The sequence below is a fragment of the Mycobacterium sp. NS-7484 genome (assembly GCF_001953975.1).
Lineage (GTDB): Bacteria > Actinomycetota > Actinomycetes > Mycobacteriales > Mycobacteriaceae > Mycobacterium.
Genome location: NZ_MBEJ01000121.1, coordinates 57,672 through 108,571, shown reverse-complemented (window position 1 = coordinate 108,571; position 50,900 = coordinate 57,672). Strand labels below are relative to the sequence as shown.

General features: G+C 66.4%; 42 protein-coding genes, 3 tRNA genes and 1 pseudogene (1 of these 46 only partly in view). 17 read left to right on the top strand and 29 right to left on the bottom strand.

Annotated features, from left to right (window positions below; genetic code table 11):
* Positions 1-107: 107 nt before the first annotated feature.
* From A5733_RS21960 to A5733_RS21940, 5 genes and pseudogenes are all read right to left on the bottom strand, one after another.
* Positions 108-341: pseudogene (locus A5733_RS21960) on the bottom strand (transglycosylase family protein); the annotation flags it as partial.
* Between the two features lie 1,137 nt (positions 342-1,478).
* A complete protein-coding gene (gene mobA / locus A5733_RS21955) occupies positions 1,479-2,048 on the bottom strand; it encodes a molybdenum cofactor guanylyltransferase (protein ID WP_076241657.1) in 570 nt (189 codons plus the stop codon).
* Positions 2,049-2,076: 28 nt separating this feature from the next.
* Positions 2,077-3,156, bottom strand: coding sequence for a 2-oxoacid:ferredoxin oxidoreductase subunit beta (locus A5733_RS21950; protein WP_067767416.1), 1,080 nt, complete (start codon positions 3,154-3,156; stop codon positions 2,077-2,079).
* On the bottom strand, positions 3,153-5,105 hold the full coding sequence (locus A5733_RS21945) for a 2-oxoacid:acceptor oxidoreductase subunit alpha (RefSeq protein ID WP_067767414.1): 1,953 nt from the start codon (positions 5,103-5,105) through the stop codon (positions 3,153-3,155). Before A5733_RS21945 ends, A5733_RS21950 begins: the two co-directional genes overlap by 4 nt.
* A gap of 342 nt (positions 5,106-5,447) precedes the next feature.
* Positions 5,448-6,293, bottom strand: a complete 846-nt coding sequence (locus A5733_RS21940) for a PfkB family carbohydrate kinase (protein WP_233152758.1) — start codon at positions 6,291-6,293, stop codon at positions 5,448-5,450.
* Between the two features lie 178 nt (positions 6,294-6,471).
* Between A5733_RS21940 and A5733_RS21935 the strand changes: the two genes are divergently transcribed.
* Positions 6,472-6,675: a hypothetical protein gene (locus A5733_RS21935; RefSeq protein WP_142254143.1), complete on the top strand. Its 204-nt coding sequence runs from the start codon at positions 6,472-6,474 to the stop codon at positions 6,673-6,675.
* 40 nt (positions 6,676-6,715) lie between these two features.
* Here the strand turns inward: A5733_RS21935 and A5733_RS21930 are convergent, their stop codons facing one another.
* Positions 6,716-7,669 (bottom strand): LysR family transcriptional regulator, encoded by a 954-nt coding sequence (locus A5733_RS21930; RefSeq protein ID WP_076241649.1) that lies wholly within the window; start codon positions 7,667-7,669, stop codon positions 6,716-6,718.
* A 116-nt stretch (positions 7,670-7,785) separates the two neighbouring features.
* Here A5733_RS21930 and A5733_RS21925 point away from each other — a divergent pair, with 116 nt between their 5' ends.
* On the top strand, positions 7,786-10,092 hold the full coding sequence (locus A5733_RS21925) for an FdhF/YdeP family oxidoreductase (RefSeq protein WP_076241648.1): 2,307 nt from the start codon (positions 7,786-7,788) through the stop codon (positions 10,090-10,092).
* Positions 10,092-10,916: a formate dehydrogenase accessory sulfurtransferase FdhD gene (gene fdhD / locus A5733_RS21920; protein ID WP_067767405.1), complete on the top strand. Its 825-nt coding sequence runs from the start codon at positions 10,092-10,094 to the stop codon at positions 10,914-10,916. Before A5733_RS21925 ends, fdhD begins: the two co-directional genes overlap by 1 nt.
* A gap of 51 nt (positions 10,917-10,967) precedes the next feature.
* Here the strand turns inward: fdhD and clpX are convergent, their stop codons facing one another.
* The 6 genes from clpX to A5733_RS21890 all read right to left on the bottom strand — a co-directional run bounded on the left by clpX (position 10,968) and on the right by A5733_RS21890 (position 16,579).
* On the bottom strand, positions 10,968-12,248 hold the full coding sequence (gene clpX / locus A5733_RS21915) for an ATP-dependent Clp protease ATP-binding subunit ClpX (RefSeq protein ID WP_066898342.1): 1,281 nt from the start codon (positions 12,246-12,248) through the stop codon (positions 10,968-10,970).
* A gap of 409 nt (positions 12,249-12,657) precedes the next feature.
* A complete protein-coding gene (gene clpP2 / locus A5733_RS21910) occupies positions 12,658-13,317 on the bottom strand; it encodes an ATP-dependent CLP protease proteolytic subunit ClpP2 (protein WP_067767403.1) in 660 nt (219 codons plus the stop codon).
* The gene (locus A5733_RS21905; protein WP_067767400.1) at positions 13,314-13,916 is read right to left on the bottom strand and encodes an ATP-dependent Clp protease proteolytic subunit; all 603 of its coding nucleotides are present in this window, start codon (positions 13,914-13,916) and stop codon (positions 13,314-13,316) included. The genes clpP2 and A5733_RS21905 overlap by 4 nt, the downstream gene beginning before the upstream one ends.
* A gap of 119 nt (positions 13,917-14,035) precedes the next feature.
* The gene (gene tig, locus A5733_RS21900; RefSeq protein ID WP_076241647.1) at positions 14,036-15,442 is read right to left on the bottom strand and encodes a trigger factor; all 1,407 of its coding nucleotides are present in this window, start codon (positions 15,440-15,442) and stop codon (positions 14,036-14,038) included.
* Positions 15,439-16,485, bottom strand: coding sequence for an EamA family transporter RarD (rarD, locus tag A5733_RS21895; RefSeq protein WP_076241646.1), 1,047 nt, complete (start codon positions 16,483-16,485; stop codon positions 15,439-15,441). Before rarD ends, tig begins: the two co-directional genes overlap by 4 nt.
* 17 nt (positions 16,486-16,502) lie before the next feature.
* Positions 16,503-16,579 (bottom strand) — tRNA-Pro (locus A5733_RS21890).
* Between the two features lie 124 nt (positions 16,580-16,703).
* On the opposite strand from A5733_RS21890, the gene A5733_RS21885 reads away from it, so the two are divergent.
* A tRNA-Gly gene (locus tag A5733_RS21885) sits at positions 16,704-16,777 on the top strand.
* A 163-nt stretch (positions 16,778-16,940) separates the two neighbouring features.
* Here the strand turns inward: A5733_RS21885 and A5733_RS27765 are convergent.
* The gene (locus A5733_RS27765; protein WP_175616374.1) at positions 16,941-17,087 is read right to left on the bottom strand and encodes a hypothetical protein; all 147 of its coding nucleotides are present in this window, start codon (positions 17,085-17,087) and stop codon (positions 16,941-16,943) included.
* Positions 17,088-17,260: 173 nt separating this feature from the next.
* Between A5733_RS27765 and A5733_RS21875 the strand changes: the two genes are divergently transcribed.
* The 4 genes from A5733_RS21875 (at position 17,261) to A5733_RS21860 (ending at position 20,836) form a co-directional block, all read left to right on the top strand.
* On the top strand, positions 17,261-17,542 hold the full coding sequence (locus tag A5733_RS21875) for a GlsB/YeaQ/YmgE family stress response membrane protein (protein WP_067767337.1): 282 nt from the start codon (positions 17,261-17,263) through the stop codon (positions 17,540-17,542).
* A gap of 174 nt (positions 17,543-17,716) precedes the next feature.
* On the top strand, positions 17,717-18,337 hold the full coding sequence (locus A5733_RS21870; RefSeq protein WP_076241645.1) for a maleylpyruvate isomerase family mycothiol-dependent enzyme: 621 nt from the start codon (positions 17,717-17,719) through the stop codon (positions 18,335-18,337).
* 456 nt (positions 18,338-18,793) lie between these two features.
* Positions 18,794-19,975: a serine hydrolase domain-containing protein gene (locus A5733_RS21865; protein ID WP_369806667.1), complete on the top strand. Its 1,182-nt coding sequence runs from the start codon at positions 18,794-18,796 to the stop codon at positions 19,973-19,975.
* Between the two features lie 51 nt (positions 19,976-20,026).
* The gene (locus tag A5733_RS21860) at positions 20,027-20,836 is read left to right on the top strand and encodes a hypothetical protein (protein ID WP_076241644.1); all 810 of its coding nucleotides are present in this window, start codon (positions 20,027-20,029) and stop codon (positions 20,834-20,836) included.
* A gap of 73 nt (positions 20,837-20,909) precedes the next feature.
* Here the strand turns inward: A5733_RS21860 and A5733_RS21855 are convergent, their stop codons facing one another.
* Genes A5733_RS21855 through A5733_RS21840 form a run of 4 tightly spaced genes read right to left on the bottom strand, consistent with a single transcriptional unit; the run spans position 20,910 to position 24,524 of the window.
* Positions 20,910-22,568: a sodium:proton antiporter gene (locus tag A5733_RS21855; RefSeq protein WP_076241643.1), complete on the bottom strand. Its 1,659-nt coding sequence runs from the start codon at positions 22,566-22,568 to the stop codon at positions 20,910-20,912.
* Positions 22,569-22,605: 37 nt separating this feature from the next.
* Positions 22,606-23,400 carry an Fpg/Nei family DNA glycosylase gene (locus A5733_RS21850; protein WP_076241642.1) on the bottom strand — a complete coding sequence of 265 codons (795 nt, stop codon included), beginning with the start codon at positions 23,398-23,400 and terminating at the stop codon, positions 22,606-22,608.
* Positions 23,401-23,402: 2 nt separating this feature from the next.
* Positions 23,403-23,876: a ribose-5-phosphate isomerase gene (locus A5733_RS21845; protein ID WP_067767507.1), complete on the bottom strand. Its 474-nt coding sequence runs from the start codon at positions 23,874-23,876 to the stop codon at positions 23,403-23,405.
* Between the two features lie 39 nt (positions 23,877-23,915).
* Positions 23,916-24,524, bottom strand: coding sequence for a DsbA family protein (locus tag A5733_RS21840; protein ID WP_067767321.1), 609 nt, complete (start codon positions 24,522-24,524; stop codon positions 23,916-23,918).
* 305 nt (positions 24,525-24,829) lie between these two features.
* Between A5733_RS21840 and A5733_RS21835 the strand changes: the two genes are divergently transcribed.
* The 3 genes from A5733_RS21835 to A5733_RS21825 all read left to right on the top strand — a co-directional run bounded on the left by A5733_RS21835 (position 24,830) and on the right by A5733_RS21825 (position 28,306).
* Positions 24,830-25,237, top strand: coding sequence for a DUF732 domain-containing protein (locus tag A5733_RS21835; protein ID WP_076241641.1), 408 nt, complete (start codon positions 24,830-24,832; stop codon positions 25,235-25,237).
* A gap of 38 nt (positions 25,238-25,275) precedes the next feature.
* Positions 25,276-27,873, top strand: a complete 2,598-nt coding sequence (gene pepN / locus A5733_RS21830) for an aminopeptidase N (protein WP_076241640.1) — start codon at positions 25,276-25,278, stop codon at positions 27,871-27,873.
* A gap of 91 nt (positions 27,874-27,964) precedes the next feature.
* Positions 27,965-28,306, top strand: coding sequence for an HNH endonuclease (locus A5733_RS21825; RefSeq protein WP_083666377.1), 342 nt, complete (start codon positions 27,965-27,967; stop codon positions 28,304-28,306).
* A gap of 87 nt (positions 28,307-28,393) precedes the next feature.
* Here A5733_RS21825 and A5733_RS21820 read toward each other — a convergent pair whose 3' ends face one another.
* The 3 genes from A5733_RS21820 to A5733_RS21810 are packed head-to-tail and all read right to left on the bottom strand — an operon-like array spanning position 28,394 to position 29,788.
* Positions 28,394-28,864 (bottom strand): DUF5130 domain-containing protein, encoded by a 471-nt coding sequence (locus A5733_RS21820; RefSeq protein ID WP_067767312.1) that lies wholly within the window; start codon positions 28,862-28,864, stop codon positions 28,394-28,396.
* Positions 28,851-29,084, bottom strand: a complete 234-nt coding sequence (locus tag A5733_RS21815) for a hypothetical protein (RefSeq protein ID WP_067767309.1) — start codon at positions 29,082-29,084, stop codon at positions 28,851-28,853. Before A5733_RS21815 ends, A5733_RS21820 begins: the two co-directional genes overlap by 14 nt.
* A gap of 59 nt (positions 29,085-29,143) precedes the next feature.
* The gene (locus A5733_RS21810) at positions 29,144-29,788 is read right to left on the bottom strand and encodes an HNH endonuclease (protein ID WP_067767306.1); all 645 of its coding nucleotides are present in this window, start codon (positions 29,786-29,788) and stop codon (positions 29,144-29,146) included.
* A gap of 144 nt (positions 29,789-29,932) precedes the next feature.
* On the opposite strand from A5733_RS21810, the gene A5733_RS21805 reads away from it, so the two are divergent.
* Together A5733_RS21805 and A5733_RS21800 are read left to right on the top strand one after the other, a co-directional pair.
* Positions 29,933-30,337, top strand: a complete 405-nt coding sequence (locus A5733_RS21805; RefSeq protein ID WP_067767304.1) for a globin — start codon at positions 29,933-29,935, stop codon at positions 30,335-30,337.
* The gene (locus A5733_RS21800; protein ID WP_076241638.1) at positions 30,337-31,917 is read left to right on the top strand and encodes a glycoside hydrolase family 13 protein; all 1,581 of its coding nucleotides are present in this window, start codon (positions 30,337-30,339) and stop codon (positions 31,915-31,917) included. Before A5733_RS21805 ends, A5733_RS21800 begins: the two co-directional genes overlap by 1 nt.
* Before the next feature lie 46 nt (positions 31,918-31,963).
* Here the strand turns inward: A5733_RS21800 and A5733_RS21795 are convergent, their stop codons facing one another.
* From A5733_RS21795 to A5733_RS21755, 9 genes are all read right to left on the bottom strand, one after another.
* Positions 31,964-32,629, bottom strand: a complete 666-nt coding sequence (locus tag A5733_RS21795) for a hypothetical protein (RefSeq protein ID WP_067767299.1) — start codon at positions 32,627-32,629, stop codon at positions 31,964-31,966.
* Positions 32,626-32,988 (bottom strand): thioesterase family protein, encoded by a 363-nt coding sequence (locus tag A5733_RS21790; RefSeq protein ID WP_067767501.1) that lies wholly within the window; start codon positions 32,986-32,988, stop codon positions 32,626-32,628. The genes A5733_RS21795 and A5733_RS21790 overlap by 4 nt, the downstream gene beginning before the upstream one ends.
* A gap of 44 nt (positions 32,989-33,032) precedes the next feature.
* Complete coding sequence (locus A5733_RS21785) at positions 33,033-37,895, bottom strand: NAD-glutamate dehydrogenase (RefSeq protein ID WP_083666371.1); 4,863 nt, start codon at positions 37,893-37,895, stop codon at positions 33,033-33,035.
* A 97-nt stretch (positions 37,896-37,992) separates the two neighbouring features.
* Positions 37,993-39,666, bottom strand: coding sequence for an energy-dependent translational throttle protein EttA (gene ettA / locus A5733_RS21780; RefSeq protein WP_067767297.1), 1,674 nt, complete (start codon positions 39,664-39,666; stop codon positions 37,993-37,995).
* A gap of 112 nt (positions 39,667-39,778) precedes the next feature.
* The gene (locus A5733_RS21775) at positions 39,779-40,228 is read right to left on the bottom strand and encodes a single-stranded DNA-binding protein (protein ID WP_076241636.1); all 450 of its coding nucleotides are present in this window, start codon (positions 40,226-40,228) and stop codon (positions 39,779-39,781) included.
* 157 nt (positions 40,229-40,385) lie between these two features.
* A complete protein-coding gene (locus A5733_RS21770; RefSeq protein WP_076241635.1) occupies positions 40,386-42,410 on the bottom strand; it encodes a cytochrome c oxidase assembly protein in 2,025 nt (674 codons plus the stop codon).
* A 49-nt stretch (positions 42,411-42,459) separates the two neighbouring features.
* Positions 42,460-44,832, bottom strand: a complete 2,373-nt coding sequence (locus A5733_RS21765; protein ID WP_076241634.1) for a glycerol-3-phosphate 1-O-acyltransferase — start codon at positions 44,830-44,832, stop codon at positions 42,460-42,462.
* The gene (locus tag A5733_RS21760; protein WP_076241633.1) at positions 44,829-46,418 is read right to left on the bottom strand and encodes an HAD-IB family hydrolase/lysophospholipid acyltransferase family protein; all 1,590 of its coding nucleotides are present in this window, start codon (positions 46,416-46,418) and stop codon (positions 44,829-44,831) included. The genes A5733_RS21765 and A5733_RS21760 overlap by 4 nt, the downstream gene beginning before the upstream one ends.
* 26 nt (positions 46,419-46,444) lie before the next feature.
* Positions 46,445-47,914, bottom strand: a complete 1,470-nt coding sequence (locus A5733_RS21755) for a wax ester/triacylglycerol synthase family O-acyltransferase (RefSeq protein ID WP_067767280.1) — start codon at positions 47,912-47,914, stop codon at positions 46,445-46,447.
* Positions 47,915-48,145: 231 nt separating this feature from the next.
* Here A5733_RS21755 and A5733_RS21750 point away from each other — a divergent pair.
* The 4 genes from A5733_RS21750 to A5733_RS21735 form a co-directional block, all read left to right on the top strand.
* Positions 48,146-48,221, top strand: a tRNA-Arg gene (locus A5733_RS21750).
* Between the two features lie 194 nt (positions 48,222-48,415).
* Positions 48,416-48,904 carry a universal stress protein gene (locus A5733_RS21745; RefSeq protein WP_067767277.1) on the top strand — a complete coding sequence of 163 codons (489 nt, stop codon included), beginning with the start codon at positions 48,416-48,418 and terminating at the stop codon, positions 48,902-48,904.
* Between the two features lie 322 nt (positions 48,905-49,226).
* Complete coding sequence (locus tag A5733_RS21740) at positions 49,227-49,667, top strand: MmpS family transport accessory protein (protein ID WP_067767274.1); 441 nt, start codon at positions 49,227-49,229, stop codon at positions 49,665-49,667.
* Positions 49,664-50,900, top strand: partial view of an RND family transporter gene (locus A5733_RS21735; protein WP_076241632.1) — the 5' end (the start) only. 1,619 nt of this gene lie beyond the right edge of the window; 1,237 of the gene's 2,856 nt are visible here — the first part of the coding sequence; the start codon lies at positions 49,664-49,666; its stop codon lies beyond the right edge, outside the window. Before A5733_RS21740 ends, A5733_RS21735 begins: the two co-directional genes overlap by 4 nt.

Sequence of the window (50,900 nt, the reverse complement as noted above, 5' to 3'; positions counted from 1 at the left end):
GGCGCACCCCCCCCCCCGGCGGCCCTGGCGACCCACGCCGGCGGGCCCCCCCCCCCCCCCCCCCCCCGCTTCCTGACGCGTAGTCGTCGGCGTATTGCCGCCTTGCACTAGCCTCGCTTGCCACACACCGGCCAGGCGCCGATGCCCTGAGTGCGCAGCACGTTCTCGGCCACGCGGATCTGCTCCGCGCGGGAGGCATGGTGCGGCGAGCCCGATCCACCGTTGGCCCGCCAGGTGCCCATGGTGAACTGCAGACCGCCGTAGTAGCCGTTACCGGTGTTGATCGCCCAGTTGCCACCGGACTCGCACGCCGCGACGGCGTCCCAGTTCACGCTGTCCGCATTGGCGGTGCCGGCACCCAGTGCCACCGGAGCCACAGCCAGCGCTCCGGCGATGATGCCCAGCCCAAACGTCTTGCGGATGTTCTTCACTTCGTTCCTTTCGCCAAGCGCGCGCCAACAACACCCGCTCACGCGGGTGCGGCAGCCTGTATCCAGGCCGGAGGGGGTGGTTCGCGCCGTCTCGGTCAGGCGCAAAAGGGAGGGCCACAGTGCCCGGCCCGGGATCAGGCCCGGGCCCCCGCGTCGGGCGTCTTCGCCACCGCGGCCCCACTCACACGCAGGTTCTTGGTGTTGAAATTGTTTGCTCCGTATCGGAGTCGCTTTGGACCGTACAAAGGTCTCGGACGGAAGTCATCCCGATCTAGAAGCAATAGCGGAAAGATCACGGACAGATAACAAGACCCAAGACAGTCCATTTGCGCAGGTCAGCCGCCGATATCGGGCCGTTACCGTTTCGTGATCGGCGCAAACAAAAGGTGAGGCAGATCACCGAGTTTTTGTGAGGTGGCCCACTTGCTTTCCCCTCGGCAAACAAGGGCGTTCGCGGTCGGAAGTACGAAAGCGCAGGTAGATGCCATTGGGCGGTGTCAGATGGCCTCGTGGCGGTGCGGATTCTGTTCGCTACCGCGGGAACCACTCCGGACACCGACCATCCGCCTTGAACAAGTTGGGCCCCAACATATTTCGACCCTTTCGAGGTACGCTCGCGCCCGTGCGCCGCACCCCGTGTCGCGCGGGCGCCGATCTACGGCGAACTCCTATGAGACTGCACCGCATGGCATTTCAGCCTTCGGTGCGATCCACCGATCCGTTCTTGACTTACCACCCCGCAGATGCACCGGCCGCGCCGCGAGGCAAACCCAACGGTCAGAGCCGTACGACACGAAATTAGACATGCTCAGCACCCCCGAACGTCAAACTCACGTCGCATTATCCGTGGGCATATGATGCCGAAAGGCACTGAATGACAGCGGGTTTCATCCACTACCGGCACACCGCGGCGACCGCCGCGTCCTGAATTGAACCCGGTTGCGCCGCTCCAAATACGGACGAATTATCTATCGATACGATGAGAGCGATGAATTCAGCCGTGTTGCGGGCGTAATTCGCAATTTGCTGGACGAAACCACCCAATAGTCAGGTAGTCGGGAGATCACCCGCGGTGTTGACATTGGTCAACGCGCGCTGCGGCTCCATGACGATGCGTTGCGTGTCGACAGCCAGGGCCAGCGACCGCATGCTGCGGTGGCCATCGCGGACCAGCACGGCGATCTGCTCGGCGAGCGCGCTGCGATAAATCCCGGCCAGGTAATGATCCCGGCCGTCCCAGGGCAGCACGATGTCAGCCGGGATCCGTTCGGCCGACGACGCGAGGCGGTCGATCAGGTCCGGCTGCAGGTACGGCATGTCCACCGCGCAGACGAACGCCCGGTCCAGGCCGGCCTTCGCCGCGGCACGCAGCCCACGACCTGTCGCGACCAGCGGCCCCACCCCACGCACCTCGTCGCGCAATACCTCGGCGGTCAGCTCGGGTAACGGCTGGCCCGGGGCAGCGATCACGAAGACCGGCGCACAACGCACGCTCACCGCGGCCACCACGCGTTCGACCATCGTCGAGCCGTCAAAAGGCAACGTCGCCTTGTCGCGCCCCATACGACGCGAAGCCCCGCCCGCCAGAACTACCGCGGCGAGCGGGGCTGTGCTCAGATCTTGTTGTTCGGTCTTCTCAGCGCAACTAGTCGACAGTCCAGGTGTCTTTGCCACGCAGCAAGGATTGCAGAGCCGCCGTGTCATGGGGCTTGGATTCGATCGCCGTGTTGACCTGCTGGCGCGCGGCGTCGTCATAGGTCGGCTTGTTCACCTGGCGGAAGATACCCATGACCATGTGGTCGAGGTTCTGCTCGGACAGGCGCGACAGCGCGAACGCGTAGGCCGGATCGTCCATCTGCGCGTCGTGCACCACGATGTCGGCGGCTGCGACGTCGGCGGTCTTGGCCACCTCGAGACCGAAACCGGACTTGACGACGCAGTATTCGCCGTCGGCGCCGAACGTGATGGGCTGGCCGTGGCTGACGTTGATCAGCCGCTCCTCGGCGCCTTCCTTGCGCAGGGCGTCGAACGAGCCGTCGTTGAAGATCGGGCAATCCTGCATGATCTCCACCAGCGCGGCACCGCGGTGTTCGGCCGCCCCGCGCAGCACCTCGGTCAGGCCCTTGCGGTCGGAGTCCAGCGCGCGGCCGACGAACGTGGCCTCGGCACCCAGCGCCAACGACACCGGGTTGAACGGGTAGTCCAACGAGCCCATCGGGGTGGACTTGGTGACCTTGCCGGTCTCCGAGGTCGGCGAGTACTGCCCCTTGGTCAGCCCGTAGATCCGGTTGTTGAACAGCAGGATCGTCAGGTTGACGTTGCGACGCAGCGCGTGGATCAGGTGGTTGCCACCGATCGACAGCGAGTCGCCGTCACCGGTGACAACCCACACCGAAAGGTCCGGGCGAGCCAGCGCCAGACCGGTGGCGATCGTCGGGGCACGCCCGTGGATCGAGTGGAAGCCGTAGGTCTCCAGGTAGTACGGGAACCGGCTGGAGCAGCCGATGCCGCTGATGAACGCGATGTTCTCGCGCTTGAGACCCAGCTCCGGCAGGAAGTTACGGATGGTGTTGAGGATGACGTAGTCACCGCAACCGGGGCACCAGCGGACCTCCTGGTCACTGGTGAAGTCCTTACCCTTCTGCGGCTGGTCGGTCGTGGGGACCAGGGAGTTCTTGGTCAGAGCCTCTGTCAGCCCCAGGTCTGCGCCGATCAAGTCAGTCATGCGTTCGCTCCCACAGCATTCGACTCAGTAGGTTCCTCGATGGTGGCTGCTGCCAGCCGCGCGAACTTGGCCTTGTCCGCTTCCTTCTCACCGAGCGTGCCGTCCAGCGCCGCATCGATGATGCCCTCGACCTCGTCGGCGAGGAAGGCCATGCCCTCCACCTTGGTCACCGACTGCACGTCGACCAGGTACTTGCCGCGCAGCAGCAGCGCCAGCTGGCCGAGATTCATCTCCGGCACCACGACCTTCGGGTAGCGGCGCAGCACCTCCCCGAGGTTGGCCGGGAAGGGGTTGAGGTGGCGCAGATGGGCCTGGGCCACCTTGATGCCCTTGCGCCGGGCGCGCCGGCAAGCCTCGCCGATGGGTCCGTAGCTGCTGCCCCAGCCCAGCATGAGCAGTTCGGCGTCGCCCGTCGGGTCGTCGACCTCCAGGTCCGGCACGGCGATGCCGGCGACCTTTTCCTGGCGCAGCCGCACCATGAGGTCGTGGTTCTTGGGTTCGTAGGAGATGTTGCCCGAGCCGTTGGCGGCCTCAAGACCACCGATCCGGTGCTCGAGCCCTGCGGTACCCGGCACTGCGAACTGGCGGGCCAGGGTCTCGGGGTCGCGAGCATACGGCGCGAACGGCTCACCGGTCTTGGCGAACTTGTGCTCGATCGGCGGGTAGCTGCTGATGTCCGGGATCTGCCACGGCTCCGAGCCGTTGGCGACCGCGCCGTCGGAAAGGATGATGACCGGGGTGTGGTAATCGACCGCGATGCGTGAGGCCTCCACCGCGATGTCGAAGCAATCAGACGGTGACCGCGGCGCCAGGACCGCCACCGGCGACTCGCCGTTGCGGCCGAACAACGCCTGCAACAGGTCGGCCTGCTCGGTCTTGGTGGGCAGACCCGTCGACGGCCCGCCACGCTGCACGTCGATGATGACCAGTGGCAGCTCGGTCATCACGGCCAAGCCGATCGCCTCGGACTTGAGCGAGACACCCGGACCGGACGTGCTCGTCACGCCCAACGCACCGCCGTAGGAGGCGCCGATGGCCGCGCCGATACCGGCGATCTCGTCCTCGGCCTGGAACGTCAGCACGTTGAAGTTCTTGTGCTTGGACAGTTCGTGGAGGATGTCCGAGGCCGGGGTGATGGGGTACGTGCCCAGGACGACCTGGATCTGGGCGAGGTGTCCGGCGGCCACGATCCCGTAGGCCAACGCGGTGTTGCCCGAGATCTGCCGGTACTCACCGGACTTCAGCTTGGCCGGTGACACCTCGTAGGTGGTCGCGAATGCCTCGGTGGTCTCGCCGTAGTTCCAACCGGCCTTCAAGGCCAGGATGTTGGCCTCGGCCACATCGGGCTTGCGGGAGAACTTCTCCCGGATGAACGACTCACTGTGCTCGAGCTCGCGGCCGTACATCCACGACAGCAGACCGAGGGCGAACATGTTCTTGGCGCGCTGGCCGTCCTTCTTGGTGGCGCCGATCGCCTCGACGGCACCGAGCGTCAGCGTCGTCATCGCAACGGACTGCACCACGTAGTCCGACAACGTGTCATCCTCTAACGGATTGCTGTCGTATCCGACCTTGGCGAGGTTGCGTTTGGTGAACTCATCGGAGTTGGCGATGATCAGACCGCCGCGCGGCAGGTCCGAGACATTGGCCTTCAGCGCGGCCGGGTTCATCGCGACCAGCACGTCCGGGCGGTCACCGGCGGTGAGGATGTCGTAGTCGGCGATCTGGATCTGGAACGACGACACACCGGGCAACGTGCCCTGTGGCGCACGGATCTCAGCGGGGTAATTGGGCTGGGTCGCCAGGTCGTTGCCGAACAGTGCAGCTTCAGAAGTGAAGCGGTCACCGGTCAGCTGCATACCGTCGCCGGAGTCGCCGGCGAAGCGGATGACGACCTTCTCGAGCTTCTGCCGCGGCGCGGCGCCATTGCCGTTGCCGTTCTCACCCACGGCTACCGCCTTTCACACGTACTTTGACCACGTCTTCCCGGGCCGCTGTCGCGTGACGCGCCGCCGGATCGAACGTCCACCGAATTTTGATGTCACTACCAGTACCGATTATTGCACTCCTCTTAGGCTGCACTTCACCGCGGCGACCCCCGACACGCGGGGGAACCGCGGACGAAGATGCTGTTCGCAGGCGTGAACAAGCCCAGTTTGAGACAAAACTGTGGTTTTCGTCACGTTTAGGAGAATGTCATTCTCTAAGGAAAACACTACTGGCCGGTAGCTCTTGGCTAGCACCGGCAAGCAGAAACTTGACATGCGTCAAGTGTAGCCCGCGTCGTGCGCCTACCGCCGGTCCGACGCTCTCTCGACGCGCACCCGGTTGTCCAACTCACCGGCGACGACCCGGCTGGCGAACTCGGCGGCTTCCTGAGGCGTCGCCCCAACCGCCCGGCGCGCCACGTAACAGGTGGTGAACATGTCGCCGGCACCGGTGGTTTGGACGCCGAGCACCCGCCACGCTGCCGGAACTCGAATGACGCGCTCCCCCAGGTAGATGTCGCAGCCTTCGGAGCCATAGGTCACCAGGATCTCGGGCACCCCGAGCCGCTCGGCCGCCGCCGCATCGAACATTCCGCCGGCGACGGTGACCGCCTCGTCCTCGGCCAGTTTCAGGATGTCGATGTGATCCAACAGGCCGCGCGGATACTCACGGTCTTCGACCAATGGACCCAGCCGAGCAGCGCGCACCAGCCCTTGTCCGTCGTAAGAGATGTGGTGATCGCGGGCTTTGAGAGCGGCCAGCGCAGCGTCGGGAAAATCGGTACGCAACAGCGGCGCGAGGTGAACCCAGGTGGTCTGCGGATCGGCCGCGGCGATGTCCTCGATGCTCCACACCGGGCCGATCGCCTCGACCGACAACCTCCGGTGGTCCGTGTCGTCATAGTCGAGCCGAAATGCACTCGTGGTGTCAGACCGCAAGATGCGCAGCGCGGACCCGAGCTGTGCCGGCAGCGGGGCGAACACATCGTGATCGCCGCCCATGGCGACGATCCGCCCCGGCACTCCGGCGGCCTGCAGGGCCAGTCCGGCGAACGAGGCGCAACCGCCCGGGCTGGGTGCCGCGCCGTCGATGACGTCGACGGCCAGATTGCCCAGCACGGTCACGCCGGGGGCGAACTCTGTTGGCATGGGTGAAGTGTGCCCCGCCGCCGACCGAAACGTGATCACAGCCCGAGAAGGGAATGCCTCGCGACAGATCGACATTTCAAATCACATAGGTAATCGATGTGATGGTGAGAGGTATTCCTCAATGCATACGGAAGCGCACACGAAAACGAGAACGAAACTGCTCCTCAGCACCGCCGGCGTGGCGGCTGCGACGGCCTTCACCGTCCTCGGCCTGCAGTCCACCGCCCCCGGTGACTCCTCCGGGCTCAGCGTGCCCGAGGCCCAAGCCACCATGCACTTCGGCCAGACCGTCACGCAGTCCGCACCGCCGTCCGAACCCGACACCCCCGCGGCCACGCCACCGGTCAAGGCCGAGCCCGCGCCCACGGCCGAGCCGGGCTGAGCGCGCCAGGGATTGTCGTGGGTCGGGTGTTGCGTGATGCTCACGCACGTCCGGTGGTTGCGACCCCGATCTCGTCCCACCAGTCATCGATACGTGCGCCGAGATCCATATCGGTGGCCACCTCGGCGAGAGCGGCCGCCACGATGGAGGCCGGGGAACGATCGAGCACCACGAGTCCGATCGCGGGCTGGGGGCCGTGCTGGACCATCGGCCGTACCAGGAAACCCGGTGGTACGCCCAACCGCGGCAGCCACGCCGTGGAGGCGATGGTCGCGCGCCGCGAATGGGTGAGGTGGGCGTAGAGCGCGTCGACCGAATCCGCCTCGACGACCGGCCGGTACTCAACCCCTTCGACGGCCATGTTGGCGTCGAGGATGCGCCGATTGCGCATCGTGGGGGTGAGCACGCACAGCTCGAGTGCCGCGGCCTCCGACCAACTCACCTCAGACGCGGACAACAAGCGGTCCTCGGCGGGCGCGACCAGGACGTAGCGCTCCCGGTACAGCTCGACCGACCGCGTTCCCGGCGGAGCCTCGTCGTCCAGGTAGGTCAATCCCGCGTCGATCTCGAAATCTGCGAGTTTCCTTGCGATTTCGCGCGACGACAACGCCTCGATGCGTACCGAGGCCGCGGGGTTGCGCCGAAGAAACTCGGCGGTGAGGAACGGGCTGGCCGGCACCGCGGTCGGGATCGCACCGAGCCGCGCGGTGACGGTCAGCCGGCCGCGCATGCGTTCGAGGTCGGCGAGCATCTCATCACGCTCGGCGGTGATCCGCTGGGCCCAGGTCACCACCCGCCGGCCTTCCTCGGTGAACCCCTCGAACCGGTGGCCCCGCTGCACGATGACGATGCCCAGATCCCGCTCCAGCCGACGGATGGCGACCGAGAGGGTCGGCTGACTGACATGACATCGTGCGGCCGCTCGCGCGAAGTGCCGCTCGGCGGCGAGCGCCAACAGGTAGTCCAGATGTTGCAGCTGCACGTCACTCGCCATCGGTCCTCCGAATCGTCGGATCTTGATAGCTACCGTCTATCACTGCATGTGAAATGGCAATACTGCGGCGCCTCCGCGGCGCGTGGGCCGACTGGTTCAGGGGCTAGATTGGGAGCATGAGCAGCACCGAGGACGTCATCGCCGACTACGACGACCACGACGTCGTCACCTCCGGGGCCAAACAGGAAGCCGCCGGAGTGAAGGCCGTCATGGTGTCGATGCAGCGCACCGTCGAGCAGATGGGGCCGTTGCGAACGGCGGCCGCGCTCACCCGGCTCAACCAGCGTCACGGCTTCGACTGCCCTGGGTGCGCCTGGCCCGAGGAACACGGCGGGCGCAAGCTCGCCGAGTTCTGCGAGAACGGTGCCAAAGCAGTCGCCGAGGAAGCCACCAAACGCGTCGTCACCCCCGAGTTCTTCGCCCGACACAGCGTCACCGAACTCGAAACGAAACCCGAATACTGGCTGTCCCAACAGGGTCGGCTCACCCATCCGATGGTGTTGACTCCCGGCCACGACCATTACCTGCCGATCTCGTGGGACAACGCCTACCGCGTGATCGCCGATCATCTCAACGCTCTGGATTCCCCCGACGAGGCCCTGTTCTACACCTCGGGGCGCACGAGCAACGAGGCCGCCTTCCTGTATCAGCTGATGGTCCGCAGCTTCGGCACCAACAACCTGCCGGACTGTTCGAACATGTGCCACGAATCCTCCGGCACCGCGCTCACCGAGTCGATCGGTATCGGGAAGGGCTCGGTGACTGTCGAGGACGTCACCGAGGCCGATCTGATCCTGATTGCCGGGCAGAATCCGGGCACCAACCATCCGCGCATGCTCTCGGTGCTGGAGAAGGCAAAAGCCAACGGCGCCAAGATCGTTGCGATCAACCCGCTGCCGGAGGCCGGGCTGATCCGGTTCAAGGATCCGCAGAAGGTGCACGGCGTCGTCGGGCACGGTGTGCCGATCGCCGACGAGTTCGTCCAGATCCGCATCGGCGGTGACATGGCCCTGTTCGCCGGGTTGGGCCGGCTGCTCCTGGAAGCCGAGGACCGAGCCCCCGGCACCGTCGTCGACCACGAGTTCATCGCCGCCCACTGCGCCGGATACGACGAGTACGCCGCCCAAACCCGTGCGGTGAACCTCGACACCGTGACCGAGGCCAGCGGGGTGGACCGGGCCCAGCTGCAGCGGGTCGCCGACCTGCTGGCCGGCTCCCAGCGCACCGTGCTGTGCTGGGCGATGGGCTTGACCCAGCAGCGCCACGCGGTGGCCACCATCGGGGAGGCCACCAATCTGCTGTTCCTGCGCGGCATGATCGGCAAGCCCGGTGCCGGGGTGTGTCCGGTGCGCGGCCATTCCAATGTCCAGGGCGACCGGACCATGGGCATCTGGGAGAAGATGCCCGACACATTCCTCGACGCGCTGGACACCCGGTTCGGCATCACCAGCCCGCGCAAGCACGGCTACGACACCGTCGACGCCATCCGCGCCATGCGCGACGGCCGGGCCGGCGTGTTCATCGGCATGGGCGGCAACTTCGTCTCGGCCACCCCCGACACCAGGGTCACCGAAGCCGCGTTGCGCAATTGCGCACTGACCGTTCAGGTTTCGACGAAACTCAACCGCAGCCACGTGGTGCACGGCCGGACCGCGCTGATCCTGCCCACCCTGGGCCGCACCGACAAGGACTTCCAGGCCGCCGGCAAGCAGCTGGTGTCGGTCGAGGATTCGATGTCCATGGTCCATCTGTCCCGGGGCAACCTGACCCCGCCCAGCGACCAGTTGCGTAGCGAGGTCGCGATCGTGTGCCAGCTGGCGCGCGCCGTGCTGGGGCCGGAGCACCCGGTGCCGTGGGAAGAGTTCACCGCCGACTATGACCGGGTCCGCGACGCGATCGCCGACGTGGTGCCAGGCTGCGAGAACTACAACGCCAGGGTGCGCCAACCCGACGGATTCCAGCTCCCCCACCCGCCGCGTGACTCACGCGAATTCCGCACCAGCACAGGCAAAGCCAACTTCGCGGTGAACCCGCTGGAGTGGGTACCGGTGCCCGAAGGGCGGCTGGTGCTGCAGACCATGCGCAGCCATGACCAGTACAACACCACCATCTACGGCCTCGACGACCGCTACCGCGGGGTCAAGGGCGGGCGCCGGGTGGTGTTCGTCAACCCCACCGACATCGAGCGGTTGGGTTTCAAGGCAGGCGACCGCGTCGATTTGATCTCGGAGTTCGACGGGCAGGAACGGCGCGCCGACGACTTCCTGCTGGTGCCGTACTCGACGCCGGCCGGCAACGCCGCGGCCTACTATCCGGAGACCAATCCCCTGGTGCCGCTGGACCACACCGCCGCGAAGTCCAACACCCCGGTGTCCAAGGCCGTCGTGATCCGGTTGCACCGCCGCGAGACAGGCGCACCGTAGTGGGCCGGGTAACCGCGCGCCGCCGTGCGCACCATCTCACCGGTGCGCAGGCGGTCGCCCGCCCGGAAACCCTCGTGGTCGAGGAGCCGTTGGAGATCCGAGTCGACGGCACACCCATCACCGTCACGATGCGCACCCCAGGCGCCGACATCGAGTTGGCGCAGGGCTTTCTGTTGACCGAGGGGTTGATCAGTCAGCGCGAGGATCTGGTGTCGGTGCGCTACTGCCGGGGCGCCGACGAGGAGGGGGTGAACACGTACAACGTCCTCGACGCGACGCTGGCCGCCGGCGTGCCGAAGCCTGAGGTGGATGTGACCCGCAACTTCTACACCACCTCGTCGTGCGGGGTGTGCGGTAAAGCCTCCCTCGACGCGGTGCGCTTGAGCAGCAAGCACTGTCCTGGCGACGATCCGTCGACGGTCCCGGCCGACGTGCTCTCGGCGATGCCGGCGCAGCTGCGCGCCGCCCAGAAGGTTTTCGCCAGCACCGGCGGCCTGCACGCCGCAGCGCTGTTCACCACCGACGGCACCACGCTCGTCGTCCGCGAAGACATCGGCCGGCACAACGCCGTCGACAAGGTGATCGGCTGGGCACTGGAGCACAACCGGATTCCGTCAACGGGCACCGTGCTTCTGGTCAGTGGCCGCGCCTCGTTCGAGCTCACCCAGAAGGCGGTCATGGCGGGCATCCCGATCCTGGCCGCTGTCTCGGCACCGTCTTCGCTTGCGGTCGATCTGGCCAGCCAATCCGGACTGACCCTCGTGGCGTTCCTCCGGGGCGATTCGATGAACGTCTACACCCGCCCGGACCGGGTCATCACCTGAAGCCGCCGAATGCAAAAAGCCCCGCCATAGCGGGGCTTTTGCTTCTGCCTGTTATGCGCTCTTGTCGCGGCGCTCGCTACGCGACGGCTTACGCGGCACGATGGTCGGCAGCACGTTGTCCTGCACGGTCTCCTTGGTGACGACCACCTTGGCGACGTCGTCGCGGCTGGGGATGTCGTACATCACCGGCAGGAGGACCTCTTCCATGATGGCGCGCAGGCCGCGGGCACCGGTACCGCGATGGATGGCCTGATCGGCGATCGCCTCCAACGCCTCGTCGGTGAACTCCAGCTCCACACCGTCCATCTCGAACAGCCGGACGTACTGCTTGACCAGAGCGTTCTTAGGCTCGGAGAGAATCTTGACCAGGGATTCCTTGTCCAGGTTGGTCACCGAGGCCACGACCGGCAGACGGCCGATGAACTCGGGAATCAGACCGAACTTGATCAGGTCTTCGGGCATCACCTCGGCGAAGTGGTCCTGGGTGTCGATCTCGGCCTTGGACCGCACCTCGGCACCGAAGCCCAGGCCGCGCTTGCCGACCCGGTCGGAGACGATCTTCTCCAGGCCCGCGAATGCGCCCGCCACGATGAACAGCACGTTGGTGGTGTCGATCTGGATGAACTCCTGGTGCGGATGCTTGCGACCGCCCTGCGGCGGAACCGAGGCCTGGGTGCCTTCCAGGATCTTCAGCAGCGCCTGCTGCACGCCCTCGCCGGAGACATCGCGGGTGATCGACGGGTTCTCGCTCTTGCGGGCGATCTTGTCGACCTCGTCGATGTAGATGATGCCGGTCTCGGCGCGCTTGACGTCGTAGTCGGCGGCCTGGATCAGCTTGAGCAGGATGTTCTCGACGTCCTCGCCCACATAGCCGGCCTCGGTCAGCGCCGTGGCATCGGCGATGGCGAACGGCACGTTGAGCATCTTGGCCAGCGTCTGGGCCAGGTAGGTCTTACCGCAGCCGGTGGGGCCGAGCATCAGGATGTTGGACTTGGTCAGCTCGACCGGCTCGGAGCGCGAATCGCGGGACTTCTCCCCCGCCTGGATCCGCTTGTAGTGGTTGTAGACCGCAACGGCCAGCGTTCGCTTCGCGGTGTCCTGACCGATGACGTAACCCTCGAGGAACTCCCGGATCTCCGCGGGCTTGGGCAACTCGTCGAGTTTGACGTCGTCAGCGTCGGCGAGTTCCTCCTCGATGATCTCGTTGCACAGATCGATGCACTCGTCGCAGATGTACACGCCCGGGCCGGCAATGAGCTTCTTGACCTGCTTTTGACTCTTGCCGCAGAACGAGCACTTCAGCAGGTCACCGCCGTCTCCAATGCGCGCCATGTGGGGGGGTCCTACTTCCTGTTCGCAGTCGGTCGTAACGCCACTTGCTGGGTTACCTCGGGCGTAAACCCGACGCTACCCGTTCGTTCCGTCGCGGTGCGACCGATAGGGCCGAATCGCTCCGGTGGTATTTGTTCATGTGCAGGAGAACATATCTCTCCTGGAGGCTCGCCACCCGTCGGCACGCTGACTGTGACCATGGCGTGTCGTCGTGAGGCGAAGGCGAATAGCCGCGCAACGTGGTCCCTGCCTGGCATTTGCCATGGCCGACGATACCGTGCGTCGACGTTTGTGCAGGTCAGGACCATTTGCGGCTAGTTCTTCCATCCCTTTGACGACACACGCCCCGCACCGGGGAGGCCGGGCAGGGCGTGTGCCATCGAACTTGGGTTGTCGCTGGAAGGCGACGTCAGCTGTTCTGCGCGGACAGCTTCCGGTATTCCAGGACGGTGTCGATGATCCCGTAATCCTTGGCCTGTTCGGCGGTGAGGATCTTGTCGCGGTCGGTGTCCTTGCGGATGACCTCGGGGTCCTTACCGGTATGACGGGCCAGGGTGGTCTCCATCAGGGTGCGCATCCGCTCGATCTCGGCGGCCTGGATCTCCAGGTCGGAGAACTGGCCCTGGATCACGCCGCCCAACGACGGCTGGTGGATCAGGACCCGGGCGTTGGGCAGGGCCAGGCGCTTGCCGGGGGTGCCGGCGGCCAGCAGCACGGCTGCGGCCGATGCGGCCTGCCCCAGGCACACCGTCTGGATGTCGGCGCGCACGTACTGCATGGTGTCGTAGATCGCCATCAACGAGGTGAACGAGCCACCGGGCGAGTTGATGTACATCGTGATGTCGCGATCGGGATCCAACGACTCCAGCACCAGCAGCTGGGCCATGATGTCGTTGGCCGAGGCGTCGTCCACCTGCACGCCGAGGAAGATGATGCGTTCCTCGAACAGCTTGTTGTACGGGTTGGATTCCTTGACACCGAAGCTGGAGTGCTCGATGAACGACGGAAGGATGTAGCGGGCCTGCGGCTGCACGCGGGCGTCCAATGCCGGATGAATGTTCTCGGTCATTTGTCTAGTCCTGCTCCCGGTCCGGCGCCGTTGATGTTGGCGCTGGTGATGATGTGGTCGACGAACCCGTACTCCAGTGCCTCCTGCGCGGTGAACCAGCGATCGCGGTCGGAGTCGGCCTCGATCTGCTCGATGGACTTGCCGGTGAACTCGGCGTTCAGCCGGAACATTTCCTTCTTGATGACATGGAACTGCTCGGCCTGGATGGCGATGTCCGCGGCGCTACCGGTGACGCCGCCGAGCGGCTGGTGCATCAGAACCCGGGCGTGCGGCAAGGCGTGACGCTTGCCCTTGGTGCCCGCGGCGAGCAGGAACTCACCCATCGAGGCCGCCATGCCCATGGCGTAGGTGGCGACGTCGCACGGCGCCAGCACCATCGTGTCGTAGATGGCCATCCCGGCACTGATCGACCCGCCGGGCGAGTTGATGTAGAGGTGGATGTCCTTGGTCGGATCCTCCGCCGAAAGCAGAAGAATCTGCGCGCAGAGCTTGTTCGCGATGTCGTCGTCGACCTGTGACCCCAGGAAGATGATGCGCTCGGCGAGCAAGCGCTCATAGACGGAGTCGACGAGGCTGAACCCGCTCCCGTTCGAACGCATGTCAGTCACGACTGGATACCTGCTTTCTTCCACGTCTTTGATAAACGCATTGGCACTGACGACACTAACGAAACTGGGGCGTCACGCACTCCCGTACGGGGGCGCGTTCGCTCACAGCGTCACTCGGCGGTGTCAGCGCCCTTCTCGGCGTCGGCGTCGGCGGACTCGTCAGCAGCCGCGTCGTCGCCCTCGGCCTGCTGCGCCTCGGCCGGACCGAAAAACTCCGTGGTGTCGACCACGGTGCCGTCGGTGTCGGTGACGGTGGCGGCGTGCACCACGGCGGCGATGGTCAGCCCGCGACGCACGTCGGCGAACATGGCCGGCAACTGGTTGTTCTGCTGCAGGATCTGGATCAGCTGCTGCGGCTCGATGCCGTACTGACGCGACATCAGCACCAGGCGCTCGGTGAGGTCGTTCTGACCGACCTGGATGTCGAGCTTGTCGGCCACGGCATCCATCAGCAGCTGGGTCTTGACGGCCTTCTCGGCATTGCTGCGGGTGTCGGCGTCGAATTCCTCACGGCTGCTGCCCTGTTCGGCCAGCTGCTCGGCGAACTTATCCTCGTCGTGATCGAGACCGTGGATCGCGTTGTGCAGCACATCGTCGACCTGAGCCTGAACGATGTTCTCCGGCAACGGAACCTCGGTCTGCTCCAGCAGCGCCTCGATCGTCTTGTCGCGAATCTGCTCGGCCTGCTGCACGCTCTTGACCCGCTTCACCTGCTCGACGAGGCTCTCCTTGAGCTCGTCGATGGTGTCGAATTCGCTTGCCAGCTGGGCGAAGTCGTCATCAGCCTCGGGAAGTTCGCGCTCCTTGACGGACTTCACGGTCACCGTCACCTCGGCGTCCTTGCCGGCATGCTCGCCGGCCGCCAGCTTGGTGGTGAAGACCTTGGACTCGCCGGCCTTCAGACCGGTGATGGCCTCGTCCAGGCCTTCGATCAGCTGACCGGAACCGACCTCGTGCGACAGACCCTCGGTGGCAGCCTCGGGCACCTCGGTGCCGTCGACGGTGGCCGACAGGTCGATCGAGACGAAGTCACCCTCCTGGGCACCGCGCTCGACCCCGGTCAGGGTGCCGAAGCGGGCCCGCAGCGACTGCAGCTCGGCGTCGACCTCCTCGTCCTTGACCTCGATCGGGTCGACCGTGATCTTCAGTGCTTCGAAGTCGGGCAGGGTGATCTCCGGGCGCACGTCCACTTCAGCGGTGAAGGCCAGCTCCTGACCGTCCTCCAGCTTGGTCACCTCGATCTCGGGCTGACCCAGCGGCTTGACGTCCGAGGCGGTGACGGCCTCGCTGTAGCGGCTCGGAAGCGCGTCGTTGACGACCTGCTCCAGGACCGCGCCGCGGCCGATGCGGGCCTCCAGCAGCTTGCGCGGGGCCTTGCCGGGACGGAAGCCGGGCAGACGGACCTGCTGGGCCAGCGCCTTGAAGGCGCGATCGAAATCGGGCTCAAGCTCGGTGAAGGGCACCTCCACATTGATGCGCACCCGGGTGGGGCTCAACTGCTCGACCGTGCTCTTCACTCTTGTGCTCCTAGATATCTTTCTCTGGATGTCTTTGTCGTACCGGCGGTCGAGTCGGAGAGACACGATTGGTTCTCTCTAACGACGCCCGTAGTTCGCGACCAGGGTAGTTGACTCGGCGCGACCCCCCGTAATCGGCATCCTTCCTCGTTACCGTCGTCGCCGTCCACCGGTGGGGACGGGTTTTCGCCTCCGCGCCGGAAGCCGCCGACGGCCAGGACCACCAGCGAAACCGCCAGCAGTGCGTAGACCACCACGTCGAGCCCCGTCAACCGCTCGCCGAGCAGCAATGCCACGCCGAACAACAGCACCGGTTCGACGTAGGTCAGCAGTCCGAAGACCGGCATGCTGAGCAAGCTGGAGGCCGCGACGTAGGCGGCCATCGCCACGGCGCCGGCCAGGCCCACGACCAGCACGGCCGTGTAGCCGCTGAACGACGACGGGCCCTGGCACACGATGACGAACCACACCGACACCGGAACCGTGAGCGCCACCTCGACCGGGAAGGCGGCGGGGTTGTCCAAACCGTAGCGTCGACGGAGGGCGAAATACAGCGCGTAGCCGAGGCAGATGGTGAACGTGACCCACGAAATCGCTGAGGTGGCAACGATTTTCAGGGCCACCGCGGCCACTGCCAGTGCCGCCGCCGCCCACTGCAAACCCGTCACCGACTCCTTGAAGATGATGCGACCGACCAGTACCAGCACGATCGGGAGCAGCAGATAACCCAGCGACGCGTCGAGCGCGCGCCCGTGAACCGGAGCCCAGCTGAACAACCACATCTGGGCTGCGACAAGGAAACTCGTCGCGACGAACACGAGCGGCAGCCACCATGCCCGGGTCAGCGTGCGCCACAGTTCGGCGAGTAAACGACGTCCGGTCCGGCTGGCCAGCGTCAGGCAATAGCACGCCGTCATGATGAGCATGCGCCAGCCGAACACCGCCTGGGGCGAGGCGTCGACCACACCCGAGAGGTAGAAGATCAATCCGAACAGACCGCTGGCCAGTACCGACAGGCCGACGCCGCGGGCGTGATGGGTCATGGCGGCCTTCGTCGAGGTGGTCGGGGTGACAGGATTTGAACCTGCGGCCTTCCGCTCCCAAAGCGGATGCGCTACCAAGCTGCGCTACACCCCGTGTGCTGATCGATCCGCAGACGGCGATGTGCGAAAGGACCACGCGAGATACTACGGCCTGACCGCCTGAAGGCTCCAATTGGATTTGACCGGGGACTCACCGGTACAGTGCTGGTGCTGCACTTGCGGGCGTAGCTCAATGGTAGAGCCCTAGTCTTCCAAACTAGCTACGCGGGTTCGATTCCCGTCGCCCGCTCCACGAGAACCGCCCTGATGGGCGGTTCTTTTGTTTTCCCAGCGGCTATGGAGAGCTGCCTGGTGGCGGCTCGACGGGCGCCAGCACTCGATCAGCATGAGCGGCCGGCGCCGCGCCCCACAGAGCGCCTGCCGCCAGAATCCCGACGAGCATGGATTTCATGGCGTCAGCCGTCTTTGTCGTCATCGCGATGTGCCGCCTCGATCACTTCGGGCGGCACCGGCTTGGCCAGCCAGGCACGAATCCGTAACAACCCGCCGGCGATGACCCCGACGGCGAACACGCCGACAAGCACCCAGAGGACGGCGGACATGATGCCGATTATCCCGCGGTCGCCGCTTTCCACATCCGTTTCGAGCCGGCTCACGAGTAGGCCACTGCTGTGCATCGCCTACATCTCGCCACTGGGCGAAAGTGCAGATTTGGAGGAAAGTGGGGTACATCACACCGATGACAAGCAAATCGGTCTGAAGGAAAGGCAACGAGATGATCGGTGCAATTATCAGCGCAATCGTCGTCGGAGCGATTATCGGCATCGTTGCGCGGCTCATCATGCCCGGTAGACAGAACGTGAGCGCAATCATGACGGTGCTGCTCGGCATCGCCGGAGCGTTGCTCGGTTCCTGGCTCACTTCTGCCTTCGGGTACAGCAACTCCAACGGCGGGTTCCAGATCATCCCGTTCGTGGTCGGCGTTGTGGTGGCGATCGTGTTGATCGCGGTCTACACCGGCCTCACGGGGCGACGCGGCACTCCCGTCGGTCACTGAGTAGGAGATACAGGCTCCGCCGATCCACCCCTCGATCGGCGGAGCTGTCTTCTGCCTTTCCCCGCGGCGACTGCCGGGCGTGCTCTCCTTGCCTGCTTAGATCTTGTGATCGGGTCAGGTTTTTCAGCGACGGGGGGCGCGCATGAACTATCCGCAGGGCGGTCAGGGCTGGGGATGAGGCTCAACGTCCGCGCACTCGCCCTCCGAGAACGCCTGGAGTTCGCCGACCTGCTCGACGGCCTGACTCCCCAACAATGGCAGGCACCGACATTGTGCGCGGGCTGGACCGTCCGCGATGTCGTCGCCCACACCGTCGCCTACCTCGGGCAGAGCCGGCTGAGCCTGACTGCCGCGATGCTGGCCGCTCGCGGGCGGGTCGACCGACTCAACGACCGTGCGCTGCAGGCCGCCGCATCCGGGCCCGACGAACTGCGCGCGCGCATGAGATCTGGTGCCGAGCCGTCGGGCGCGGGCGCGCTATACGGCTGCCGGGTCGCGCTCATCGAATGCCTGATTCATCAACAGGACATCCGGCATCCGCTTGGGTTGCCTCGCGTGCTTTCCACAGAAGCGCTGTTCGCATCACTGACCTACGCGCGGGTCAGCCCGGTGATCGGCGGTGCCTGGCGCACCAGAGGTGTGCGGCTGATCGCGACCGACCTCGACTGGTCAGGCGGCTGCGGACCCGAGGTCCATGGTCCGGCGGAGGCGTTGCTCCTGGCGATGACCGGCCGCGCCCAGGCTGTTGCCGCCGAGCTGTCCGGGCCGGGTCTGGCCGACCTGTGTCGGCGATGACCACGCCGATTTCCACCTGAGGGTCGCGGTTCGACAAGATCAACAACCCTGGCGTCGAAATCGGCGTAAAGGTCCGCAACCGCTGCACGTCGCCGCGCCGATTTCCACCTCAGGGCCGTGGTTCGACAAGATCAACAACCCTGGCGTCGAAATCGGCGTAAAGGTACGCAACCACCGCACATCGCCACGCCGATTTCTACCTGAGGGCCGTGGTCCGACGAGATCGACGACCCTGACGTAGAAGTCGGCGCGGCAAACGGCGCCGATAACGGCAAACACAAACGGCAACCATCACGGCCCCATCTCGAATGGCTTGCGATCCATGCCGTGGGGATGCTCATTGGTTGCGGTCGGCCTACCGTGAGTAACGGGTGGGGTCCACCAGCCGATCTTGAACATGAGGCGCGTCGAGTTTCGCGCATCGCCGCCGTAATGCCGCACCTGTGCAGGAGCCGTATGCCCGTAATGAGCCGCATCGCCGGCACGTGCGCACCGGAGTTCGACGGCGTCCGGCAGGCCTTCGAATCGAACTTCGTCGAGCGCAGTGAGGTCGGTGCCGCGGTCGCGGTCTTCGTCGAGGGCGATCTGGTGGTCAACCTGTGGGGTGGATCGGCCGACGCCGCCGGCACCCGGCCCTGGCAGCACGACACCTTGGCCAGCGTGTATTCCGGGTCCAAGGGCCTGGCGAGCACCTGCATCCACCTGCTGGCCGACCGCGGTGAGATCGACCTGAACGCCCCGGTGGCCCGGTACTGGCCCGAGTTCGGCCAAGCCGGAAAGCAGACCATCACGATTGCGATGGTGCTGGGCCACCGTTCGGGTGTGATCGGCCCGCGCGAACCGATGGACTGGCAGCAGGTGACCGACTGGGACGCGGTCTGCACGCGGATCGCGGCCGCGACGCCCTGGTGGCCACCGGGCAGCGCACAGGGCTACCAGGTGGTGACGTTCGGGTTCATCCTCGGCGAGGTGGTGCGTCGCGTCACCGGCCGCACGATGGGCCAGTACCTACGCACCGAGATCGCCGAGCCGCTGGGCGCCGACATCCACATCGGGCTACCGGCGGCCGAACATCATCGGTGCGCGGAGATGGTGAACAAACCGTCGGTGCGCAGCCTGCTGGCCGACAACGGGGTCAACGAACCGCCGGGCTCGCTCGGTGACCATCCGATGGCCGGCTGGGCGGTGTCGATGGACTTCGTGCCCGACGATGAGTTGGGTGTGCACGCCATTGATGCCTGGCGCGCAGCGGAGTTCCCGAGCACCAACGCACATGTGTCCGCGCTCGGCATGGCGACGTTCTACAACGCTCTGGCTCAAGAGAAACTGCTCAGCCGCGAGCACATGGAACGGTGCCGAGTCTCTCAGGGCGGCTACGACGCCGACGTGGTCCTCGGCCCACGAGTGGCCGATCACGGGTGGGGCCTGGGCTACATGCTCAATCAGCGAGGCGTGGCCGGACCCAACACCGGCACGTTCGGGCACGGCGGTTCGGGTGGTTCGTTCGCGTTCGTCGACCTGGAGCACCGGATCGGCTACGCGTACGTGATGAACTATTTCGACGCCACCAAGTGCAACGCCGACCCGCGGACCGTCGCGTTGTCCAATGAGGTTTACTCCGCTCTCGGCGTAATTTGAGTTCGCTCTTCAGACCGGGTTTCGGCATTTCCCGTCGGTACGCTGGGTCCCATGAACGGCGTCTTGCTGGTCCTCATCGTCCTCGTCATCGCCGCGATCGCGTTCGCTGTCTACAGCTCGTCGCAGGCGAACAGCCGCCGTTCCGCGGAGTCACTGGCCGACGCCAAAGCTGATGCCCGCCGGCTGATCGAGCGTTTGGGCGGGCAGGTGCTCAACCTCACCGGCTCCGACGATGCGTCCAAGCAGGCCATGGCCGATGCCTCCGAGCGCTACACCGCAGCGTCGTCGCAGATCGATCAGGCCACCACGGTCAAGCAGGCTGCGCTGGCCAAGGAGAGCGCCATCGAGGGGCTGTACTACGTGCGCGCGGCCCGCACCGCGATGGGCATGGATCCGGGTCCGGAGCTGGAGTCGTTGAGCGGGCAGCGCTCGGCCGGCGCCGTCACCGAGGACCGGCGGATCAACTTCGAGGGCCGCGAGATCGAGGCCTCCCCCACGCCCTCGCAACGCACGCCGAACTACTACCCCGGCGGCCGGGTGGCCGGACGGCCGGTGCCCGCCGGCTGGTATTCCGAACCATGGTGGAAGCCGGCTCTGGTGGCCGGCGCGTGGGGCCTGGGTTCAGTGCTGCTGTTCGACGCGTTGTTCTCGGGCATGCACGGAGTCGACTACGGCGCCCAGGGCTTCGAAAGTGGTTACGGTGACGGCTATTCCGACGGTTTCGCCGCGGGCCAGGACGGTGGCGTCGACGGCGGTGACGCCGGCGGCGACTGGGGTGGTACCGACGCCGGCGGCTGGGACGGCGGCGGGTTCGACGACGGTGGTTTCGGCGATTTCGGTGGAGATTTCGGCGGCTTCTGACCCCTGCCGAGCAGACGCAAACCCTGACATTTTCATGCGAACAGGTACCGGTTTGCGTCTGTTCGCGTGAGGGCTAGAGGCGGCTCTCCAGTCGCGCCGACACCCCGGCCTCCTGCAGATCCAGACGTTCCAACATGGCCCGCACCGCCTCATCCTCGATCCGGCCCTCGTCACGCTCGGCGATCAACGCGCCCCGCTGGGCCGCGAGCACATCGCGATAGAGACCCGAGAACACCGCGGCCCGTTTGGTCAGTGCTTCAGGATCGGGCATCTCGTCGGCATCTTGAGAATGCCGTGCGATCACCGCGCGAATCTCGGTCACCACACGGGGATCGAGGCCTTCGGGAGGGTCGGCCTCGAACGCGTCGAGCACCTCGTCGGCCGCGTCATGTACCACTTGCTCGGCCTTGATCTCCTCTGCCCGGTCCGCGGCGTGGTCGTCACAGAACCGCGACAGGTTGAGCTGACGGATCAGCAACGGCAGTGTCCAGCCCTGGATCAACAGGGTGCCCACGCTCACCGCGAAGGCGATGGCCTGGATCGTGGCGCGTTCGGGAAACGGTTCGCCTGAGGCGGTGGTGACCGGGATCGCGGCAGCCGCGGCCAGGGTCACCACGCCGCGCATCCCGGTCCAGGACACCACGACGTTCTCCCGCCAGCTGAGCGAGCGGCGGTCGATCATTCTGCGCCAGCGCGCCTTGGGTTTTCGCGTACGCGTACCGGGGGTGGAGAACTTGCTCTCCACGTGGCTGGACAGCTTGTTGCGTCCGAACATCAGGAACACCGACAGCGGGCGGATCACCAGCACGATCAGCAGGACGATGATCGAGGCCACGGCGACCACCGCCAACGATTCGTGGGCCTCGTTGAGATCCTGCAGCACGAAACGCAGATGCAGCCCGATGTAGGCGAACACGAACGCTTCCAGCAGCACGTCCACCGAATTCCAGACATAGCGTTCCTGCAGGCGCGTCTGGTAGCCGGCACCCATCGCCCCGTTGCCCACGACGAAGCCCGCCACCACCACGGCCAGCACACCGGAGGCATGGAACTCCTCGGCGGTGATGAACGCGGCGAACGGAACCACCAGTCCCTGCACGGTTTCCAGTCCTGGGTTGTCCAGGTGCTTGCGGATCCACAACGTCACATAGCCCAACAGCGCACCGACCAACGGCCCGACCGTGGCGCTATACCCGAACAACAGAAACGGATTCTCGATGAAAGTGTGGCTGCCGGCCACTTGGGCTACGGCGATGGAGAACAGGGTCAGCGCGGCCGCGTCGTTGATCAGGCTCTCGCCGGTGAGGATGGCCATGACCCGCTTGGGCAGGCCGAGCTTGCGGCCCACCGCAACGGCGGTGACGGCGTCGGGTGGCGCCACGATGGCGCCCAGCACCAACGCCAACCCGAACGTCAACGGCACCAACACCAACCACGACGACACCGCGGCCACCGCGAAGGCCGTCACGACGACCAACCCGACACCGAGACCCAGGATCGGGCGGATGTTGCGGAAGAAGGTGGGAAACGAGAAGTCCAGCGCCGCCGAATACAGCAGCGGTGGCAGCACCACCGTCAGCAGGATGTGCGAATCCAGTTCGGGGGGTTCGAAGCCGGGGAGGAACGATACCGCGCTGCCGATCACCACGATGATCAGTGCGGGTTCCATCCCGCGCCGATGTGCGATTGCGGTGACGAGGATGGCTCCGACGACGACGAGGATCAATTCCACTCGACGATTGTCCCGTGCCGCCCTCGCCCGCGTGCAGTCACACCTGGCAGGTCGGACACCAGAACAGGTTGCGGCCCTCCAGTTCTGCGGTGCGAACCGCTGCGCCGCACACCCGGCAGGCCTCGCCGGCGCGGCGATAGACATACGTGCGGGGCCGGCCAGGACCGTAGGACGGGGCACCGTGATCGTGTTCGGGACGGATGACGACGATCTTGCCGCGCCGTACCCCGACGTTCATCAGCGCCACGAGATCGGCCCACATGTCGGCGAACTCGGCCTCCCCCATCTGCGTACCGAGTCGGTAGGGATCGATGTGGTGGCGGAACAGCAGCTCGCTGCGGTACACGTTGCCGACCCCGGCGATCACTGACTGGTCCATCAACAACGCGCCAATCGACCGGCGGGACTTGCTGATTCGCGCCCACGCCAACGCCGGATCGGCGTCCTTGCGCAACGGGTCGGGACCGAGGCGGGCCACCACGTCGGCAATCTCGGGCTCGGCGATCACTTCACAGCGGGTCGGGCCGCGCAGGTCGGTGCCGTACTCGGCACCCACGATCCGCATCCGCACCTGCCCCACCGGTACGCCCAGCGGGACCGGCGCTTCGGTGAAGGTTCCGTACAGGCCGAGGTGGATGTGTACCACCCGGCCACCGTCGTAGTGGTGGAACAGATGCTTGCCCCAGGCCGAGGCCTTCGTGAAAATGTGCCCGTTCACCGCGGCCGCACCGTCGGCGAAGCGGCCTTGAGGACTGGACACCGCCACCGGCGCCCGGCCGAACCTCTTCTGGTGCAGCCGGGCCAGGCGGTGCAGGGTGTGCCCTTCGGGCACGGTCAGGCGCCGGGAACCGGCGGGGCCACGTGGTCCTTCTCGTAGGCGGCCAGGATGTCGATCCGGCGCTGGTGCCGCTCGGCTTCCGACCACGGGGTGGCCAGGAACGCGTCGACGATGGCCAGCGCCTCTTCGGTGCTGTGCATGCGCCCACCGATGCCGATCAACTGCGCGTTGTTGTGCTGGCGGGCCAATTCGGCGGTTTCGACGCTCCAGGCCAGGGCGCACCGGGCACCGGGTACCTTGTTCGCCGCGATCTGCTCACCGTTGCCCGAGCCGCCGAGCACGATGCCCAGGCTGCCCGGGTCGGCGACGGTCTTGACGGCGGCCGCGATGCAGAACGCCGGGTAGTCGTCCTCGGCGTCGTAGCTGAAGGCGCCGCAGTCCACCGGCTCGTGGCCGTTCTTGGTGAGGTGCTCAAGGATCGCTTGCTTGAGTTCGTAGCCGGCGTGGTCGGCACCGAGGTAGACGCGCATGCCGGCCATTCTCGCAGACGAACCTTGGCACACTTCGCCTCAGTCGAACTCGGGGCGCTCGGTGCGGGTCCGCTTGAGCTCCCAGAAATGCGGGTACGACGCGAACGTCACCGATGCGTCCCACAGCTTGCCGGCCTCTTCGCCGCGCGGGATCTTGGAGAGCACCGGACCGAAGAACGCCACACCGTTGACGTGGATGGTCGGGGTGCCGACGTCCTCGCCGACGGCGTCCATGCCGGCATGGTGGCTCGTGCGCAGCGCCTCGTCGTATTTGTCGGTGGTGGCCGCCTCGGCCAACTCTGCGGGCAGCCCGACCTCCTCGAGGGCCTGCGCGATGACCTGATCGAGGTCCTTGTTGTCCTGGTTGTGAATTCGCACGCCCATCGCGGTGTAGAGGGGGCTCAGGATCTCCGGGCCTTTGAGCTGCTCGGCGGCAATCGCGACGCGCACCGGACCCCAGGCCCGCTTCATCAGTTCCTGGTAGTTCTCGGGCAGGTCCCGGCCTTCGTTGAGGACCGCGAGGCTCATCACGTGGAACTGCACGTCGATGTCGCGCACCTTCTGGACCTCCAGGATCCATCGCGACGTGATCCAGCACCACGGGCACAGCGGGTCGAACCAGAAACCGGCTACATCTTTCTGAGCCATCAATACGTCCTCTCGATGTGGTTCACGGCACAACTGCGTTCAGCACAACTGTGAACCCTCGCCGACATGTTCCCGATCTCCGGTAACTATTCCGGGCGTTGTTCCGACAACCATTTCGTCAACCTTTTCGACAACGCTGTCGTCTCGGTGTCTACTTGCACGTACACGTCACGACAGCGACACAGGAAACGCATAGTGCGCGAACTTTTACCGAACAGTGTTGTTCCTGTGACCCTGGTCAACAACTGTGGCCAAAGTGAGCAGAGCGCCCCAAGAGTTCTGCGTGATAGCTGAGGAGCTTTGATATGGCCGTTCGCGCTCTACTGACCACCGCAGGGGCCATCGCCGCCGCACTGGCGTTGGCTGTCCCCGCACAGGCCGATCCGGCTCCTCCGGTCCCGATCGACCCGACCGACAACTCGTTCCTGACCGCGCTGAACGACGCCGGCGTCGGCTACGGCGATCCCGGCGCCGCCGTCCAGATGGGCCAAGACGTCTGCCCCATGCTGGTCGAGCCCGGTAAGGATTTCGCGTCGGTGGCCTCCCAGATGCGTGGCGACGGCGGCATGTCGCCCCAGATGGCCTCGTTCTTCACCGGGATCGCCATCCAGATGTACTGCCCGCAGATGATGTCGTCGATCAGCGACGGATCCATCCTGAACAACCTGGGCGCACTGAACGGACTGGCCGGCCTGGCCGGCTTCCCCCAGTAGCCCGGGTCCCGCGGCCGTCCAGCCACTAGGTTGGACGGGTGGCACTTCCCAATCTCACCCGCGATCAGGCCGTCGAGCGCGCAGCCCTGATCACCGTCGACAACTACCGCGTCGTCCTGGACCTCACGGACGGTTCCGGCAACGGCAATCCCGGCGAGCGCACCTTCCGGTCCACGACGACCGTGACGTTCGATGCCCTGGCCGGCGCCGAGACCTTCATCGACCTGGCGGCCGACAAGATCCACAGTGCGACCCTCAACGGCAAGGCGCTGGACGTCTCGGCCTACGACGAATCCACCGGCATCGCACTGACCGGACTGGCCGCGCAGAACGTGCTCGTGGTCGATGCGGACTGCCTCTACTCGAACACCGGCGAAGGTCTGCACCGTTTCGTCGACCCGGTCGACAACGAGGTCTACCTCTATTCACAGTTCGAGACCGCCGATGCCAAGCGGATGTTCACGTGCTTCGACCAGCCTGACCTCAAGGCGACGTTCGACGTCCAGGTGACCGCGCCCGCGCATTGGCAGGTGATCTCCAACGGGGCCACGGTATCGGCCGAGCGTGCCGGTGCGGTGACCATGCACACCTTCGCCACCACGCCGAAGATGAGCACCTACCTGGCGGCGCTGATCGCCGGACCGTATGCGGTGTGGCGCGACGCGTATTCCGACGCCCACGGCGAGATCCCGCTGGGCATCTTCTGCCGGGCCTCGCTGGCCGAGTTCATGGATGCCGAGCGGCTGTTCACCGAGACCAAACAAGGTTTCGGCTTCTACCACAACAACTTCGGCGTGCCCTACGCCTTCGGCAAGTACGACCAGTTGTTCGTGCCGGAGTTCAACGCGGGCGCCATGGAGAACGCCGGCGCGGTCACGTTCCTCGAGGATTACGTCTTCCGCTCCAAGGTGACCCGGGCCTCCTACGAGCGCCGCGCCGAGACCGTCCTGCATGAGATGGCGCACATGTGGTTCGGCGACTTGGTCACCATGCAGTGGTGGGATGACCTCTGGCTCAACGAGTCCTTCGCGACGTTCGCCTCGGTGCTGTGCCAGGCCGAGGCCACCGAATACGACACGGCCTGGACGACTTTCGCCAATGTGGAGAAGTCCTGGGCCTACCGCCAGGACCAGCTGCCCTCGACGCATCCGGTGGCCGCCGACATCCCGGATCTCGCCGCTGTCGAGGTGAACTTCGACGGCATCACCTACGCCAAGGGCGCAAGCGTTTTGAAGCAGCTCGTGGCCTACGTCGGCCTGGAGGAGTTCCTGGCCGGGCTGCGGGACTACTTCCGCGACCACGCCTTCGGTAACGCCACATTCGGCGACCTGCTCGGGGCCTTGGAGAAGGCGTCCGGCCGCGACCTGTCGGGCTGGGGCCAACAATGGCTCAAGACAACAGGTTTGAACACTCTGCGGGCCAACTTCGACACCGACGAGGCGGGCGAGTTCACCCGGTTCGCCATCGCGCAGTCGGGCGCGGCGCCCGGCGCCGGAGAGACCCGCGTGCACCGACTGGCGGTTGGTATCTACGACGACGATCCGGCCGGCTCGGGCAAGCTCGTCCGGGTACATCGCGAAGAACTCGACGTCGAGGGCCCCGTGACGGATGTTCCTGCGCTCGTTGGCCTTTCGCGCGGAAAGCTGGTTCTGGTCAACGACGACGACCTGACCTACTGCTCGCTGCGGCTGGACCCGGCCTCGCTGTCGACGGTGCTCTCCCGCATCGCCGACATCGCCGATCCGCTCCCCCGCACCCTCGCCTGGTCGGCCGCGTGGGAGATGACCCGCGAGACCGAGATGAAAGCCCGCGACTTCGTGGCGCTGGTGATGCGCGGCGTGCACGCCGAAACCGAGGTCGGGGTGGCACAGCGGCTTCTGATGCAGGCACAGACCGCGCTGGGCTCCTACGCCGACCCGGAGTGGGCCAGAGAAACCGGTTGGCCGGCCTTCGCGGATGCGCTGCTCGATCTGGCCGGCCGGGCCGCCGCGGGCTCGGATCACCAACTCGCGTTCGTCAACGCGCTGTGCGCCTCGGTGCTGTCACCGAATCACGTCGCCGTGCTGTCGACGCTGCTCGACAACGAACCTGCCGCGGTGAACCTGCCCGGCCTGGTGATCGACACCGATCTGCGCTGGCGGATCGTCACCGCGCTGGCCCGATCCGGTCAGGTCGATGCCGACGGCCCCGAAACGCCGTTCATCGACGCCGAAGCCGAGAACGACCCGACGGCGGCCGGCAAGCGTCATGCCGCAGCCGCCTCGGCGGCCCGGCCTCAGGACGAGGTGAAGTCCGCGGCGTGGCAACAGGTCATCGAGGACGACGCACTGGCCAACATCACCACCCGCGCGATCGTCGGCGGCTTCGTGCAGCCGGGCCAAAACGAATTGTTGACGCCGTTCACCACGCAGTACTTCGCGGCCATCTCCGGGGTATGGGCCCGGCGGTCCAGCGAGGTCGCCCAGACCGTGGTGATCGGGCTCTACCCGTCCTGGGACATCAGCCAGAACGGATTGGACGCGGCCGACGCCTTCCTGTCCGATCCGGAGGTGCCGCCGGCGCTGCGGCGACTGGTGGTGGAGGGCCGCGCCGGCGTGGAGCGCGCACTGCGGGCCCGCGCCTTCGACGTGGGCTAGGTCCCTGTGCACCGCGAGCGTGCGGGTCTGCTGCCCGACACGCCGTGCCAGAGCAACATTCTGCGCGCGCTCGCGGTCATACGCTGTGCCGGTGGCGGTCAGTAGAACCCGCGCGGCACGGGCTGCCCGCAAACGTAAGCGCCGGATGGACCTCGTCGTCCACGATCTCACCGACGATCAGTGGGAGACGATCCAGACGGCGTGGGGCGGATGTGCCTACTGCGGCAGGGCCGCGGGGCCATTCCAGAAGGACTGCGTGATGGCCATCTCGCGGGGCGGTCGGTACACCGCGGACAACGTGGTGCCGGCCTGCGTCTCGTGCAACGCCAGCAAGTGCAACTTCGAGGTCAGCACCTGGATGCGACGCAGACGACTCGACGAGCGCGCGTTCCTGACGCGGTACGTGGAGATCAGAGCTCAACTGACGGAGTGACCCGTCCGGCGCGAGCGTGCGTAAAACGCCGACCGCGAGCGGCGTGTCGGCAACAGACACGCACGCTCGCGGTGCGGATGGAACTGACTAGGCGGGTGAGACGCCGGCCGACAGCACACGCACGGCGCTGATCAGACCGTCGATCAAATTGCCTTCCTTGAAGGAGGCGGCCGCCGCCGAGACGCCCAGCGGGGCGACCTCTTCGATGCCACGGCCTTTGACGTCGGCGCCGTAGACCACCTCGATCGCGTGCTGGTCGGGTGAGACCGCAAGCAGCACCGCGTTGTTCGGTGTGGGCACCTTGGCCAGGATCTCGCGTGCCGTGGCGGCGGTGTCGGTGCCCAGGTTGCCGATGTAGACCGCGAACCTGGCCTTGGCCGCGCGCGAGCCGTACTTGAGGGCGTCGTCGAGCACGACGAGGTCCATCGTCGGGAAGGGGTAGTGCACGGACAGTTCACCGGGCTCGGTGACCCCGGAGATCCGACCGCTGTAGGTCAGGGCGTAGCCGTAGGGCAGCTCGACGTCCTTGGTCGTGGTCGCAATGTCACCACTTGCCACTTGCGCCGCCTCCGATCGTCACGCCATGGGAATCATGCCCGCCGTGCCCGTGGGCCTGCGGCTCCTCGGCGGCCCACAGGATGGGCTCGTGGGTCCACGGCTCGGACATCTTGTAGGTATCCGGGTGCGGTCCCTTGCGGGGCAGGTAGATCAACGCCAGGACCACGAACAACACCAGCGGAACCCCTCCGAGGAGGGAATGGGTAAGTGCTGTGCTCACGCGCAAACCGTATCAGCCGCACCACCGCGACGCGCCGAGAGTGCCCAGCAAGTCGGCGGTCAGGCCGCCCCTTCGCCGAGATACCGCACCCACGCCGGGTCGAGTTCTTTGATCGTCGACAGCAGCCGCCAGTGCTGGCCCTTCGGCGGCATCGGTACACAGCGCAGGTTCCACCCGAGCTCGGCCAGCAACCGGTCAGCCTTGCGGTGGTTGCACGGCCCACAGGCAGCCACACAGTTCTCCCAGGAGTGCTCGCCACCGCGGCTTCGTGGGATCACGTGGTCGACGGTGTCGGCCCGCCCGCCGCAGTACGCGCACCGGAACCGGTCGCGGTGCATCAGGGCGGCCCGCGTCATCGGGATCCGGGCCCGATACGGCACCCGGACGAAGGTGCGCAGCCGGATCACCGACGGGACCACGATGGTGCGGGTGGCCGAGTGGATGACCGGGCCTGCCGGATCGTCGTGCACCACGTCGGCCTTGCCGCACATCACCATGATCACCGCGCGTCGCAACGGCAGCGCGGTCAGCGGTTCATAGGTCGAGTTGAGCAGCAGTACCCGGCGGCGCCCCCACAGGGAGGCATCGCGAGTCGTGGTGGGGAGGGTCTCGACGGTGTGGAGCGGACGATTGGGCACATGCGGTCCCGCGGGCCCGGGGATGTGGCCGGTCCGTCGCATATGGCTTTTTTTGCTGTGCGCCATGGAGCCTCCGAGGAGACAGTCCACCACGGATCCGACGGATGTGCACGAAAATTCTTCGGGTGTGCGCAGGTCAGTCGGATGAACACCCGGTGACCAGACCACAGTGACCGGCGGCGGCGGCTTGCTCGGCCACAATGGACCACAATGAACGACGTGACTCAGGTACAGCGATCTTTCTACGACGAAGTCGGTGGCCACGAGACGTTCGCAGCGATCGTGTCGCGGTTTTACCAGCTGGTACGCGAAGACGAGATCCTGCTGCCGCTGTACCCCGAAGACGACATCGACGGCGCCGAAGAGCGGTTGCGCATGTTCCTCGAGCAGTACTGGGGCGGCCCGCGCACCTACTCCGACCAGCGGGGCCACCCGCGGTTGCGGATGCGCCACGCGCCGTTCCGGATCGGTTACCTCGAGCGCGATGCCTGGCTGCGGTGCATGCACACCGCGGTGGCGTCGATCGACTCCGCGACACTGGACGAGCCGCACCGCCGCGCGCTGTTGGATTACCTGAACATGGCCGCGGACTCCATGGTGAACTCGGCGTTCTGATGCGCCGGTGGTGGGCGGACGCGGTCTTCTACCAGGTCTATCCCCGCTCGTTCGCCGACAGCAACGGTGACGGGGTCGGTGATCTCGACGGGGTGAGCGCCAGGCTCGATTACCTCGCGGCGCTCGGCGTCGACGCGCTGTGGCTCAATCCGGTGATGGTGTCGCCGATGGCCGATCACGGTTACGACGTCGCCGACCCCCGCGACGTCGATCCGCTGTTCGGCGACATCGCCGCGCTGGACCGGTTGCTCGACGCCGCGCACTCCCGCGGCATCCGCGTCACCATGGACCTGGTGCCCAACCACACCAGTTCGGCGCACCCGTGGTTCGTCGAGGCGCTGGCCGATCCGCGTCGCCGCGACCGCTACATCTTCCGTGACGGCCGCGGCCCGGGCGGGCTGAAGCCGCCGAACAACTGGGTGTCGGTGTTCGGCGGCCCGGCCTGGACCCGCGTCACCGAAGCCGACGGCCGACCCGGCCAGTGGTATCTGCACCTGTTCGATCCGGCCCAACCCGACCTCAACTGGAACCACCCTGAGGTGTTCGAGGACCTGGAGAAGACGCTGCGGTTCTGGCTCGACCGCGGCGTCGACGGATTCCGCATCGACGTGGCCCACGGCATGGCCAAGCCACCCGAATTGCCCGACATGGTTGTCACCGACAGCGCACTGCTGCGCAACAGTGACGATGACCCGCGGTTCGACAACGACAGCGTGCACGATATTCACCGGTTCATCCGCACGGTGCTCGATGACTACCCCGACGCCGTGGCCGTGGGCGAGGTGTGGGTGCACGGCAATGAGCGCTTCGCGAAGTATCTCCGTCCCGACGAGTTGCACCTCGGCTTCAATTTCCGTCTGGTACAAGCAGATTTCGACGCCGCCGAGGTGCAGGACGCGATCCTCAACGCGATGGCCGCGGCCGACCTGGCCGGTGCGACGCCGACGTGGACGTTGTCCAACCACGACGTGGAGCGCGAGGTCACCCGTTACGGCGGTGGTGCCAGCGGGTTGGCCCGGGCCCGGGCGATGGCGCTGGTGATGTTGGCGCTGCCGGGCGCGGTGTTCGTCTACAACGGCGAGGAACTCGGGCTGCCCAATGTCGAGTTGCCCGACGAGGTGCTGCAGGATCCGGTGTGGGAACGCTCCGGTCAGACCGAGCGTGGGCGTGACGGCTGTCGGGTGCCGATGCCGTGGTCCGGCGATGCCCCGCCGTTCGGGTTCTCCTCGAGCGCCGACACCTGGTTGCCGATGCCGGCCGAGTGGGCAGCGCTGACCGTGCAGCGTCAGCAGGCCGATCCGGCGTCGACATTGGAGTTCTACCGCAGCGCAATCGGATTACGTTCCAGCCGTGCGGAATTCGGTGGTTCCTCGGTCGAGGTGACGAGCGCGAACGGACTTCTGAGGGTGCGGCGCGCCGGCGGCCTGATATGTGTGCTCAACACCGGCACAGCTTCGGTGGCGCTGCCGCCCGGCGAGATCCTGTTGAGCAGCGGCGCACTGGTGGACGGTCTACTCCCGCCCGACACCGCCGTGTGGATCGTGCCCCATTCCTCACCGCGAGCAGACGCAAACCAGTAGTTTTCCACGCGAAAAGGTACGGGTTTGCGTCTGCTCGCCGAGGAAATCAGCCGAGGATGAGGGCGGCGGAGTCGCGACGGCGATACACCGAGCCGAACCGGGCATCGATCCGCAGCCAGGACGGGTGCGCGCGGACCCGCACGATCTCCTGCTCGCTGACCTGATTGCCGGTCTGGGGCAGAAAACCCATGGCGGTCAAGGCGAATACGCAACGCATCGGCACACCTACGGTGAAATCGCCTGCGCTGACTGCGATCACCTCCTGGTCCAGGAGCGAGGCCGGCGGACCGTGGGCGCTGCCGTGCTCGCGGGCCAACGCCCCGCCCTGTTGCGCGAGGTCGAGCATCACCCGGGCCGGCACGTCGTCGAGGTGGACGAAGCCTTCCTCGGGAGGCAGTCCGCCGCGCCAGGCCGAATCCATTGGGAAGCCGGGGTCGATGTATCCGCCCTGTCCCCCGGCCAAACCGGACAAGCCGGCCGCCAGGGCATCGGCCCCGGCCGAGAGATCCGCCGGGCGCAGCCGCCCGGCCACCACCCGGCTGGCCAGGACCTCCAGCCCGGTCGCCACCCATGCGATCACCGAACCTGGGCCGCGCTCACGCAACCGCACCACCGCGGCGCTGTCCAACCGCAGGGCACGGTCCACGAACGTCGCGAAATCGTCTCGATCACGCGGGTTTTCGATCCACAGGCCGCGCTCCGGGGCGGTCATCGCAGATAGCGCTCCAGGTAGGCGCGTTGCTCGCCCGTCAACCGTTCGAGTCGTTGTTCGGCGATGTGCACGGCGGCCAGCTGGGTTTCACCGATCACCGATGGTTTGGAGTCGGGCGCGGCGTTCACCGACCGCACCTCGTAGCCGATGGTGAAGTCGACGGCACGCACCCGCTTGGACCACATGGTCACCTGCAGCGGTGAGTCCACCAGCCGCAGCTGGCCCTTGTAGGAGATGCTGACGTCGGCGATCAACAGGCCGATGGTGTCGATGGTGGGCCCGAACGGCTCACGCAGGAACGGAATCCGAGCCTCTTCGAGGATGGTCACCATGGTTGCGTGGTTGATGTGCTGGTACATGTCGATGTCCGACCAGCGCACGTGCACCGGCGCTACGAAGCCTGTCACCCAGTTGTTCCCGTTCCACTCGTTCGTGTCATGCTGCGGATCTGCCGCGCGGCCACCGACAGCGTCGCCAGATCCTGCTCACCATCTTGGTATATCTCGGTCAGCGTGCGGCGGGCGCGGGTCACCCGGGAGTTGTTGGTCAGCTCCCACTCGGAGATCTTCTCCTCACCGGTCTCCTCCGGTTCCCCGACCGCCAGCACGTCGAAGCACAGCGCCCGCAACGATCCGTAGATGTCGTCACGAATTGCCAACCGCGCCAGCGAATGCCAGCGGTCCTCCCGGCTGAGTCGCGATACCGCCGTGAGCAGCCCGTCGGCCCCGAGATGATCCATCAGGGTGAAGTAGGTGTCGGCCACCTCGACGGGGTCACGGTCGACGATGTCGGAGATGTCGATCACGTCGAGCAGGCTGTACTGATACAGCCCGGTCGCGACCGCATAGGCCAGGTCCTCGGGCACCCCTTGCGAGGCGAATTCACCGGCTTCCTTGTCGACGATGGCCTTGTCGTCGCCACGCAGCCATTCGGGCATCCGCGGGCGCAGGGTGGCGACCTTGGCGGCGAACCGGTTGATCTCGGCGCCGACGGCCAGCGGTTGCGGACGGTAGTTCAGCAGCCAGCGGCCGGCCCGGTCCACAAGCCGACGCAGGTCCAGCGTCATCCGATCGGTCACCGCAACCGGCACCCCGTCGTCGCCTGCGGCCCGGATCCGGCGCCACACCTCGCCGATGCCGAAGATGGCGTCGGTGGCAACATAACTGCGCAGTGCGTCGACGGGGCCGACACCGACATCCTCGGTGATCCGGTAGGCATAGCTGATGCCGCTGGTGTCGACGAGATCGTTGACCAGCATCGTGGTGACGATCTCCCGGCGCAGCTGGTGCGAACGGATCTCACTCGTGAACTGCTCACGGAGCTTCTCGGGGAAATACTGCGGCAGCCGGGAGGCGAACACCTCTTGGTCGGGCAGGTCACTGGCCAGCACGTCGTCCTTGAGTGCGAGCTTGACATGGGCCATCAGTGTGGCCAATTCCGGTGAGGTCAAACCGATCCCGGCATCGGCACGGCGCCGGATCTCCTTCTCCGACGGCAGCGCCTCCAGCTCCCGGTTGAGCCCGCGGTTGACGACGAAGTCCTTGATCATCCGGGCGTGCACCGAGAGCAGCCCGGGCGCGTTGGCGCGGCTGGTGCCCATCAGGTCGTTCTGATCCTTGTTGTCGGCCAGGACCAGGTCACCGACCTCGTCGGTCATCGACAGCAACAGGTCGGTGCGTTCCTCGGGACTGACCTTGCCCGCAGTCACCAGCGAGTCGATCAGGATCTTGATGTTGACCTCGTGATCGGAACAGTCGACACCGGCGGAGTTGTCCAGGGCATCGGTGTTGATCCGACCACCGGCCAGGTTGAACTCGATACGTCCCAGTGAGGTCACGCCGAGGTTCCCGCCCTCGCCGATGACCTTGGCCCGCACCTCGTTTCCGTTGACCCGAATCTGATCGTTGGCACGATCCCCGACGTCGGTCTCGGTCTCGGCCTTGACGTAGGTGCCGATGCCGCCGTTCCACAGCAGGTCCACCGGCGCCTTGAGCACCGCTTTCATCAGGGCGGGCGGGGTGAGTTCCTCGATGTCCTCGTCGAGTCCGAGGGCGGCGCGCGCTTGCGGGCTGATCGGGATGGACTTCTGCTGCCGGCTGTAGACGCCGCCGCCCTCGCTGATCAGCTCGGAGTCGTAATCCTCCCAGCTGGATCGGGGCAGCTCGAACAGCCGCTGGCGCTCTGTCCAGGACGCGGCGGCGTCGGGGTTGGGGTCGAGGAAGATGTGCCGGTGGTCGAATGCGGCGATCAGCCGGATGTGCTTGGACAACAGCATTCCGTTGCCGAACACGTCACCGCTCATATCGCCGACGCCGACAACCGTGAAGTCCTGACTCTGCGTGTCGACGCCCATCTCGCGGAAGTGGCGTTTGACCGATTCCCAGGCCCCCTTGGCGGTGATGCCCATGGCCTTGTGGTCGTAGCCGATGGAGCCGCCCGAGGCGAACGCGTCACCCAGCCAGAACCCGTAGGACTTGGCGACCTCGTTGGCGATGTCGGAGAAGGTGGCCGTGCCCTTGTCGGCCGCAACCACCAGATAGGCATCCTCCCCGTCGCGGCGCACCACATCCGGTGGGGTGACGACGGCGCCGGTCTGCTTGTCGACGTTGTCGGTCACGTCGAGCAGCCCTGAGATGAAAAGTTGGTAGCACGCCACCCCTTCGGCGCGGGTCGCCTCGCGGTCGGCGGTGGCGTCACCGGTGAGCTCCGGCGGCCGTTTGACCACGAACCCACCCTTGGCCCCGACGGGCACGATGACGGCGTTCTTCACCGCCTGGGCCTTGACCAGACCGAGGATCTCGGTGCGGAAGTCCTCGCGACGATCCGACCAGCGCAGTCCGCCGCGGGCCACGAACCCGAACCGCAGGTGCACACCCTCTACCCGCGGCGAGTACACGAAGATCTCGAACTTGGGCCGTGGCAGCGGCAGTTCGTCGATCAACCCGGGATTCAGCTTCATCGCCACCGCACCGCGTTGCCGGGCCGACTCCGGTTTCCGGACAAAGTAATTGGTGCGCAGGGTGGCCTGGATCAGGCTCGCGAAGGCCCGCAGCACACGGTCGGTGTCCAGGCTCACCAAGGCGTCGATGTCGGCGGCCACCGCAGCGGCGGCCCCTTGGGCGTCCCGGGATCCCGCCGTGTCCTCCGACGGGTCGAACAACGCCTCGAACAGCTGCACCAGCGAGCGGGTGGTGTGCGGGTTCTCGTTGAGCACCGACTCGATGTGTGACTGGCTGTACGGAAATCCGGCCTGGCGCAGGTATTTCGCGTAGGCGCGCAGGATCACCACTTGCTGCCAGGTCAGGTCGGCTCGCAACACCAGTTCGTTGAAGCGGTCCACCTCGACCGAGCCGTGCCAGATCGCGGTCACCGCATCGGCGAATCGCTGCGCGGTGGTCTCACGGGAGGCGGCGTCGGGCGACTCGGGGATGCTGCGGTGTCGGGCAACCTTGAACTGGTAGATCCAGACCGGCAGTCCGTCGGCGCGACGCACGGTGTAGGGGCGTTCCTCCAGCACCACCACACCCATCGACTGCAGCATCGGCAGCAGCTCACTCAGCGAGGCCGACTGTCCACCCAGATACCAGGTGAGTTGCGCCGGTGCGCCATCCCCGGCCGTGTCACTCTCACTGAAGACAAGTTTGACCGAGTTGTCTTGCAGCCCTTCGATGATCGCGATGTCGGCGATCGCATCCGCCGGGGCGACGGCCTGCTTGTAGTCCTCGGGGAACGCGGTGGCGTAGTGCTCGACGGCGGCACGGCTCAGCTCGGCGTCGGCCGCCGCACTGGTCAGCCGGTCACCCCAGTTGCGGGTGGCCTCGGTCAGCAGGTTCTGGATCCGGTTCTCGTTCTCGGTGGAGGTGTCCACGGCGCCGGGCGACGTGCCGCCGGGCAGACGCACCGCGAAATGGACGACGGCCCAAGGCGACTCACTGACCCGGGCGGAGTAGTCGATGCTCTCGCCGCCGAGCTCACGCACCAGGATGTCCTGCATCTCCAGCCGCACCGCGGTCGTGTACCGGTCGCGCGGCAGATACACCAGGCAGGAAACGAAATGGGCGAGCTGATCGGCGCGCAGGAACAACAGGGTGCGGCGACGCGACCCGAGGTCCACCACGGTCAGGGCCATGTCCAGCAGCTGCTTGGAGCTCAGCGCGAAGAGCTCGGGGCGGGGAATCGTCTGGATGATGTCGCGCAGCAACTGACCGGGATGGCTGGGGTCGCGGCGGGCCATGGCCAGCGCCTCCTCCACCCGTCGCGAGATCAGCGGGATCTCCAGCACATTGGCGTTCGTCGCAGCCACGGTGAACAGGCCGACAAAACGGTGCTCGAGGACCCGGGCACCGCCTTCGCGCACCACGACGATGTAGGGGTTGGCGCCGTACCGCACATAGCTCGGCAGGGTGGCTTGGGCCAGCACCATCAGGTCGTCCTCGGCGGTCAGCGGCGGCAGCACGTCCTCGCGCAGCTTGAGCACCCCCAGCCGGCTGGCCGGATCGACCACGGCCTTACCGTCGTCGATCCCGCATTGCTGATAGCCGAGCAGCACGAAATGTCCGTCGGACAACCAACGTAGGAGTGCCGCGACATCCCGGCGGTCGGTGTTGGGGAAACGTCCTTCGACGTCGGTGGCCACGTCGTTGGCCAGGCCGTGCAGCGCCGCGCCCATCGCCGCGGAGTCCAGCCCGATCTGGCGGGCGTCGGCCAGCACGCCGGGCAGCAGCCGAACCACCTCGGTGAGTGCCGGGCCGTCGGCCGCCCCACTGACCGGGACCAGGATCCAGCACTCGTCGACGCCGTCGCTCCCGGTGGCCTCGGCCGCGGGCCGGAAATCCACCAACTCACCGTCAGCGCCGCGACGCACCCGCAGCACCGGGTTCATGATCGCCGGATAGGCGACGCCGTGGCGGTGCAGTAAGACCGTCACCGAATCGACCAGCATCGCGGCCTGCTCGGTGACGATCTGCAGCGCGGGCCCGGAGTCGTCGTCGCCCGGGTACACCGAGACCTTGGTCTCCCCCGGCGCCCGGTCGCTGCCGAGTTGGAGGTGGGCGGCCACGAGCGCGTCAGACAGATCGGAGACCGGCCGGTCGGCGGCACCGACCGGCTGCGGTCCGGTGGCGACCATCCCGGACCCGTCGCCCGACGGAGCGCGGTAGGTGGACCGGAAAGCCACAGACAGGCGGTGGACCGCGTCCGGCGGTGGCTGCCGTCGATCCCGGTCGCTGATTTCCTGCCTGCGAACAGCTTCCGGCTTGGCCGTCATACGGATCACTCCTGACTTCCGCCCACACACCGGCATTGGTGCATAGCCGACATTAGTAGCGTCGACGACCCCCCTGCGCCCTTTAGCTCGTCACGGGTCAGTCCCGGGTCAGTCTCCGGTGGGTTACCCGATGTGGACGAGCAGCCTCGGCCCCGAGACGTTGAATCTTGTTCTCCTCGTAGGCACCGAAGTTGCCCTCGAACCAGAACCACTTGGCCTCGTTGTCGTCGTCGCCCTCCCACGCCAGGATGTGCGTGCAGGTGCGGTCCAGGAACCAGCGGTCGTGGCTGATCACAACGGCGCAACCCGGGAACTGCTCGAGCGCGTTCTCCAGCGAGGACAGGGTCTCGACGTCGAGGTCGTTGGTCGGCTCGTCGAGCAGGATCAGGTTGCCGCCCTCTTTGAGGGTCAGCGCCAGGTTGAGTCGGTTGCGCTCACCACCGGACAGCACGCCGGCGGGCTTCTGCTGATCCGGCCCCTTGAACCCGAACGCCGACACGTAGGCGCGCGACGGGATCTCATTCTGGCCGACCTCGATGTAGTCCAGGCCGTCGGAGACCACCTGCCACACAGTCTTGTTCGGGTCGATTCCGGCGCGGCTCTGGTCGACGTAGGACAGCTTGACCGTGTCACCGACCCGGACCGTGCCGCTGTCGGGCTGCTCGAGCCCGACGATGGTCTTGAACAGCGTGGTCTTGCCGACGCCGTTGGGCCCGATGACGCCGACGATGCCGTTGCGGGGCAGGGTGAAGGACAGGTCCTTGATCAGGGTGCGGCCCTCGAAACCCTTGTCGAGGTGTTCGACCTCGACCACCACATTGCCCAGCCGAGGCGGGGTCGGGATCTGGATCTCCTCGAAGTCGAGCTTCCGCGACTTCTCGGCCTCGGCGACCATCTCCTCGTACCGACCGAGGCGGGCCTTGTTCTTGGCCTGCCGGGCCTTGGCGCCCGAGCGGACCCAGGCCAGTTCTTCCTTCAGCCGCTTCTGCAGCTTCTGGTCCTTCTTGCCCTGAACCTCGAGGCGCTCGGCCTTCTTCTCCAGGTAGGTCGAGTAGTTGCCCTCGTAGGGGTAGGCCCGGCCGCGGTCGAGTTCCAGAATCCATTCGGCGACGTTGTCGAGGAAGTAGCGGTCGTGGGTGACGGCCAGGATGGCGCCCTTGTAGCTGGCCAGGTGCTGCTCGAGCCACAACACGCTCTCGGCGTCCAGGTGGTTGGTGGGCTCGTCGAGCAGCAGCAGGTCCGGCTTGCTCAACAGCAGCTTGCACAGCGCGACGCGTCGCTTCTCACCACCGGAAAGGTGGGTCACCGGCTCGTCCGGCGGCGGGCAGCGCAGGGCGTCCATCGCCTGCTCCAGCTGGGAGTCGATGTCCCAGGCGTCGGCGGCGTCGAGCTCCTCCTGCAGCTTGCCCATCTCTTCCATGAGCTCGTCGGAGTAGTCGGTGGCCATCAGCTCGGCGACTTCGTTGTAGCGATTGAGCTTGGCCTTGACGGCGACGCCCTCCTCGACGTTTTCGCGAACCGTCTTGTTCTCGTCGAGTTGCGGCTCCTGCATCAGGATGCCGACAGTCGCGCCGGGCGCGAGGAAGGCGTCGCCGTTGTTGGGCTGATCGATGCCGGCCATGATCTTCAGGACGCTGGACTTACCGGCCCCGTTGGGGCCGACGACGCCGATCTTGGCGCCGGGCAGGAAGTTCAGCGTGACGTCGTCAAGGATGACCTTGTCGCCGTGCGCCTTGCGGACCTTGCGCATCGTGTAGATGAATTCGGCCATGCCGTGAGGTGCCTTTCGTCAAGCTCTGCAGGTACGTCGGATGGGCGCGCGCGCATCGTGGCGCGGCAAGCCCGACTTGCTCGCGACCCATCCTAGGCGTGGCCGAATATGGCTAGGCCGACAGTGGCAGGTCGCCCGCGTCGACCTCGGTTTCCGCGTCATGCTCCACGTCACCGGGCTCCGGATCGGGCACGGGGGCCGTCGGCCTCGGCAACGGCGCCACCTTGGCCGTGCAGCGGGACAGATCGGGGCCGACCGCGGTGGCCCGCACCTCCACCGACGATCGCCGCACGCCCTCCTTGTCGTCGTACTCGCTGGTGTAGATGTGCCCGGTGACCACCACGGCGTCGCCCTTCATCAACGAGGCGCTCGCGCCGGTGGCCAGATTCCCCCAGCAGTTGACGGTCACGTACAACGAGTTGCCGGACTCCCAGGTGCCGTCCGGCAGGCGCCGCCGCGAGTTGCTGGCCACCCGGAACTTGTAGAGCTCCTGATCGCCGAACCGCAGCCGGACCGGGTTGGTGATGATGTTTCCGACGATGGTGAACGGGGTCTCGAACATTGGGGTTCCTTTCGCTTCATCGATTCCGGCGGCCCGGTGCCGAAGCGTCGCGACCGCCTTACGCAGCCATTGACCGTCCGCGCCCCGACAGCGGGCACGAAGACGACCGCACAACACCGTCGGCTGTGGATGAAACGCGCGCTGGGGATAACTCCGCTCAGCCCGAGGGACGGTCGCGCCGCGCCATCTCGGCGAGCATGGCGTTGTACGCCGCCAAGTCGGCATCGTCGTCACGGTCGGCGGCCCGGTCCAGGCGCTTCGCGGTGCGCTGGTCGCTGCGGCGCCACTGGATCAGCAAGGCGAGCATCACGATCACCAACGGGACTTCGCCTGCAGCCCAAGCGATTCCACCACCGAGGTGCTGATCACCGAGAAGGTCGGTATGCCAGGGCAGCTGCAGTGAGCGGTAGAACGACTCGCCGAGCACCGTGTCCATGCCCATCATCACCACGCCGAAGAACGCGTGCAGCGGCAGTGAGGCGAACACCATGCCGATCTTGACCAGGTGCGAGATCGGCCGCGGGGTCGGATCGATGCCGATGACCACCCAGTAGAACAGGTAGCCCGAGAGCAGGAAATGCACGTTCATCAGCACGTGGGCGGCGTGGTTGCTCACCGCGGCGTCGAAGATGCCGCCGAAATACAGGCCGTAGAAACCCGCCACGAATAGCACGGTCGCGATGATCGGCTGGGTCAGGATCTGCGATACGCGCGAATGCAGCGCGGCCAGCAGCCATTCTCGCGGGCCGGGCGGTGATCCGCGGCCCGCGGCCGGCAACGCGCGCAGGGCCAGGGTCACCGGCGCCCCCAGCACCAGCAGGATGGGAACCAGCATCGACAGCAACATGTGGGCGATCATGTGCATGCTGAACATCGCCGGCATGTAGCGACCGAGACCCGACGAGGTGGTCAACAGCAACGTGGCGCAGCCCAGCAGCCAGGCGATCGTGCGGCCCACCGGCCAGGCGTCACCGCGACGGCGCAGCCGGTACATCGCCGCCAGGTAGACCGCCGCCCCGAGGATCGCGGCGGTGCCGAACAGCAGGTCGAATCGCCAGTCGAACAGGATGCGTGTCACTGTCGGTGGGCCGGCGAAGTCGTATCCGATCGCCACCTCGGCGGCGGTCGGGGTCCTCCCTTCCGGCGGTGGCGGAGTCCGTCCCAGGCCGACGGCGATGCCGAAGGTGACGCCGAACAGCGCGGCCTCGGTCAGCGCCAACCGGATCAGCGGGCCCCGCGAGTCAGGGTCGGCGGCCAGGGCGGTCAGGCTCACCCGGCGCTGAGCCCACCCCAGTACGCCGAGCAGGGTCAACGCCACGATCTTGGCCAGCACCAGCCAGCCGTAGGTGGTGTGCACGAGGTCGGCCGGCTGCATCCGCACCAACGCGTTGACCACACCGCTGAAGGCCATCGCGACGAAGCACCACAGCGCCAGCGCCGAGAACCGGCGCGCGGCCAGCGCGGTGTTCGAGCCGTCGGATCCGCCTCGCATGGCGTCGGCCAGCAGGGCCAGCAGGCCGCCGGCCCACAACGCCGCGGCCACCAGGTGGATGAACAGGCTGTTGGTGGCCAGGTCGTGAGCACCGCCGGCCGACGAATGTCCGGTCAGGACAAGTGGCATCAAGGTCAGCAGCGACCCGCCCAACAGCACCGGCGTCCATCCCCAGCGGAGCACCGGCAGGCTGGCAATGGTGACCGCGGCAGCCAGAATCGCCGTCCAGCGCCAGGCGGCGGCAACGTCGACCAGATCCGCCGCCGACCACACGTCGGCGGGACCGAGGTGCTCGAGCAGTGGCTGCCCGGACACGTCGGAGACCGTCAACGGCACCAGCAGCGCCGCGCAAACTGTCCACACCCCCGAGGCCGCCGAACCGAGCCGCAGCGCCCGGTAGCCGGCGACGTCGAGCACGCCGTTGGCCTGGGGCGCCGCCAAGAACGCCGCGAACAGGAATGCCCCCACCGCGACGACGGCGGCGATCTCCCCCGCGGCGCGCACGAACGGCAACCCGTAGGTGGTCACCGGGCCGGGATCGGGCAGGCCGGTGGCGGTCAGGGCGTCGGCCAGCGACAGCGCGCCGATACCCGCCGCCACCGCTCCGGCGAGCAGGCCGACACCGACCAGTACGGGCCACACCGCGCTGTTACGCACGCTGGAGGCGGTCACCCGGCCGGCAGAAGTCATGGTTCAAGGGTATGGCGTGGCGCCCGCCACGCCGTGCCCGCCGGTCCGGTCAGGTCGAGCGGTATCGCTGCGCGCGGCGCTGTTTCTCCCGGAAGTAGAACTGTTCGCGTGCGATCTCGTCGACCTTGTCCATGTCGGCGACGATGCCGCGCAGTTCGTCTCGGAACTCGTCCCGGCGCGTCCGCAGGTCCGGGCCGCTCCTCAGGAGACCCTGATCGGCGGCCACCTGCCGCGCGGTGGCGAACAGCAGCGCCGAGACCGACTCGTTGCTGCACACTCGGCCCTGCGCGACGTACTGGCGTCCCACACCCAGCGCCCGCTTGGTCAGATCCCGTTCGCCCACCTCGGGCGGGGCGTCGCGGAGCACGTCGGCGACGATCCCGTAGGCCTCGAAGAACGGCCGCAACATGGCACCCACCAACAGCGGCTTCTTGGTGCGCAACATGCCATAGATGCCGTCGCCGCCGGCGCGGACCGTGGCTTCCCAGCCGCCCGCGGTCTGGCCTTCCGGGCTGCGGTCGTACCAGGACAGCTCTTCGGCGATGTTGTCGCGGAACGCCACCGAATCGGCGAAGTAGAAATCGAACTTGAGCAGGTCGCGCAGCCGCATCACCTGATCCCAGAAGGCCTGTAGCGGGTCATCGGTGACGTGGGCAGCATGGGCCAGCGCCAACTCGACGATCGAGGTCTCCAGGAAGGCATGGATCAGTGAGTTGCGGTAGAACGCCGCTTCCAGTTCGTCCTCCGGGGCGATCCGCCACACCGGCTCGTGGCCGCCCTCCACCAGGGTCACGGGGTGGCCTCCGGACAGCGCGTCGACGGCTGAGCGCACCCCTTCGGTGGTGCGCAGTCGCAGCGCGCTGTTGGTCATCGGAGTGTTCTTGCGTTCCAGGTAATCCAGTGAGTCCTGCAACGTGTGGTGCAACTGATCGAGCGTCAGCGCGACACCGCGGGCGCCCAGCAACAGCGCCGAGACCAGGTTGGTCGCGTTGACCGGGGTGGCGCGCAGGATGCGCCAGGCCACCTCGAAGGCCATCTTCTGCAACGCCAGCCGTTTGGCCGCCTCGTCGTGAGCGATGGCCCCGTTGGGCTCCCCGAGGTGCTCACGCATCGACACCGCCTCGGGGAAGCGGACATAGATCTTGCCGTAGTTGCGCTCACCCTGCGCCTTGATGAAGTTGTAGAGCCAGCTCAACCCCTCCGGCGTCTTCTCGCCACCACGGGCATACGCCGCGTACTCGGCGGTCTCGTGCAACTGGTCGAAGCTGATCGACACCGGTTGCAGCAGAATGTCCTCGCTGCGGCCGTCGAGGTAGGCATTCGCGACGTAGGCCAGCAGTCCGAGCTTGGGCGGCAACATCTTTCCGGTCCGCGACCGGGTGCCCTCGATCGACCAGTTCAGGTTGAAGCGCTTCTCCACGATGTAGCCGACGTACTGGCGCAGCACGTACTTGTACAGCGGGTCGTCGAGTTTGCGGCGCAGAAAGATGACGCCGGAATGCCGGAACAACGGGCCCATCAGGCCGAAAGACAGGTTGATCCCGGCGAACGTGTAGACCGGGGGCAGCCGGTTCTCCTGCATCGCCACGGGCACGATCACGCCGTCGAGATAGGACCGGTGTGAGAACAGCAGCACCGCCGGATGCCGTTCCAGCGCATGGCGCATCGACTCGATCTCGGAGCGGTCGTAGTCGATGCGCGGATCGAAACCGCGGCTGAAGATCGCCCGGCCCATCGTGGGAATCAGGTCCACCGAGAACCGGCTCCATCCGGTGGAGAGCTCGTCGAGCATCTCGCCGGCCTTCTCCACCGTGGCCCCGGGGATCTCTTCGAGGCCCTGCCGGAACCGGGCCGAGTCGAGCATCTCCGGTTTGACCAGCCGCGGCGACTTGTATTCGGGGCCGAGCAGGCGAAGTTCGACCCGCTCGATCGCCAGGGCCGCCCGGCGGAGCACGAATCGGGCGAATTCCCTGGGGTTTTCGGCGACGGTGGTCTCACTCCACTGCTTGCGCAACTCCGACACCTTGGCCGGTTCGCCGGCCACCATCCGGGCCCGCGACGGGTCCTTGCGCAAGATGCGCCGCTGCAGCATCTCGGGCGGACGGTAGGTGTCGCGACCGGAGATCAGCCCGACCACCTTCAATCGGGTGGGCAGTCCGCCGGGCACCCAGAACACCCGGACCGGGACCACCAACCGGTCCTCGTCGGCCTCGAGTTCCTCGACCAGCCGGGCCAACACCCCGGGCGCAGGTTCATCGGTGGCCGGCAGCTGCAACACCTCGACGGTGGAATCGGGATGGTCGTGCCGGTGCGCCTTGAGCCAGTCGTTGAGCAGTTCGAGTTCGGCGGCCGAGGACACGGACGCGAGCACCAGCGCGTCATCGGTGGTGCTGAAGCTGGGGAAATCCTCCAAGGCCGTCACGGTCGGCCCTCGGCCGTCGAGCCGGTGTTCGGGTTGACCGACTTGGGCGCAGCCTTGTTGGCGGATGCCTTCTTTGCGGGTGATTTCTTGGCGGGTGCTTTCTTGGCGGGCACCTTCTTGGCCGGCCGCGTATAGATGTCGAAGGTCGGCAGCTCGTCGTGCGGCCAGGATGCCAAGGTGTCGAGGTAGATCTGGCGGACCTCGGCGATGCGGTCGCCGAGGTTGTCGACGGTCCAATCATCCACCGGGATAGGCGGATACACCGCGATGTCCACCTTCCCCGCGTTGAATGTGCTGGAATCGCGGGCCGCGATCACCTCGGCATTACGGATCACGATCGGCACGATGGGGATGCCCGCGGCCATCGCGATGCGGAACGGCCCCTTCTTGAACGGGCCGACCGCGGTGGTGTCGAGCCGCGTGCCCTCAGGGGCGATGAGGATCGACAAGCCTTTGCGGGCAAGCTCTTCCACTTTGTGCAGGCCTTCGACCGCCTTCTCCGGGTCGTCCCGGTCGATGAAGGCCGCATCCATCACCTTGCCGAGGGGTCCCATCAGCGGGTTGCGCTCGAGCTCTTTCTTTCCGACTCCGGTGAAGTCGACGCCGACCAGCCGGCCCGCGATCATCGGGTCGGCCTGGTTGCGGTGGTTGAAGATGAACACCGCGGGACGCTGAGCGGTCAGATTCTCCTCACCGAGAATGTTGAGCTCGATGCCGGTGGTGAGCATCAGCAGCTTGCTCCAGTTCGACGTGAAGAAGTTGATCCCGGTGCGCTTGTTCCGGGTGAGCAACCCGAGGCCGACGGCACCGGCAGCGACCGTCGGGATGGTGGCCAGGCTGGCCAGCGTGCGCAGTTGTGCAACCGGGCTGCTGCCGCTGCGGCTGGTGAACTTCAGCACCGGCCATCCGCGTTTCGCCGCGACGGCGGCGAGCTTGCCGGCCGGATTCGTCGGCCGCGGATGGCCCACCAGATACATCAGGGCGACGTCCTCGTCCCCGTCGGCATAGAAGTAGCTCTTGGCCAGGTCGATCCCGTTGGCTGCCGAAAAGTTCTGTACCGCACGGGCTTTACCCGGACCCCAGATGATCGGCGCGGCCACCTCGCCGGTGATCAGACCGCTGTCGTCGGTCTCGAACTTGTTGCACAGCACGTTGTCGATACCCAGAAACCGGGCCACCGATTCGACTTGAACCGTCAGCGCCGACGAACTCAGCACCACGGTGTGGCCGCGAGCCTGGTGAGCACGGACCATCGCCCGCATCTCCGGATAGATCCGCCCCTGCACATGTTTGACGAACAACCGTTCGCCAAGCTCGTCGAGATCGCTGAGGGAATTTCCTCGCAGCATCCGGGCGCCCTTGCCGATCAGGTCCTCGAACTCGGAGCGGCCCAGCTGGTGATTGAGCCCGGCCTGCACCATCCCGATGAACTCCCCCACGCTCATCTGGCCGCGGCGCAACCGGTCCTGGGTCATCAGCACTCCGGTGAACCCGGCCACCAGGGTGCCGTCCAGGTCGAAGAAGGCGCCGATCTCCGGGCCCTCTGGGCTGGCCTCGATCTCGGCCAGGGTGCCGGGCAGCCGCATGGGCCTCACCTTGTCCTGTTCTGAAGTCATTGGCCGACACCTTTTTTCGGCGCGGCATCGTCGAGAATGAACGACGCGGGTGCCGCCCGGCCGTCCCCGCCCAGCGCCAGCACTTCGTCGAATCCCTCCAGTAGGCAACGTGCGAACAACGGCTCGTCGGTGATGGCGGCCCGGTCGTACCGCGCCGTGACGGTGACGTACCCGGACCTCGAGATGAGCACCACCATCATCGCCACCCCGGGTAGCGGCCCCAACCCGTAGTGCCGCAGGATCTTTGCCCCGGCGACGAAGGTGTCGCCGGGGTAGACCGGGACGTTGCTGGCTTGCACGTCGGAGTTCACCACCGACCCGGCCACCGACTCCAGCACGGCATCAGGCAGCAGGCTCAGCACGGGCGCGATCGAGCCGACCATGTCGATCGCGCGCTCTTCGCGCTTGCTCGTCATCTGCGACCGGACGGCCTTGATCCGGGTTTCCGGGTCGACGATCCCGATCGGTGCAGCCAGGTTGACTCCGGCGAAGCGGTTGCCGCCGGCCGGATCGTCCTGGGACCGCAGGTTGACCGGGACCGCCATCGGCAGCGTCTCCAACGGGATGCCCTTGGCGTCGTGGTACCGCCGCAGCGCCGCGCACAACCCGGCCAGATAGGCGTCGTTGATCGAACCACCGGCGGCCTTGGCCGCCCGGTGCAGATCCGCGAACGGAATGTCGATCGCCTCTGAGCGCGAAGACAAGCTGCGCCGACGCAACAACGGTGAGTGGTGGGCGGCCGGACTCATCACCCGGGCACCGGACATCGCGTAGTCCACCACGCCGCTGACCGCCGAGACCGGATCGCGCACGACCTTGCTCGCCACTCGGGCGGCCTGACCGAGCGCGCCAAGAACGCCACCGGCAATCGATCCGGGAAGTCGGTTGATGCCCTGGCGCATCAGGTCATTGGGTGAGAGGTCCTGCGGAATGGGCAGTGGCGCCGCGGCGGTGGGTTCCGGATCGCGTTCGAGGTCGTAGATGCTGGCGAACATCTCGACCCCGCCGACACCGTCGGTCACCGCGTGGCTCAGGTGCAGGATGGTGGCGGCTCGGCCGTCGGCCAGACCCTCGACCAGCGTGGCGCTCCACAGCGGCCGGGTGATGTCCATCGGCGATTGCAAAGCCACCTCGGCCAGGTCGAAAACATCACGCACCGTGCCCGGTGCGGGCACCCGGACCCGGCGCACGTGATAGTCGAGGTTGAAGTCGGGGTCGACGACCCAGCGCGGGGCGGCCGTGGGCAGGGTGGGCATGACGACCTTCTGCCGCAGCCGAAGCACCTTGCGTGACGCATAGTCGAGGCGGGCGCGGAAACGGTCCCAATCCGGTGCGGTGTCGAGGATCTCGACGCCCATGATCCCGGACCGGGTGCGCGGATTCGCCTCTCCTCGATGCAACAGCTGGTCGACGGCACTCAGCTCTTCGGGTAGTCCGGCCGCGTCCAACTCCGGCACGTCACTCATCACGCGGTCCCTCTCCCGTCCCCTGGCCACCAGTGTGGCGTCCACGCTAGTCCGCTGCCGCCGCCCCGGGAGGGCTTTGCCGGGCGTCCGTCGCGCGTCGCCCGCCTCACGCCGAGGTACGGGTTCGTCGATCGGCGGAAGGTGTTTGTCCGTGCGGTTCGAGCAGCCCACGTGGTGCATATCTGTTTCGGCAACGACACCCACGCGGTGTAAATTGTGGTGGTCCGACTTGCCCCCGTGGCGCAACGGATAGCGCATCCGGTTTCTACCCGGTCGGTTGCAGGTTCGAATCCTGTCGGGGGTGCCATGTCTCGTTCGTTTGACGTGCGCTCTCGTTCTTGAGCGCACCGTACCCCGCACATCCGGCAACTCCATGTCGGTCGAGTGCTCGCTCAATAGTTCGGTTGACCCCCTCATGCGGCACGAAGCCAATCTCCACCGCCGGAAGATTCACGTGCACTAAGGTCTGTCTGTCCTGGTAGTCGACAGTTCGGAGACGACATGAGCACCTATCGGACGATCGTCGTCGGCACCGACGGCTCGGACTCGTCGTTACGGGCGGTCGACCGCGCCGCCACGGTGGCCGCGCAGGAGAGCGCGAAGCTCATCATCGCGAGCGCCTACCAACCCGTGGTCGAGAAGGGCGGCTGGTCCAGGCCGCCGTCGCATGACCATGTGGTCGACACCCGCGCCGCCGACAGTCTGGGCAGCGAGGGCTACAAGATGCACGGCGCTGCCCCGGTCTACGAGATCCTTCAGGTGGCCCGCGACCGGGCGAAGGCCGCGGGGGCCGCCGACATCGCCGAGCGTGCCGTGGAAGGTGCGCCGGTCGACGCACTCGTGAAGCTGGCCAAAGAGGTAAACGCGGATCTGATCGTCGTCGGTGACATCGGGCTGGACTCGGTCGCCGGACGCCTGTTGGGCTCGGTGCCCGCCACCATCGCCCGTCGAGTCAAGATCGACATCCTGATCGTGCACACCGCCGACTGAGGCGGGCGCTGTCACCGCCGGCGTGATGGCCTACTGCCGGTGATCTCGGCAAGCAAACCGCTCACCGCCTGACCGCGTTTTCCGCCGCGGTCGGTTCCCGAGACGAAATACGTTCGAGGCAACCAGTTCTCGACGCCGTCGCGCCGCGCGTGCTGCCTCGTTGGGGGCTAAAAATTCCATTTGGGAAGCAACTGTGAGGAAGATCAAGATTCCTTAATGGAACGTTGTTGATCCACTAAGGGGCTGTTACGTTCATCCGGTTGACAGCGCGGTCGGGGCGTTTCTCCGTCGGCGTGCGCCGATCCGGAGAGGTGGATGTGCCGTGGCGACGGTATTTCGGCTGGCGAAACGCTTCTGGATTCCCTTGGTTCTGGTGGCCGCCGTGGCCGTCAGCGGATTCGCGATGAACCGCATGCACGGCATCTTCGGCACCCACATCACGACCGATCCCGGAGCAGCCGCCGGCGACGACATCGTCGAGTTCAACCCCAAGCGCGTGGTCTACGAGATAACCGGGCCCAGCGGCACCAGCGGCCACGTCAGCTACCTCGATGCCGATGCCCAACCCCACACGGAGAGTTTCAGCTCGTTGCCCTGGCGGCACGAAGTAATCACCACCCTGCCCACGGTGTTCGCCAACGTGGTCGCCCAAGGAGACAGCGAAGTGATCAGCTGCCGGATCGTCGTCAACGGTGAGGTCCGAGACGACCAGACCGTGACCCAGCACAACGCCCAGGCCTTCTGCTTGGACAAGGCCGCATGAGCAACCACAGCGCCACCACTGAACGCAAGGGCATCGCCCGCGTCATCCGCGTCGCCGCCGTCCCGATCATCCTGGCCTGGGTGGTGCTCGTCGTCGTGCTGAACGCGCTGGTCCCCCAGCTCGAGGTGGTCGGCCACGAGCATTCGGTGTCGCTGTCACCGCAGGACGCCCCGGCGCTGGTGGCGATGAAGAAGATCGGTGAGCGCTTCGACCAGTTCGACTCCGACACCATCGCCATGGTGGTGCTCGAAGGTGACGAGCCGCTGGGCACCGAAGCCCACCACTATTACGACGAGCTGGTCCGCACCCTGCAGGCCGACACCAAACACGTTCAGCACGTTCAGAATTACTGGGGCGACCTGATCACCGCGGCGGGCTCGCAGAGCACCGACGGCAAAGCCGCATACGTTCAGGTGAACCTCGCCGGCAACCAGGGCGAGACGCTGGCCAACGAATCGGTCGCCGCGGTCCGAAAGATCATCGACGAATCCCACCCGCCCGCAGGCGTGAAAGCCTATGTCACCGGCCAGGGTCCGCTCACCACGGACATGAACGAGGCCGGCGACAAGAGCATGATCAAGATCACCTTCGTGACGATCGCCGTGATCGCGGTGATGCTGATCGTGGTCTACCGGTCGATCGCCACGATGTTGCTGATGCTCATCGTGGTGCTGCTGGAGATGTCGGCCGCGCGCGGTGTGGTGGCGGCCATCGGTCACGCCGGACTGCTCGGCTTGTCGACCTTCTCGGTGAGCCTGCTGACCTCGTTGGCCATCGCGGCGGGCACCGACTATGCGATCTTCCTCGTCGGCCGCTATCAGGAGGCGCGGCAGAAGGGTCAAGACCGAGAAGCCGCGTACTACACCGCTTTCCACGGTGTCGGCCACGTCATCCTCGGTTCCGGGCTCACGGTTGCCGGCGCCATGTTGTGCCTGCATTTCACCCGATTGAACTACTTCAGCTCGATGGGCATCCCCAGTGCCATCGGCATGTCCGTGGTGGTGCTGGCCTCGCTCACCCTCGCGCCGGCGATGCTGGTCGCGGGTAGCCGGTTCGGCCTGCTCGACGCCAAGCGCACGCTCCGCTCCCGCGGCTGGCGCCGACTCGGCACCTCGGTGGTCCGTTGGCCGGTCCCCATCCTGGTTGCGGCGATCGCCGTCGCACTCATCGGGCTGCTGGCCCTGCCCGGCTATCAGACCTCCTACAACGAACGGTTGTACATCCCCAAGGATC

Coding starts and splice junctions, on each gene's coding strand:
- A5733_RS21950 (WP_067767416.1), bottom strand. CDS start 3,156: ATGACTGACTTGATCGGCGCAGACCTGGGGCTGACAGAGGCTCTGACC.
- A5733_RS21940 (WP_233152758.1), bottom strand. CDS start 6,293: ATGCCAACAGAGTTCGCCCCCGGCGTGACCGTGCTGGGCAATCTGGCC.
- A5733_RS21930 (WP_076241649.1), bottom strand. CDS start 7,669: ATGGCGAGTGACGTGCAGCTGCAACATCTGGACTACCTGTTGGCGCTC.
- A5733_RS21925 (WP_076241648.1), top strand. CDS start 7,786: ATGAGCAGCACCGAGGACGTCATCGCCGACTACGACGACCACGACGTC.
- clpX (WP_066898342.1), bottom strand. CDS start 12,248: ATGGCGCGCATTGGAGACGGCGGTGACCTGCTGAAGTGCTCGTTCTGC.
- clpP2 (WP_067767403.1), bottom strand. CDS start 13,317: ATGACCGAGAACATTCATCCGGCATTGGACGCCCGCGTGCAGCCGCAG.
- A5733_RS21905 (WP_067767400.1), bottom strand. CDS start 13,916: ATGCGTTCGAACGGGAGCGGGTTCAGCCTCGTCGACTCCGTCTATGAG.
- rarD (WP_076241646.1), bottom strand. CDS start 16,485: ATGACCCATCACGCCCGCGGCGTCGGCCTGTCGGTACTGGCCAGCGGT.
- A5733_RS27765 (WP_175616374.1), bottom strand. CDS start 17,087: ATGTCCGCCGTCCTCTGGGTGCTTGTCGGCGTGTTCGCCGTCGGGGTC.
- A5733_RS21875 (WP_067767337.1), top strand. CDS start 17,261: ATGATCGGTGCAATTATCAGCGCAATCGTCGTCGGAGCGATTATCGGC.
- A5733_RS21870 (WP_076241645.1), top strand. CDS start 17,717: ATGAGGCTCAACGTCCGCGCACTCGCCCTCCGAGAACGCCTGGAGTTC.
- A5733_RS21865 (WP_369806667.1), top strand. CDS start 18,794: ATGCCCGTAATGAGCCGCATCGCCGGCACGTGCGCACCGGAGTTCGAC.
- A5733_RS21860 (WP_076241644.1), top strand. CDS start 20,027: ATGAACGGCGTCTTGCTGGTCCTCATCGTCCTCGTCATCGCCGCGATC.
- A5733_RS21845 (WP_067767507.1), bottom strand. CDS start 23,876: ATGCGCGTCTACCTCGGTGCCGACCACGCCGGCTACGAACTCAAGCAA.
- A5733_RS21840 (WP_067767321.1), bottom strand. CDS start 24,524: ATGGCTCAGAAAGATGTAGCCGGTTTCTGGTTCGACCCGCTGTGCCCG.
- A5733_RS21835 (WP_076241641.1), top strand. CDS start 24,830: ATGGCCGTTCGCGCTCTACTGACCACCGCAGGGGCCATCGCCGCCGCA.
- A5733_RS21810 (WP_067767306.1), bottom strand. CDS start 29,788: ATGGCGCACAGCAAAAAAAGCCATATGCGACGGACCGGCCACATCCCC.
- A5733_RS21805 (WP_067767304.1), top strand. CDS start 29,933: ATGAACGACGTGACTCAGGTACAGCGATCTTTCTACGACGAAGTCGGT.
- A5733_RS21800 (WP_076241638.1), top strand. CDS start 30,337: ATGCGCCGGTGGTGGGCGGACGCGGTCTTCTACCAGGTCTATCCCCGC.
- A5733_RS21795 (WP_067767299.1), bottom strand. CDS start 32,629: ATGACCGCCCCGGAGCGCGGCCTGTGGATCGAAAACCCGCGTGATCGA.
- A5733_RS21790 (WP_067767501.1), bottom strand. CDS start 32,988: ATGTACCAGCACATCAACCACGCAACCATGGTGACCATCCTCGAAGAG.
- A5733_RS21785 (WP_083666371.1), bottom strand. CDS start 37,895: ATGACGGCCAAGCCGGAAGCTGTTCGCAGGCAGGAAATCAGCGACCGG.
- ettA (WP_067767297.1), bottom strand. CDS start 39,666: ATGGCCGAATTCATCTACACGATGCGCAAGGTCCGCAAGGCGCACGGC.
- A5733_RS21775 (WP_076241636.1), bottom strand. CDS start 40,228: ATGTTCGAGACCCCGTTCACCATCGTCGGAAACATCATCACCAACCCG.
- A5733_RS21770 (WP_076241635.1), bottom strand. CDS start 42,410: ATGACTTCTGCCGGCCGGGTGACCGCCTCCAGCGTGCGTAACAGCGCG.
- A5733_RS21760 (WP_076241633.1), bottom strand. CDS start 46,418: ATGCGGCTGCCCGGCACCCTGGCCGAGATCGAGGCCAGCCCAGAGGGC.
- A5733_RS21755 (WP_067767280.1), bottom strand. CDS start 47,914: ATGAGTGACGTGCCGGAGTTGGACGCGGCCGGACTACCCGAAGAGCTG.
- A5733_RS21745 (WP_067767277.1), top strand. CDS start 48,416: ATGAGCACCTATCGGACGATCGTCGTCGGCACCGACGGCTCGGACTCG.